A 42,104-nucleotide genomic window follows, 5' to 3' on the forward strand; every position below is an offset into this window, starting at 1 on the left:
TAGCTCTGTAACGTACGGTATGATATTCCTAAGCGTTGGCATACTTCCTTAGGCCTCAGCATCGTTCAGTACCATAATTAAATGTGTATACAAGTATTATAAACTTCACGGTTTATCGGAAACTGTTGACGACGGCGTAGATACTATAATATCACACATGGTCTCTGTATTCTTATGTTAAAATAAAGCTTATATTTTTATGTTAAAATATTTATATGTAAAATATGATATTTCAAAATATCACAATTACATAAAGAAAAATTATAATCTTTTAACTTTTAACCTTGCATATATAATTAAAAGTAAGATACCTAGAACTATTATAATAGCTACTTCGGGTGGTGTTGTTAATAAAAGTAAGATACCTATTAAGGTAAACATTATGGTAATTATTAAATAAATTATCGATCCCCCTTTTATTCTAAACGAAATATTAGTAGGCTCATGCCTTATATGCCATAAAGCGCTATATCCTATTAATGCATACATGAATGAGTCGAAACCAGCTGCTACATATAAGGGTATAGAAAAGCTCTTAGTTAACGTTATTAAAATAAGCATAAATATTGTTATTTGGTATGAATATGATAAACTCTGTACATGAATAAATATTTTAGCATAGAATATCAGAAGATATTAACGCATAAAAATTTCATAAAAAATCATGAATATAAATAAAACAAATCCACCTCATAATATTTTAATAATCAATACGATGAAATAAATGAACTTATAAATAACATAAATAACAATAACATAGCCTACTCAACAACACACGGACTTTTGATTAATCTCTTTGAAATCATATTTTCCAGCTTCATTTTTAATTCTATAAATAATATTTAAAAAATCTAAGGATCTAAGAAAATTTGCGGATTCGAACTATCTATACAAAAATTAATAAATTAATTATCCTGAAACCTTTACCAAGATCCTACCATTTCTTTCTCTAGAAAACAAAGAACTTATAGCTGCTTTTATATCTAATAAACTAAATACTTTCCATATTATTGGTCTGACTTCATTTCTACTGGCTAAATCTATTAATCTTGAAAGCTCTCTTCTTGTACCTCCAGTTACACCAATTATTTTAATTTCCCTAGAATATATTTCACTTATAATCATACTAGCTGTTTGACCAGTTAATGCACCAAAAGTCACGAATTTACCTCCAGTATCTAAAAGCTTAATGCTTCTACCTACAGTTTTGGATCCAATTGAGTCTATAACAACGTCTGCAAGCCTTCCACCATTTACTCTTTGTAGGGCATTTAAGGCTTGATTCATATTTACTACTTCATCTGCCCCTAACTCCTTAACCCAAGGTTTTGATGAAATTGCTATAACTTTAGCTCCCATCTTTTTGGCTAATTGAACAGCAAATTGACCTGTATTTCCTGATGCGCCTACAACAACAACAGTATCATCCGGTTGAATACCAGACTCTATTAGTGCATGAAAGGCTGTTAATCCAGCTATCGGCAAACTTACTCCTTTCTCCCAACTAACGTTATTTGGTATCTTCATTACATTTTGATATTTAACAACCGCGTATTCTGCAAATCCACCGTTTGTTATTCCTCCAACTATTCCTCCATTTCTGCAAAGATATTCTTTGCCTGATATACATAAATCACACGTACCATCAAAAACCCTAGGATATACTATTACCCTATCTCCTTTATTTAGATTTTTAACCTTTGAACCTATTTCCTCAACATAACCGCCAAATTCAGAACCAGGTATATGAGGAACAGGATTAACATTATTTAATCCGCTTATTATATAATAATCAACAGGATTAATTCCTGCATATGCAACCCTTATTTTAACTTCGTCATCTGATATATGAGCGTCTGGAACATCAATTACAGAGAGATTATCAAGGCCAAAAGGCCTATTAACTACAGCAGCTTTCAATCAAGACACCAAATATTAATTGCATTTATAAGTAAATAAACATTTATTATAAAAATGTAGAAAATTAGTTATTAAAATGTTATATATTTTAGCATTTAATTATATTAATAAGTAATTTTTATTAGACTCTATAATAAACAAAGAACTGGATAGGCTATCCAGAAGGGAAAGAAAATGAAAATTGCAATATTAACAAGCACGACTGCAGAAGAATTGGTTAAGGACGTAATTAAAAATGACAATAAAAATAACTACGATATTGATATAATTGCCTTACCAGTTCCAGTAATATCTATATTGGATACTAATATAATATCAAAAATAATACTTAAGAGAACCTATTTATTAAATAAGCTGAAAGACTATAACTTAATAATAATTCCTGGATTAGTAAGAGGTAATGCAGAAATAATAGAAAAAACGACCAATGTAGAAACTTATAAAGGACCAAAGTCTTTAGGTATATTACCTTATGCTCTTGATTTCATATACAATGGAGGTAAATTAGACAAAATTAAAAGTGCTGATGAAGTTATGGGATCGATTATCCCGAAAATAATTTATAAAACAGCTTTTAAAATAAATAACATAGATATTCCATTAAGAGGACCTCCCACAATAATAATAGCCGAAATACATCCTGATGTGAAGATTGAAGAAGTTGATGAGATGGCAAAAAGATTTGTTAATGATGGTGCTAAACTCCTCATAGTTGGTTCAAAAAACGACCTTAATCCTGAAACTATAATGGAAAAAATCAAGATAGCTAATAAGTATGCTCCAGTTATTGTTGAACTAAACGATATTTCTCTATTAAAGAGCCATCAAGATCTAGGAATTGTAGGCATTAGTGCTTCTACTAATTTTATACAAGAAAATATAGACGATATACCAAAAGATTTAGCAATAATTATAGGAGACAGAAATATAAAAAAACTTAAAAGAATTGGAAACGATTTAATTAATAAAGGTTACAAAGTTATAGTAGATCCAGTATTAGGTATACCTGGTATTGATTTTGTTAATAGCATGAAAAGATATATAAATATTGCTAAAAGTCTAAATGCACCAATATTATTCTCAGCAGCAGATGCAACAGAAGAAATCGAGGCAGATACTATAGGAGTACATGGATTACTAGCTATGATATCAATAGAATTAGGTGCATCTCTTTACTTGGTTGTTGAAGAGACATATAAATCAATAAGAGGGGTATCTGAGGCAAAAGAAGCAATTAGAATTGCAGAAACTGCTTATTCATTAAAATCGAGTCCTAGAGGCTTATTCAGCAAACTATTAGTAATAAAGCAAGGGGATAAGCCAATAAGTATAAGTGATCAGGTGAAATATGATGAAGTAAACTATATACCTCCTAACTATAATTTTAATGATTACATACAAATTACAGTTGATTATAATATGAAAAAAATAAAAGTTTTATATAAGAGAAACAATGAGATATTGGCAGCATTAGAAGGAAAGCATTCTATGAGCATAGCAAGGGAATTAGTTAAAAGAATTAATATAACTCCAGATCATGCTGCATACTTAGGATATGAATTGTCAAAAGCTGAAATAGCTTTAAAATTGGGCAAGACCTACGTTCAAGATGAGCCAATAATAGTTCCACCATGGAAAGGCGATAACGGTGACTAAATCTATATCGATATCACCTGGAAAGGTAATATTGTTTGGAGAACACTTTGTGGTTAGAGGATCTAAGGCCCTTGTTGCTGCAATAGATTTATATGCAAAGGTTGAAATAGAAGAATCAAGCTGGCCTTCAGAAATTATTAGTGAAGGAACCGAAATAAGAGGTAAAATTACTGCAGATCTTAAAGTAATTGGTTCAAAAGAGCTAGAACCGTTTGCTAAAATTTTAAGTATATTAAAATCATGGGGCTTTCAGCTTTCAGGCTTTAAAGCAAGGATATCTAGCGAAATACCTATGTCAGCTGGTTTAGGGTCAAGCGCTGCAAGCGCTGCCGCATTTAGCTTGTCATACGCAAATATGTTAGGATACAAACTTAACGATAAAGAATTATTTACACTTTCTAATGAGGCAGAAAAAGTAACTCATGGAAACCCAAGTGGTGTTGATAGTGCAGCAGTGACTTATGGCGGCATATTAATTTTCAAAAAAGACGTGGGCATAATTTCAAGACTAAACACTCTCTTTTCAGATAAATATTCTTTAATAATAGCTGATTCTGGTATAAAAAGAAGCACTTCAGTTCCTGTTAGAGATGTTTTAATATTATCCGAAAAATTATGGCCTGCATTATCATTAATTTATGATGCAGCGGATAAAATTATTGATTTAGGTAATGAAGCAATAAGTAATGGAGATTATGAAACTTTAGGAACTCTTATGAACATAAACCAAGGCCTTTTAAATTCTATTGGAGTCTCATCAATAGAATTAGAAGAAATTATCTATAGAAGCAGACTTGCGGGAGCTATAGGAGCTAAATTAACGGGAGCAGGTAGAGGAGGATCTGTAATAATACTGGCACCATCGAACAAGATTGAAAATATAATCGATAGAGTAAAATGTTGCGTTAAATGGGCTAGCAGAATAAAGATAAGCCAAACTGGCGCTAGATTAATCTCAAGCTAAAATGTGAACAACTTAATTGAAAGTGTTCTAGAATTTCTAGGAATTTTCACAATATAAATTTCTTATCCTAATTGTATACACCTCTCTTAGGTTAAAACCATAAATCTAATCTAGGAAGTTGTTTTTATTATATAGATACACCAATATTTAAATTATATGCAATATTAAGCTAAAGTATCCAAATTCCGTATAATATGAATATTTTGTTTATCTTTCTTTACTTTGCTTGTAAATAACATTTTTCTTATATTGTCATTTTATTTTCTTCATTTAAAAATCTGAAGTCTTAACATAGGGATTTAGTATATAAATTAGCTCCGCTATTTAATGAATAGGGTCTCCGGTGATTAAAATGAACTATTATTTAATTAGTTTAATTGTTATTATATTGATATTGATAATTAGTTCTTTAATTTTAAGTTTAAAATGGATTTTTAAAAATGTTGATAAGAATAATTTTATCGATTATTGAATTTATTAAAAATCTTTATCAAACATGTTCTTTATTATTTAAAATTACCCTCCCCCAGTTTGAGGCAATAAAACTATGATATCTCCTCCCTTAACTTTACTCTTTAAATCTGCTCCTCTCCCATTAACAACAATTATATAATCATCGCTTCTAAGCTTTTTTAAAAATGGCAATAAGTCTTCAATGGTTTCTTCTCCATTTACTTCTCTCTCTTCATATTGTTTTCCAGATAGATCAGTTAAATACCCTAAATATTTTATTTTAATTTTGTTTTCCATCGCTGTCCCCCAATTACTTTATAGCTTTAATACACAAAAGTTTTAATTTATATTTTCACAATCATAATTTCAAATAAGATGCAAAACAGAGTTAAATTTTCCAGATAATATTTTTCTTGCTTCAGAATCTATTAGCCATGACATCCAAGTTATTTTAATTGGCTCAACACCAATAAGCCTAAAAATATTCTCAGTTTCCTTAATATAATTTATGTAATCTTTATGCGAGCTTTTTAATATTATACCTGATTTACTTGTCAACTCATTAACTAACTTTATGACTATTTTATCAGGCATTAATGTATCAATACCCCCCATGATTCTTAAATATTGATAAGTAATAATACCTATACCCTTTACTTTACTTAAATCTTCACGCTTAAAATTATCTAAACTATTTGAAGAGGCCCAATTTCTAAGTTTTTCTCTGTCTGTGTTTCCATTATAAAAAGATAAAACTCTTGATATTCCTTTTGCTGCCTTCCAAGATCTTTCATTTTTCCAAACACTTCTTAGCTTTTCGATATCATAGTTAATAATATCATTAAATGATCTTATCTCATTTGTATCATAAAATTTCTCTTTGAATTCAATAACTGCAGGTATGACAGAGTTAAAATAATTTAAGCCAACACTAGTAAATGATGCGTCCAAAACCATAAGAATTCCTATGCCTTCCCATCTCATTGATCTTAAACTTCTGTTAACGAACTCATCTAGCATATAAGCTTTTTTTATGTATTCATCTGTGATTGTTTTAAGTCTCTTTAAATTCTCTTCTTTAAACATAAACCTCACTAATAGTTTTGTTTCTATACATATGCTTAAATTTTCTATATTTAACTTATTTATGGTGAAATGAATTGGAGTTTACAACTTTAGGAAAAACTAATGAAAAAATTTCTAAAATTGGTTTAGGTGCATGGCAGTTTAGTGATGCATGGGGGGTTACAGAATATAACATTGCTAAACAAGTAGTATCATCCTCAATAGAGCTTGGCATAAATTTAATTGATACTGCCATGATATACGGCAGAGGTATGAGCGAGTCATTTTTAGGAAAGGCTTTAAAGGAGCTTAATATTGAGAGAAGTAGTGTTTTCATAGTTACGAAAATTCCTGGAGAATTCCTATCGTATGACGATGTATTTAAAGCGGTAGATAGATCTCTTGAAAGATTACAAACTGATTATATAGATGCGTTGTTAGCGCACTGGCCACCAGTTTGGCATAATCATCCAACATGCGAATATATGAAGGCGTTTGAAAGACTTGTTGAATTAGGAAAAATAAGATATCTGGGATTGAGTGATTATCCACCTGAACTTGCTGAATCCGCTAGGTATTGCTTATCTAAAAACGACCTACAAATAATGGAAATAAGATATAATTTGGTTGAAAGACAAGCAGAAAAGGAAATTATACCATACGTTGAGTCTTCTGAAATGACAATGCTTGCATGGAGCCCGTTAGCAAAAGCAGCTATATTAGGAAAATACAGCTTAGATGAGATAAATAATTTCAAGGATGTAAGAAGAAATGATGCAGTATTTTTCCCTGAAAATTATAAACAAATAATAAAACTAGCTGATCTTATTAAGGAAATTGCTAGAAAGTATAATAAAACTCCATCTCAAGTAGCATTAAATTGGCTGTTATCTTATAGCAAAAACATCGTTCCAATACCTGGGGCAAAGAGCAGAGAACAAGCAATTGAAAACGCAGGTAGTGTAGGCTGGAGATTGAGCTATAGCGATTGGAGAAAAATAGATGAAATGAGTAAATCGATTAAATTTACATATGTTAACTTTTAAACTTTTTTAGCTTGTAAAGGTTTAAAGAGAAAAAGTTTTTCTAAAAGGGACTAATAAACATCATATTTATGATTTTTTATAAAAATTTTACATTCACCTAGACCTAGGCTGATGAAATATGAAATTCTTAACTAAGTAAAGATGAATAACAGCTAAACGAATAGCTCAACTAATACTAACCTTAAAACTTATTAATATACTAAAGACAATATAATAAAAGGTGAGAATGTTGTCGCAATCAGATCATCCTGCTATGACAGAAGGAGCATTAGAATCTAGTTATGGAGGAGAATCTATGGCACATATGAGGTACTTGATTTTCGCTGATATTGCTGAAAAAGAAGGATTTAAAAATGTTGCAAGATTATTTAGAGCTATTGCATTTGCCGAACAAGTACACGCTAGAAATCATTTCCAAAGATTAGGCAAATTAAAGGAAGGTAAAAAAGTAGTTGCTGATGCACCGTTTGGACCTGGAAACACATCTAAAAATCTAGAGCTTGCAATAATGGGTGAAGAGTTTGAAGTAAACGAAATGTATCCAACATATATTGAAATGGCTAAATTCCAAAAAGATAAAGAGGCTGAAATTTCATTTAGATATGCATTAGAGGCTGAAAAAATACATGCTAAACTATTTATGGAGGCAAAAAAATATGTTGATGAAGGGAAGGATATGCCTATTGATGGATTTATATGGATTTGTCCTGTTTGTGGGCATACACTAATTGCTAAGGAACCTCCAAATAGATGTCCAATATGCGCAGCTTTTGGCAAAGATTTTATTAAATTTTAAACAAGCGGTGATTTTATGTATAATGTACCTTTACATGATCTTCACCAAAAATTAAATGCTAGCTTTGGTGAATTTGCTGGTTGGAACGTACCTATGATATACAGTTCTACTATGGAAGAACATGTGGCTGTAAGAAAATCTGTTGGTATTTTTGATATAAGCCATATGGGAAGACTTAAAATAACAGGAAAGGATTCTTTAAATTTATTGGAAAAAGCTTTTACAAAGAAAATATCTAAAACAAAAGAGAATTTCATGAGTGGACCAACTCTTGCATTAAACGAGTATGCAAGGGTTATTGATGATGAAATGTGGTATAAAATTAATGATGAAGAATGGTTGGCAGTGCCAAATGCAGCAACAAGAGAAAGAATGATAAGTCATTTTAAGCAAATTTCTGAAAAAAATAAATATAATGTTGAAATAAAGGATTTAACATTTGATTATGTCCTATTAGCATTACAAGGCCCTGAAAGCCAAAATATTATGGATAAACTTGGTGCATCGTGGACATCTACCTTAAAACCATTAGAATTTAGATTAAATGAAAATATAAGAGACTCAAACGTTTTTCTTATAAGTAGGAGCGGATGGACAGGAGAAGACGGTTTTGAAATATGGGCAACTCCTAAGGATGCTGAAAAATTATACAATTACATATTAAAAGAAGGCGTTAAGCCCATAGGAATAGCTGCAAGAGATACATTAAGAATTGAAATGGGATTTGTTTTAGGAGGAAATGAATATGGAGAAGATCCATTAAAATACCCATGTGCATTAAGTTTAAAATATGGCATGGGTGCAATAGATTGGGAAAAAACTGGATATATTGGAGAGGAAAGTCTTAGATCATGCCGTAAAGAAGGTTTAAGATGGATTAGAATAGGAATTGAAATGAAGAAAAGTTTTGCCCGCTTTATACCAAGGCATGGATACAAAATATTAATTGATGATATAGAAGTAGGTTGGGTAACAAGCGGAACATATAGCCCTATTTTAGAAAAAGGAATAGGGATGGGATATATAGATACTAGATATTCAATTGTAGGAGAGCCTATTACAATAAGCGATGGTAAAGGTAGGTCAGGAGAAGCAAAAATTTCAGAATTCCCATTAATTAAGAAAAAGTAGCTAATGTTTAGTTAATGTTATTTCTATCATTTTTCTTATTGTTTTCGGATCTATTGCTTTCCCTTTAGCCTTCTTTAAAACTTTTCCTACTAAATAATCCAATGCCTCCCTCTTACCTGAAATGAAGTCTTCTACTGCTTTTTTCTCTTCATTTATTACTGAAATTATTAAATTCGTAGGTTCTACTTTTTCTGGTAAAACTAAGTTCATATCATTACCATTTTCAAGCAATTTTGGTAATATATTATATTTTAATTCGTCGTATGTGTATAATTTATTGGAAACCAGAGTGCTCAAAAGTTTCAATATCTGCGTGTTTGGCCAATTACTTTTTTCATAAATATTTTTGCCAGATTTTTTCAATAAACCTTTATAATCTATAGCCAAGATTCTTGCCGTTATCTTTGGATCTGAACCAATCCTAACTGATTCTAAAAATAGCTCTGCCGCAGGTTTAACGGTTATTAAACTCCAAGCTATTCTTTGGGATACACCATACATAGTTATTCTATTCATAAAGTTCTCTGGAGTCATAAAATTACCAGATAATGCTTCTTTTAATAATGGCTCGGTCTTTATTGAGGGTATATCTGGGTCTGGAAAATACAAGTACTCTTCTTCTGTTTCCTTACTCCTCAAAGGCTTTGTTACTCCTCTTATTGAATCCCAATGTCTTGTCTCTCTTTTTATTTTACCTCCTTCTTCAACTATTTTACTTTGTCTGAAAATTTCATATTTTAATGCCTTTTCTAAATCTAATGTACTACCTATGTTCTTAACTTCTACCCTTTCCCCTCCTTCAACACTTACATTTGCATCCACTCTAAAAGATCCTTCTAACCTTGGATTAATTGCACCAATATATTCCATAGTTAATAAAAGGTATTCAACAGCTTTTCTTGCATCTCTTGGCGTAGGTATTTCAGGTTCTGTTACAACCTCCAATAGCGGAACCCCGCTTCTATTATAATCTAAATAAGCATATTCACTTAACAAAATATTGCCTCCACTATATTCAGTTTTTCCTGGATCCTCCTCTATGTTCATCCTTCTTAACGTAACGCTTTTCCATGTCAGGTGATCTGAATCAAAATACTTCAAAATACCTTTTAAACAAACTGGTATACCTCCTGCCTTTTCATATTGAGTTATTTGGTAATTTTTAGGCAAATCTGGATAAAAATAGTGTTTTCTAGTAAACACCATAAATTCAGGTATTTCGCAGTTAAATGATTTTGAAACTAATAGAGCTAACTTTAATGGATTTCTTCTTGGAACTGGAAGTGCTCCAGGTAATCCTAAACAAACCGGGCAAACATTTGTGTTTGGCTCATATTTTCTGTAATTTGAATCACAATCACAAAATAGCTTTGTTCCTGCTTCACTTAATTGAGTATGTATTTCAAGTCCTATTTTATATTTCATTTTAATCGCCTGCTATCAAATTGTATAAACCCGTTATTTCTTCAACCAAAGATCCTAGAGATATCAATTTTTCCTCTTCAAATGGACCAGCCATAAATTGAATCCCTATAGGTAAATTATTGTAAAAACCTGCAGGCATAGCTAATGCTGGAACACCTGCTAAGTTTGCAACAACTGTGTAGATATCCATTGCATATAATTTTAATGGATCTTTAATTCTTTCGCCTATTTTAGGAGGTAATATGGGTGAAACAGAACTAGCAACAATACAATTTTTTGTCATATTTAAAATCTCGTCTCTTATAATTCTTCTTCCCTTTGTAGCAGCAATATAATAATCATTTATGAAACCTTCACTTAATGCCAATACCCCCATTAAGATTCTTTTCTTAACTTCAAATCCGAAATAATATCTTCTTGTATTCTCACTCATTTCTTTATAGCTCAAACCTTCAGAAGAAATTGGATATAGTTTTCCATCATATCTAGCTAAATTGCTTGCAGCTTCTGCAAAAGCTATAGTATAATAAGCGGGTAGAGCGTATTTTAAATTTTCAAATTTATTTTCGTATTCAATAGCTACTCCCTCATTTTCTATTTTTTCCAGTAACTTATAAATAGTTGATCTTATAGGAGGTTCCGAATCTTCTATAAATTCTTTGGGGATGCAAATTTTAAATTTACTATTACTTTTGTAATTATTATTAACACTAGTTGCATCTTTTTCATCATAACCTTTTATCACATCCCAAATTAAAGCTAAATCTTTTACGCTTCTTGCCATAGGGCTTATTTGCTCCAAACTATTAGCATATGGAATTAACCCATATCTACTCACAGTTCCATAAGTAGGTTTTAATCCAACGGTAGCAGTATATGATGCAGGTAATCTTACGGACCCCCCAGTATCGCTCCCTAATGAAAGGTCACAACTCCCATAAGCTAGGCTAGCAGCGCTTCCACCACTACTACCCCCAGGAACCCTTGTTATATCCCATGGATTTCTTGTTAAACCATACGCGCTGAACTCTGTTGTAGAACCCATTGCGAATTCATCTAAGTTAGTTTTTCCTATTATAATCCCCCCTTCTTCTAATATTTTTTCAACAACTGTTGCATTATATGGAGGAATGTAGTTTTCCAATATCTTAGAGCCAGCAGTTGTTGGTAAAAAATTAGTTGAAATGTTATCCTTAATGCTAACAACTAAACCTGGTATCTTCATTTTCTTGTCAGATGCAATATTTCTCTTTATTTCACTTATCCTATCTAAAATAAAATCTTCAGAATCAATTGATATATATGCATTTATAATATTATCTTTTTTCCTAATCAATTCCAATTTTTTAAAAACATAATCTTCCATTTCTAAGCTTCCTTTTCTTATGTTTTCTAATATAGAAACAGCAGTTTCTTTCATTATTCTCCTCTCCATGGTATTTTAATTTTATTTTGGGCAACCCTTTCATTTGGTATTAAATCGTATATGTTTACTTTTTCTATATTCACACTATATGGTGGATTCAATTCGCTATCCCAAACGTTATAAAGAGGCTTAACATTAAGTGAGCCCAATGATGAGACTTGATTTAATAAGCTTCTAATTTCATCAATATCCTTACAAAGCTTTTCAAGCTCTTCTTCAGTAAAATTAATTCTCGATAGATCCAATAATTCATTTATTATATCTTTATCACATTTTTTACTCAAGTCTGCCCACTTTTTGTGTCTTAATAATGCATCTTATTATATTTTTTGTTCCCATTGATCTCTCTTTCCATATTTAGTCCGACTTGAGCCTCAATTACATCTATTGAATATGCCATAGCCCTTCTTAATCCATCGAGTATTGGATAGATTTCATAAAATTGCTTAGACCCCTTTAATGATTTGATTAATTCAAGTTCCTTATCAATTAATTCATGAATTCTAGAATATACATTTAGCAATTCATTAGCATTTTGGCTTGTTCCTATATTATCAACTATAGATATAACTTCTTTTGATACATCATTTATAAGATTATCAAGCATATCTGGTATTTGGATATCATTTATATTTTCTATCATCCATGTAGACATAAAAACTATGTGATCTGCAATCCTTTCAATGCTTTTTATAGTTGTATAAAGATTAATCGCTTCAGTCGAGTTATAAATGCCTAGATCCTCAAGCTTAACAGTTTCCTGAAGTGCAAGATTGATTTGCTTATAGATATATAAATAAAGTTTATCCATTACATCATCTCTTTTTATTATGCTATTAAAGATCTCTATATCCCTATTTTTTATTGCATTTCCAAAATCCTCTAGCATAGACTTAAATGTCTTCCTCATATTTTCTATTGCAAGAGTTGTAGGTATTGAACTCAAATCTACAACAACACGCAGCGTTACGCTGTTCTCGCTTTCTTCTAAAACTTCAAGCCCAACTACTTTATTTCTCACATTATTCATTATTTGATATACTCTGTTTAACATTAAAGGTGAAAATACTAGTTTTATCGAAGTATATCCTGCTAAATAAGCCGAGATTACCTCCATAATAATAGCAGAATCTAATAAATTTTCATTTATATAAATCTCCTTCTGAATCTCCATAGGTTTTTCTTTATGTTTGGATGAATAAATTTTTAATGCATTATCTCTTGTTAATTCCATAACAACTTCTAACCCTTTATCTATACCTAATTCATCAGCCCATTCTTTTGGTATAGAAATTATATATGTTGATCCTCCCGTTACCTGGACTCTTCTTACCATTTTTGTTTCTTTTTGATTTTTCTTAGACATTTTCACACCAATATATAAATCTATAAATAATATTTAAATATATATATTATATAATGATCTTTAGATAATATATAAAAATTTTTATAAAATAAATTAATTTATATTTATAAAAATTCAAAGTTTTTAGATATAACTTCTCCTCTTATTGCCCTAGATGAATGGACTCCTAGTACTTTTACTTCATTTATATAGCTTAATCTTGAATAATCTCCTTTTATAACGACCATTAAAGGATAGCTTCCTACTTGCCTTGCATAGCAAAAACCTTTATCACATTCTTCTACCCATAAATCCTTTAATATTGTTCCTTGAGGGGCAACTAAAGATAGCATATAAGGATCAAATTGATCTCTAATATAGTGAATAAAAGACTTAGATATGCCTTCGTTCTTTTTTCTTATTCCATGATCAATTCTATATGCCTTTGTGTTTTCTAATGCAAGCAATTTTCTTACATTTACCCTTCTAACCATTAATTTCCTTTTAATTATTTCTTCTAAAAACTCTTTATTATATCTATAGGTCTCTTTTGTTTCTCCAGGTAAACCTAATATGAAATTAATACCTGGAAGCAATTCTGGCAAACCATTATAGCCTCTAGATGAACCAACAGAATTAACAATTTCTATGGACTTAATAGCTTCATCGAATGTTACCTTTAAGTTGTTTATCTTTATTACCTTTGGATCTAAAGATTCGATACCAAACGCAGCCACATCCCCCGGGGTGTGATATTTTATTATTATATTTAACGCATCCATAGATTCTTTTGGGTACCTAGATATAGTACCAGGATTTACATTATCTATATGCAATACGTATAAATTAGGAGCGTTAGACCTAATTCCATAAAACAACCTTCCTAATTCATTTGAGTTAGGAATAGGCCATTCATCTTCTCCTATCCTTTCTGATCCATAGACAAGGATATCGGCTTGCCTCCCTAATCTAAAAGATCTTGCCCCATTATCATATAATGCCTTTACTTCTTTAACTATACCTTCTACTTTTCTTTGTATAGGTTTTCCTCTTAATGGCTCTACACAGAAGCTACAACCGCCAGATATCCACCTAGAGCATCCTCTATATGTTTCCAATTCAACAATAAGGTTTTTACCGTAATTGGGGTGTTGCTTTATTATTCTTGCTCCTAAAGCAGCAAACTTATCAACATCATCATAATTCTCCCTTATTTTATAGGGAGATGCGTTGCTTTCCCCATCTTTAAAAAATTCATAAAAATAAATTTCAGGATCACCAATTACTAGTACATCAAAACCCGCTTTTTTAAATACTGATGGACTTATTGCATCTTTACCTCCTATTTGACCTATTCCCCACTTTGCCGCTGGACCAACAAGTACCTTAAAGGGTTTATTTAAAATTTTAGCATATAATAAAAGTTCTTCACCGGTTATAGGTTTTCCTCCGATGTATTTGCCTGGGACTACTACACCCGCGGAAAATATAGCTAAATCATAATCATTATAATTAGTTAACTGGGTATTTCTTAGCTGATCTATTGTTACATATTTTATTTTAATATCATTATCAACACTCCATATAGCACCTGATATATATCTGGGATAAACATCTATATATGGAGGTACTCCTAGGCCTCCAGGCTCATCATTATACCCATCAACTATTAAAACTTTTCTCATCATTTTTATCTTCCTTTTTATTTAACAAAAATGAGTATAATAAAGCTAAAACTATAATAAATATTATAACAATGATTGAAATATATTCTGGAATAAAAATATTGATATCCAGAAATTTGCTTATGCTATTTATCAAAGAACTGATACCAATATAGCTCAAACCAATGGCAAGAAAACCATCTATATGCTTTAAATTTATCAGAGATTTGTTTACATTAAAATATATAGACCTAATAATCATTGTTCCAAATATAGTTGAGGAATAAGCTATTATTTCATTTCTTGTTAACAGGACTATCGCTGGAATTGAATCAAAGGCAAATATTAAATCAGTAACCTCAATTGCCAAAATAACCAAAAAATATTTAGTAGGATAAATTTTACCATTCTTTCTAATAAAGAAGGAAAATTTTTCATTTAATAATTCATCTTTAAATCTTTTCTTTAAAAATAATACAAACCTAGATTCTTCATTTTCATTTCTTATTTCATTTTTGCCTAATTCATAAGCGCTAAATAAAACAATTAATGATAATAAAATAGAACCAAAGCTAAATATATCAATTAATTTTATACCTGCAAAAACGAAAAAGAACCTAAATATTAAAGCAGAATAACTTCCTATAGCTATAGCTCTCTCTTGAAATTCAAAAGATATGGAAAATTGTTTAAATATAAGTAAGAAAACAAGGATATTGTCTAAACTAAGCGAAACCTCTAACAAATAAGATACTAAATATAGATAAGAACTGTGAAAACCATAATTTAAATAGAGCAATAGAAGGAAAAATATTGATAATGAAACCCAAATTAAAATTAAATACTTGAAATCTTTTTTAAATAGGAATTCAATACTAATACCAAATAAAAGTATTGCTAACAAAGAAAACCATATTAAATACATTTATACCACTTATGGTGTGATTCTTTCAGTATCCCTCGGTAAAAGCCTCGCTTCTCTTACATTATCAAGGTTTAAAAATTGCTTTACTATTCTTTCAAGCCCAAGTCCTACTCCTCCATGAGGCGGAGTTCCATCTTTGAAGAAGTCCAAATAGAACTTAAATCTCTTTTCATCTAATCCTTTGTCTTTCAAGTTTTTAACTAGCACATCATATCTATGTTCTCTCTGACTTCCAGTTGCTACTTCTAGCCCCTTGAATAATAGATCAAATCCATAAGTCCATTGATTGTCCTCTTGCTTTCTCATAGTATAAAATGGCCTTACTTTCCATGGATATTCAGTTACAAAAACAAAATCACTATTAAATTCCTTTTTAACATACTCTCCTAAAAGCTTTTCTGATTCGGTATCTAGATCATCACCTATTTCTAGGTGTTTTCCATAATAATTTTCTAGTATTTTATAAGCTTCCCTTATAGGTATTCTAGGTATCCTTTCTGGTATCAACACTTCTAAGTTGAAGAATTCTCTAACAGGTTTAAGGTATTTATCGCTTAAAGCTTTTTCTGACATCCTCTTAAAGAATCCTTCAACAGTATTTATAACATCTTCAACGCTACTTATATAACCCATCTCCATATCAAGCCCATGGAATTCTGATAAGTGCCTCACAGTATGATGTGCTTCAGCTCTAAATACTGGACCGATTTCAAAAACCCTTTCTAATCCAGATATAACAGCTAATTGCTTATAAAATTGAGGGCTTTGAGCTAAATAAGCTTCTTTACCAAAATAGATAACTGGGAAAACTTCAGCTCCTCCTTCTGTACCTGTTGCAACAATTTTTGGAGTAAATATCTCAACAAAACCGTTATCTGTTAGATATTCCCTAAAAGTCTTTGCTACCCAGGATTCAAAGATAAATATTGCAGACACCTTTCTGTTCCTAACATCAAGCCATCTATAATCAAGCCTAACATTAAATTGTGCATCAGTACTGCTATCAGGATCTAATGGTATTGGTTCAAACGGCTTGTTTAAAATATTTAATTTTTTAACTTGCACCTCATATTTTAATGATGACTTACCCTCAGTCAAAATCCCTTCAATGCATATAATTGATTCCTTAATTAATTCCTTTGATTTCTCAATTTCTTCTTCAGGCGTTATGCCTTTTTTAAAAACAAGCTGTAAAACACCTGTTCTATCTCTTAATAGTACAAATTTAACACCACCAAGGTCTCTAATATTGCTTACCCATCCGCATATCTTAATATCTTTATTTAAATAGTTTTGATGATTTTCATAAATTTCTTGGATAAAGTTATTTTTAAGCATTTTATATCTCCCTACGAATTTATCATTTATCTCAATTTTTAACTCTTTATGTTAAATTAACACTTTATAATTATTAATAATAAATTTAATTTTATTGTTAATAAAAAGATTAAATATTATACAGCTGCATTAAAAATAGGATTTGACTTGAGATGGAAACTATGCGTATCTGATAATATAAGTGTAGCTATGAAAATCAGTAGTATGGGTTATGATGTTCATGGTCATGATATAAAATTAACCCTATGTGTTTGCGATAAAGTTTTAGATAACAATCCAATTATTGACATAGAAAATTTACAAAATTTACTATCAACATTTCTAAAAAGATTAGACAGAAAAAAATTATGGGAAATAGTTGGGAATGAGGGTACTTTTGAGGATTTATTAATCTATATAAAAAATAATATAAAAATAAATAATGTTTGTGAAATTAGAGCTGAAATACCTAATAAAGAAATTTATTTAGAAATTTAACAAGATAAAGGGGATAAAAATGTCAAAAGAGTTTAAACCGCCAAGAGGCTTTAGGGACTTTCCTCCAGAAATAATGATACTAAGGAAAAATTTAATATCGAGGTTAGAAAATGTCTTTAAAAGATACGGATTCGACCCATTAGATACTCCAGCTGTTGAATATTGGGAGACTTTATCTGGAAAATATGGAGAAGAGGCAGAAAACAGATTAATATGGCGTTTTAAAGATCCGTGGAGTGATAAGGATTATGCTTTAAGATATGATTTAACGGTACCATTAGCTAGATTTATATCATCTCATCTTGATATTCAAATGCCATTTAAAAGATATCAAATAGGCCCTGTCTGGAGACATGAAGAGCCTCAAAAAGGAAGGTATAGAGAGTTTTATCAATGTGATGCAGATATTGTCGGATCTCCTTATCCTGAGGCAGATGCAGAAATGATTAATTTAATTATTGACGCTGTAAAATCTCTTGGCTTCGAGTCAGGATTTGAAGTAAAAATAAACGACAGAAGACTTCTATCAGGAATATTTGAGCAAGAACTCAATATAAAATCTCCATTAACTATTTATAGAATTATTGATAAGCTAGACAAGATAGGCATAGATAACGTTAGAAAAGAGTTAAGCGAAAAACTTAATAAAGATGTTGTAGAAAAAATTGTTAGTCTAATTAACATGAAAGGTAAACCGGATGAAATACTAGAAAATATAGATAAAAGTTTTGGTAAAAATGTTTTGGTAAAAAATGCGTATAATCATTTAAACGAAATGCTGGAATTGGTTAATAATAAAGATAAAGTTGTTGTTGATCTAAGTTTAGTTAGAGGTTTGGATTATTATACTGGTCCAATTTATGAGGTCGTATTAAAAGAACCTAAAATTGGTAGCATTTCTGGAGGAGGTAGATATGATAATTTAGCAGGCATTTTTTCAGGAAAACAATTACCAGCAACTGGAGGAAGTATTGGAATAGAAAGAATAATTGATGCTGGTTTGGAATTAGGAATTTATAACCTTGATAAGAAAACTTATACTGATATACAATTAATATTTATCGGACAAGATGCGTTTAGGTATGCATGGAATGTTGCAAATCTTTTAAGATCTAATGGATATAACGTTAAAATAGATTTGAATAGAAGTAAAGAAGATCAGCAAAGAAAAAAAGCAAATAAATTAAACATACCTTTATTTATTTTCATTGGTAAAAAAGAAGAAGAAACAAAAAGTGTAACAATATACAATACCAAAACTAATGAAAGAATTAATGTTAATTTAAGCGATATTATAGATAAAATAAGGAATCTTATATAATGAATTCTTAATTGTATTTATAAAAATATATTAACTTAGAGAACAACTGTTTTTATTGGTGATTATATGAAACCGGCTCTTGTAATAATTGATATGTTGAACGATTTCATTTCAGGTATTTTGAAAACAGATGAAGCAATATTAACAGTTAAACCAACAAAAAAAGCTATTGATGTTTTTAGGAAAAAGAATTATCCAATATTTTATGTTAATGATTCACATTATTATAATGATTTCGAAATCTCCTTATGGGGACCACACGCTATGAAAGGAACTGATGGCGCAAAAGTATATAAAGAAATAGAGCCAGAAAAAAATGATTATGTATTAGAGAAGCATGTATATAGCGCTTTTTATAACACACCTTTAGATTACCTATTAAGGACAAACAATATTGACACAGTTTTTCTAGCAGGCTTAGATGCTGATATTTGTGTTAGGCACACTGCCGCCGATGCTTTCTTTAGAGGATATAAAATATATGTAATTAGAGATGCTGTAGCAGCAAGAATAGATAAAAACTGGGAAGTATATTATAAAAAGGTTTATAATGCTAATATAATAAATTCTGATGATCTTGATAAAATTATCTAAACCTTAATAATTTCTTTTAAAATAAAATATCTAGGGAAGAGATTGGAAAAAAGAAGTACAGGATCAATTGATGTAAAGCTTTTCTATATTTATGCAAATTCAATAGTTGATTATAAGGAGTTGGATTTAAAAAAGTGTGATTCGTGCTTTTGCACTAATTTGTCTATTGATAATAATAATGAACCTTGGATTTTCGTTGATATAGATGGAGAAGGAACTCTCGAAATAGATAATGAAAAATATGCAATATATGGAAGTAAAGAAATAACAGATGGAAAATGGATAAAAGCAACAAAATCTGGTCTAATAAGGTTATGTCCTTCCTATGTTGGCTTATTGGGAGAAAATAAAATATCAATTAACAAAATATATTTAATTTATTTTGAGCCTTCAACCTTTAGATTTTTAATAAAAGCAAAGCTAGTAAATGACGCATCAAAAGTTTTGCCATCAATTTCTGATGAGTTGCTAAGGATCCTTAATGATTCTCTAGACGAGATAACAATTGATTCTATAAAAGGAGATAAAATTGAAACTGCTTTAAAAACACAGCTAATAAAAGCCCCATGGTATCTTAATAATCTTGAAAATTATATAAGTATTAATGATATTGATGGAAAAGAAATAGATTTTTCAAAATTGAAAAAAAGTGCTGAAAGAGCAGAATCTATATTAGAAAAAGGTATGGAAAGATTAAGAAATAAATTCGGGCCTATAGGTAACCTTGACTTGATAGCGCATGCCCATATCGATTTTACATGGCTTTGGGATACAAATGTAACAAAGCAAAAAGTCTATAGGAATTTATCTAATGTGATATCATTAATTAAAAACAATAATTTTTTAAAGTATGGTATATCAAACATTGTTTATTTGAAATGGATTAAAGAAGAGTATCCTGAACTCTATAAAGAAATAAAGAATTTTGCGATGGAAAATAAACTAATACCGTTAGGAGGTATGTGGGTTGAAAGTGATACCAATTTACCAGGAGGAGAATCTTTAGTAAGACAGTTTCTTTATGGACAAAGATTTCTATTAAAGGAATTCAATAAAATTTCAACTATTGGTTGGTTGCCAGATTCTTTTGGTTTCTCTGCACAATTACCTCAAATAATGAAGAAATCTGGAATAATTGGCTTCTATACGCATAAATTATATTGGAATAGCATAAATAAATTCCCCTATTCTGTTTTCTTATGGAAAGGTATTGACGGATCTGAAATGCCATCCATAAATTATCCAACTTATGGAAGTGATTTATCTCCAAGTCAATTAGTAAACGCATGGAATGATCATAAAATAAAAGATTTACCGGCATTTTTAGTTTTTGGTCATGGAGATGGAGGGGGAGGGCCAACATGGCTAATGCTAGAGAGGTTTTTAACGTATAAAGACTTCCCAGGTTTACCAAAACTTACAGTTAAATTACCTCAAGAGCATATAAGTGAAATTAAAGAACATATGGAATCATTACCTATTTGGTATGGAGAGCTTTATTTAGAAACCCATAGAGGAGTTTATACAAATGGCGTAAAGCTAAAAAGATTGATAAGAGAAACAGAGATGAAATTAATTCAAATTGAGACTTGGTCTTCTCTTTTAAATAAAAATATTAACATGGAAAAGTATTGGATAAAACTTCTCGAATTTGAATTTCATGATGCTATTTCAGCAACAACAACTTATCAGGTCTATGAAAATATAATTAATGAGCTTGATTCAATAATAAATCAGCTTAATCAAGTTTTACTGTCAATGTTGAAAGATCTGATAATAAATGACAATAATTATATAACTTTTTTCAATTATCTCCCTTGGAAAAGGGAAGAATTAATAGAATTAGAAAACCCATTAAAAGGTAAGGTGTGCCAAAAATTTGGAGAAAAATATTTAACTGAAATAGATTTACCTCCTACAGGATTCATTTCATATGAAGTTGGTCCTTGCATATCTCAGTTTAACACAGAAATTTCCAACGATAAATATATAGAAAACGATTATTTTATTTTAAATAAAGAAGGAGAGAATATAAAAGTTTATGACAAAGAAAATAAAAGGTACTCTATAAATGATATTTATTTACTTCTGTGTGAAGATATGCCAGAGAAGTTTGATGGATGGGATATAGATGAAAGCTATAAAAGAGTTTGTAAAAAAATTAGCTTGAATTTTATCGGTTCTGAAAAAGGACCATTAATGAGCTGTTTAAACTTTGTTAATGATATTAACAATTCTGAAATAAAAACAAAGATTTGTTTAAGAAGAAATGTGATAGAGGTTAATCATGAAGTTGATTGGCATGAAAATCTTAAACTACTTAAAACAGTTATTGAAGCAAACATTATGGGTCAATACAATCATGCTGAGATACCTTATGGAGTAATAGAAAGACCGACTCTACCTAGTAACAGTTGGGATAGAGCCAAATATGAGGTCCCTATGTGGAAATGGACTGATGTCTATGACCCTGACTATGGTATATCAATAATAAACTTTGGAAGGCAAGGTTATAGCGTTTCTTCAAATGTACTAAGCTTATCTTTATTAAGGTCTCCCTTATTCCCCAACCCAAAACTAGATAGAGGTAGACAAGATATAAAATATTGGATATATCCTCACAAAAATACTTGGAGAGAATCCCTTACTCCTAAGTTAGCTATGGAATTAAATAATCAGGTTATCTATATTAAAGGAAAATCAGATAAAAGAAGCTTCTTGGAAATAGATCCAAGCTTGATGATGTTTGGATCGTTAAAAATGATGGAAGATTCTGATAACTTGATATTAAGAATCTGGGAGACTTATGGGAAAAGCGTTTGCATAGATCTTAAGTTTGAAAATTATATTATAGAAGGCGAAACCAATTTAATTGAAACAGAAAAAAATGAATTAAATAAAGTGTGCCTAAAGCCTTATGAGATAAAAACGTTGATATTAAAAAAGGTAAAGTCTTAATATTCTATTATATATTATAAAACATGGTGCAAAGATTGTCAATTGAAGTATTGGGGATTGAAGAATTCCACAATATGATACTAAACGAGGCAAAGAAAGAGAAAAGTAAATACGATCCTAAAATAACTGAAGAGGAAATCAGAAAATTATTAGATGAATTGAAAGAAAGAAATGCAGAAATAGTTAAGATAGGCGATAAAGAAATTATCAAGGTAAAATTGAAGAATTCTATATCATTTATAGTTGTTTATCAACCTTATTATAAAATTAAAGCAGTTGAAGCGATGAAAGACTTAGAGAAAATTTCGTCGATAATAGAAAACTCATATAATTTATTGGTATTTTATTCTAGGAGAGGGAAGCTAACTACTTCAGCATACCTATATTTAGGTAATGTCATGGAGGAAAACGAGTTAGGAATATTATTTATTAATGGCAATGCAAAAGAAATAATAGAAGTTTTTGATATATTAGAAAAAAATGGTTCTTACACACCTGAAGAAGAAAGTTTTATTAATATAGATTAAGACTTATTGATACTGTTTTCAACTAATATTCTTCTCTCAACACTAGCTACATGTCTCCTTACTTTAATTACCGCATCAGGATTTACGCTTATAGAATCTATACCCTTTCTAACAAGGTTCTCAACAATTTCCGGATAAACGCTTGGAGCTTGACCGCATATACTTACGGTTGCATTATGCCTATGAGCTGCATCTATTAGCATACCTATTGATTTGAGAACCGCTGGATCTCTTTCATCAAAATATCCCATCTTAGCTAATAATGAACTATCTCTATCAACTCCTAACGTTAATTGGGTTAAGTCATTACTACCAACACTAAATCCGTCTACCATTTTTGCAAATTCATCTGCTAAAATAACTGTGCTAGGAACTTCAACCATTATCCACACTTTAAAGTCCTTTCCTCTTTTAAGTCCTTCATCTTCCATTATTTTCATGGCTCTTTCTAATTCCCAAGTAGTTCTAACAAATGGAAACATTACATAAACATTTTTTAAACCCATTTCTTCTCTAACTTTTTTAATAGCTTTAACCTCAAGTCTAAATGCTGGTTCATATGGTTTTTGTATATATCTAGAAACCCCCCTCCATCCTATCATTGGATTTCTTTCATCAGATGGCTCATATTTTTCTCCTCCCTTTAACCTGCTATATTCATTGGTCTTAAAGTCACTGAATCTAACAACTAAGGGTCTTGGTGAAATAGCAGCAGCAACTTTTGCAATCCCTTCTGCTAATCCATCGATAAAAACGTCAGGTTTTCCTTGCTCTATCAAATAAAGCGGGTGATAACCTATCTTGCTTGAAATTATAAACTCGACTCTCATCAAACCAATTCCATCAAATGGTAAATTAACATATCTATCGATTTCATCAGGTTCTCCTAAATTCATATAGATCTTTGTGCCTGTAACAGGGTAAAGATCTGCTAAAAATTCTAGACTTATTTTTTGTTCTCCTTCTTCTCCTTTCTTTTTAGACTCTTCTTTTTTCTCAGCTATTCCATAAGTAACTACTCCTCTGCTTCCGTCAACAGTTATTGGCATTGAATCTTTAATAGCAGAGGTTGCATTTCCTGTTCCAACAACAGCGGGCTTTCCCAATTCTCTTGCAACAATAGCAGCGTGTGCTGTCATACCACCTTCATCGGTAACAATAGCTGAAGCCATTTTCATATAAGGTACCCAATCTGGGTCGGTCATTTTAGTTACCAAAACGTCTCCAGGTTTCATTTTTTCAGCGGCTTCATTAACTGTATGTATTATCTTTGCTAATCCGCTTGCTATACCAGGGCTAGCTGGAAGCCCTCTAGTCAAAATACTTCCTTCTTTTCCTGTTTTTTGTCTAGACCATACCGTTTCAAATCTTGCTTGAACTATCATAACATTTCTTGGAAAAGTTAAATCCATATCTATAGCCCATTCCATATCTAATGCATGATTAAATGCATCTTCAGCCTTTTTTGCAATTTCTGCTAAATATTTTATCTCTTCATCCCTTAATGATGAGGACTTTGAAGTTATGCCAAACATTTTTAATAAATCATATAAAGGCCCTTCCGGATAATTTTCCGGATTATCAAGTAACTCTATATCTACGTTTTTCTTATTTACTGGATCATAAAACCTGCCTATCTTCTTTGCTGATATTCTTCTTTCAATTATATTTAATGTATTTTTATCTAAGACAAAGCTATCAGGTGTAACAATACCTCCTACAATTAGTTCTCCTAGACCCCATGATGATTCTATGACAATTTTATTTGTTTCTCCAGTAGCTGGGTGAACTGTAAACATTACCCCAGAACTCTTACTATTTACCATCTTTTGAACTATAACAGCTATTGATACCTTTCTATGATCTAACCCTAAGCTTTCCCTGTAAATTAATGCTTTTGCAGTCCATATGCTTGCCCATACCATCTTTACATACTTTAGTAAATCTTCTATACCTTGCACATTTAAATATGTATCTTGAATCCCTGCAAAGCTTGCTTCAGCAACATCTTCTAAAGTAGCGCTGCTTCTTACAGCAACTCTAGGATTCTCGATCCCTAATCTTTTGCCTAGCTCAATATATGATTGTTCTATCATATCTTTTAAATCATCTGGTATATCAGTAACTTCAAATTTTCTTGTTATTTCTTCACTTATTTTTTCGATTTCTCCAGGCTTTAATGAACCAATCTTTTTAACAGTATCATTTAAATATTGCTTTAAACCTGTTTTTTCTATAAAGTATTCATATGATTTTGATGTAATTACTAATCCGGGAGGAACTGGAAAGTTATGTTTAGTTAATTCTACTAATCCTTTAGCCTTACCTCCTAATAGCTCAATATTTAAATCCTTAATTTCATCAAGCCATAATATATAAGAATTTTCCTCCACTACTCAGCCCCATATTTCACAAAGTGAAAGGAAACCTTTTAAAATCTTATGCTCCAACAAACCTTATACTTATTATATAAAGTTAAAACAATATATTAGAGGGGAAGAATGGAAGAAACAAATGATAAAACAAACTTTAAAGAAATAATAAAGAAAAGAGCAGAAGAGTTAACATTTGATATAAATTTTGATATGCCGATTGGTTTTCTTAGATTTATGAAAATGCTTAAAAAAGCAATATTACAATCCTACAAAAGCAAGAAAAGAATTATGATAGTTTTAAGTGGGGATAATCAAGAAGAAATTGGCATATTAACTTCAAAATTAATTTTATCATATGAAAACATATTGAGGGAAGAGCAAATTATTAAAAATTTGAATTTTTTATATGTTTTTTATGATCACAGCGATGCATCAAAGCTGAAAAAAGAGATAGCTAAACGGAATGTAAAAGAAAAAGGAGGAAAGCTAAGCCTATCAATATATAGAATTGAGGATTCAAAAAAACTTATGGGACAAACATTTCAAGGTGCAATAATTGATTTATATGAAGACCTTAGACCCAACTATATAGGCATTATATCTGGTTTAGTAGAAAAAGGAGGTTTGCTAATTTTACAAACTCCTTCGTGGGATAAGTGGGATAATAAAATAACGTTCTTTAAGAAAAATTTGATAGTTCCGAATTATGAAAATCCTAGAAACATTTTCATAACATGGTTTAAGAAAAAAATAATTGAGCATAGAGAAAACGTTTTCGTTTATGATGCAGATAATGATAAATTATTAAATGAACCTGAAATAATATATGATATTCCAAAAGAAAAAGAATTAGTAATACCATCAGACATAACTTTTCCTAAAGAAGTTTATGAATTAGCTTTAACTCAGGATCAAATAAATGTAATTAAAGAAAGCGAGTCCCTAATAGATTTTAATGAAAAAAAGAAGGTAATAGTCGTCACAGCAAATAGGGGTAGGGGGAAGAGCTGTGCAATAGGATTGAGCTTATCAGGTTTAGTAAAATCTTTATCGGATAAGAAAAAAGTAAAAATTATTGTTACGTCTCCAAGCCTTGAAAATACTCAAAGCCTCATGGAATTAGCTATAAAAGGGTTAGAAAAACAAAACTTTAAAATCAAAGTCGATAGAAATAAAGAAAATTTAATTTATGGTATTTATGGAGACAACTTTTCAATTTCTTATTTGGAGCCAAAAGATGCAATACAAGAATGGTGCGATATATTGGCTATAGATGAAGCTAGCGGGCTCCCTGTTACGTTGTTGGTCAAATTATGGCAATCCCATAAGAAAATTTTAATTGCTTCTACTTTGCACGGCTATGAAGGGGCAGGTAGGGGATTCAGCTTTAGATTTTTAAATTATTTAAAAAAAGATGAAAATACTATATTAAAACAATTGGAAATGGTTACGCCAATTAGGTATGCTGAAAACGATCCAATTGAAAAATGGGTATTCGATGTTTTATTATTAGATGCAGAGCCAGTAGAAATTGATGAACAGGATTTAAAAGATATAAATGAAGGGAAGTTAAATTACCTAATCGCAAAGCCTGAAGAACTATTTTTCAACAATGAGCAATTACTGAGGCAAATATTTGGAATATATGTGCAAGCCCATTATAGGAATGAGCCGGATGACTTAGCATTAATTGCTGACGCTCCCCATTACAGCATAAGAGCTATAACAACCCATAAGGGTAAAGTTGTATCGGCATCTCTTCTTGCAGAAGAAGGTGGTTTAAGTTATGAATACAGTAAGTCTTTATTGCTAGAAGATAAAACAAGAGGCAATATAATACCAGATAGAATCATAAAACATTACAGAATCTTTGATTTCGGAAACCTTAGAGGATGGAGGATTGTGAGGATTGCAACTCATCCACTGCTTCAAAATAAAGGATTAGGGAGCAAATTAATATATTATTTGATTAATGAAAGCTTGGAAAAGAACTTTGATTGGATAGGCAGTGGTTTTGGTATTAATGTAGAACTATCAAATTTCTGGATTAAAAACAAGTTTTCTATAATCCACATGAGTCCTGATAGAAACCCGATTAGCGGTGAATATACTGTATTAGTTCTTAAAGCTTTATCTGAAAAAGCAAAGAAAATAGAAAAAATTGCCGAAAGCATTTTTAAGAGTAAGCTGATCTATAGCCTTTATGATACTTATAAAAATATGGAACCAGAATTGGCATTAGTTTTGTTGAATTCAATACCTATAGATAAAATGGAAGAAATAAACGAAATTGAAAAGAAAAGACTTTGGGCATACCTTTATGGAACTATGACCTATGAAACAACAAATGATATAATATTTAAAATAGTAAATAATTATTTTAAAATTTTACCAATAGATAACGAAATTTTGGATGAATTTGAAAAGAAGTTACTTATATTAAAAGTTATGCAAGGAAGAAGCTGGAAAGAAATTAGTAAAGAGATGAAAATATCAACAGATAAAGCTGAAAATATTATTAAAAAAGCTATAATAAAATTAGCAAATTATTACTACAAAATAGATCAAAATTTTTCGCCAGGCATAGATTCTTCTTCTCTTTAATTATTAATGATCAACCATTAAATGTTTATTAAATTTACAATGAAAATTAGATTTGGGGATATCAATGAATGAACAAGAACTGTTAAAACTATTCATGAGACAGTCAGCCCAACAAGTGTATGTAGTTACATCAAAAAGTAAAAATGGCTATTCAGCTATAACCGTATCAAGCTTAACAAGCATTAGTATGGATCCTCCTTTAATGATGATTTCTATAGACAAAAAATCGCATAATCATGAAATTTTAGTAAATTCTGAACACTTTATAATAACTTTATTATATTACGGAGATGAAGAAATATCTAAAATAATGGCAGATAGAATAGATGCTAAAGAAAAGCTTGAAAAAGTTGGATATACAGAAAGTGGATATGGGCCTATACTAAATATTGAAAGACCGTATTTAATATTATCAAACTATAAAGTTTATGATGCTGGAGATCATAGTATAATACTTGGTAAAATTATCGATGGAAAAATTTCAGATATAAAATGTCCATTAGTTTATTATAATAGAAACTATACTACATTAAAGAACTGCTAATATATTTAAAAATGTAAAAATTTAATTAAATATATATGAAATGTGTAAAAGGGAGAAAAATTGAATAAAGAATTGGAGGAGGCTGAAGAAGAGTTAAGGTGGATAGCTATGGCATTCGGTGGTCCGTCGGTACCTTTTGTTCCTACAAGAAAAGAGGTATTTGATTTAGTATTTGAGGCCTTAGATCTTAAGGAGAATGACGTACTTTATGATTTAGGTTGTGGTGATGGGAGAATAATTATTGAAGCTGCAAAAAAATATCCAATAAAAAAAGCTATAGGAGTTGAGATGAGAGAAGAGCTAATAAAAGATATTATGAACAAAATAAGAGAAGAAAAAATAGAGGAAAGGGTTCAAGTTGTACAAGGAGACTTCTTTAAAGTACCTATAAGTGATGCAACAGTTGTATATATGTATTTGCTTACAAGCGTAAATGAAGCATTGAAGCCTAAACTTAAACAAGAGCTTAAGCCTGGTACGAGAGTTGTAACACTTGATTTTCAAATATCAGGTTGGAAACCAGTAAAGGTAATAGGAGACAAGCTGGGATGGCAAAAAACATTATATGTTTATGTAATAGGTGAGTCCGACAAATAATTAATTCTTTAAAAACCTTTGTCTTAGCTCACTTCTTCTTATTTTACCTGTAGTAGTTGTTGGTAATGAATCAACAAACTCTATTACACTTGGATACGCATATAAAGCAAATTTTTTCTTAACATAATCTTTAATTTCTTCTTTAATATCTTCATTACCTTTTATACTTTCTTTCAAAACAACAAATGCAACAATTTTCATTCCCTTTTCTTTATCTTCAATACCTATAACTGCTGATTCCTTAACATATGGATGCGAATTAATTATATTTTCGATTTCTATTGGATTTATCCTATAGCCAGAAACCTTTATTATTTCATCTTTCCTACCTATGAAAATTAGATATCCTTCTGAATCTAAGTAGCCTATATCTCCAGTCAATATAAATTTGTTATCAATAATCTTTTTTGATGTAGATTCAGGGCTTTTATAATATTCTATCATTACGCCCGGATCAGGAAGAGTAACAGCTATTTCTCCTATCTCATTTTTTCCTAAGATGTTATAATTGTCATCGACAATTATTATATTATGCCCAGGACATGGAATACCAACTGTATTAATTTTTTTATTCATTAATAGAGAACTTTCACAAGTTATTAGCCCCGTTTCAGTTTGACCATATGTATTATTTATGCTTATACCCATCTTTTTCCCCCATTCATATATATCTGATGTAACTATCTCTGAACCAGTTAATATTGATCTTATCTTCAAATCATATTTTTTAAACTCATCGCCCAATTTCATAATCATTCTCAAAGCAGTTGGAACCAACACTGTACCAGTTACCTTATATTTTTCATATTTATTTAATAAATCAGATACATCTAGTTTACCTTCTCTTTTATAAACAACTAAAGGTATTCCATAATATAAAGATGGTAGAGCCATATTACCTAGACCGCCAATCCAAGCCCATTCTATAGGAGTCATAAATACATCATTTTCTCTTGGAGCTAAGTCTAAAGAGATTTGAAAAGATGGTAATATACCTAAAATCCAACTATGAGGCAATAGAGCCCCCTTAGGCTCCCCAGTTGAACCTGATGTAAACAATAAATGGGATGGCTTGTTTTTATCTGTATCATATTCTAAATTAGATATCTTTGTTATAGAATCTATATCATAATCTCCTCCATCATTGCTTACTATAATTATATCATTGCTTACTTCCCTTAATTTTTTAGTTTGTGTATGATCAGAAAAGATGACTTTAGACTTGGTTTTTTCTAATCTAATTTTAATAGATTCTGTTCCTAAAAGAGTCGATATTGACATAAAAATTGAATTATTTTTATAAGTTCCTATAATTGCTGACAATAAATTAAAGCTTTGTTGCATTATACCTCCTACGATATCGTTATTTTTTATATTTAGATCTGAAAGAAATTTTGCTATACCATTGCTTTTTTCTCTTAAGTATTGAAATGATAGCTCTTTGCCCTCTTCTATAACAGCGATACCTTCCCTTGAATCAATTGTTTTGGGCAAACTGAAATAGCTTGGCCATTCAAAATTTTTTATTATATCATTTAATTTGTTTCCAAAATTTCTGATATCAAATACTTTTATATCCATTTTCTATGCCTCTTAATATTACTTTCTTTTATTAATATATTTAATTAAAGTTTAAATTTTAATCCTATATAATTTTATTATACACAGTTTTTGAAGAAAGTAGTGTAATACTATCTAATCCTCCTAATTAAACTTTAAAAAGAATATAATTAATGGTGCTATATATTGAGCGATCAAACTACTGATAATAAGGCAATTACAAAAGATGAGCTTATTGAATGGTTAAGGAAGAAACTAGAGGACCTTAAAGAAGAAACGAGAATTATAGAAACGCTTCTTAATTATATAGAAGATTCTTCAAAACAAAACATCAATGAAAAAAGTGAAGAAGTGAAAATTGGAAGGAGAAAAATAGGAAAAATATATAGAGGAGAAGGTTATGTTAGATTAGTACCTGATTTACCAATACCTTTACCGCAAGAGCTTAAAGAATATTTGGAAACAGTTGAAGGTGAATTGAAGTCAACACAAATTAAAAATGGTTTACAAGATCAAGATCAGGTAAAGTTAATAATTAAAGAGAGGCCTGACGCTAGTATATCAGAAATAAGATTTGAAAACTTAAATACAACTATTGAAATGCTTAAGGCTAAAGCTGCTTTAAAATATACTGCGGAAGTTTCTTATCAAATCTACAAAGCGCAAAGTAAAGGAGAAGAAAGCGAGGGAATCGATGAAAGTAAAGAAGGTGAATCTTAATTATTTAAGAACTCTTAACAATATAATAAATCCAGTATGACCTATTGTTCTTACGGATGGCCTTAAAGCTTCTTTCCTCGGTTCCCATTCTCTTTTAATTAACTCTGAAATTTCTTGTATCACATATTTATCATCAATGTTTGATAAAAGCTTCTCTATTTGATTTACTGTAGGAACAAAAATTACAATAGGGGCACTAATTTTAATGGATTTATGTATTTTATTTAAGGCATTCCATGGATCTGCCATATCCAGAAAAGCCGCATCAAAGTTTTCTTCATCAATACCTTCTCTAATATCCTTTTTATTTATAATAATACAATCTAGAAAATTTGCCTTTTCTAAGTTCTTCTTTGCTATCTCTATCATATCATCCCTTATATCATAAGCATAAACCTTCCCATCAGGACAAACGTGTTTTGCAATTTCTATGGTTAAAAATCCACTTCCAATTCCAGCTTCTAAAACTTTCATCCCTTTCCTTATACCAGATAGGGAGGTAATATAACCTGAATCTTTTGGATATATTACTTGACTTTTCCTTTTCAAATCATACATTATTTTATCATAAAGGCTTGGTTCAATTAAATACAAAATACCTTTATCTAATTTTATTGTTTCTCCATAATCTTTCCCTAAGATTTCTTTTCCTTGTATATTGCCTAAAAATGTAGAATAAGATTGCCTTGCATCAATTGTAAAAAAATACAATTTCCTTCTGCCAGCTTTATTATCTGCAATAATTAAAACTTTTTGGCCATTGTTAATAGGCATTTATAACACCAATTACTCATATAAAGCCTCTTTAACAGCTTTTTTAACTGCCTCATAGCTGTTTAATTTTGGTTTCCAACCAACAGACTTTGCCTTTTCTATACTTAAAAGCATATATTTTACATCACCAACCCAACCTCTTCCTCCATTAACTCCTCCTGTTAAATAAATCTTCGGATTTAAGCCCATTTCCCCTATAATAATTTTAGCTATATCCATAACTGTTATTTGATCTTCACTTCCTATGTTATATACATCATAAGTTAAATTTTTCTCCTCAGTTTTATTAAATAAATAAAACATTCCCTCAACAACATCTTTAACATGTATATAACTTTTGCTTTGTGTTCCATCGCCTAATATTTCCAATTTATTTTTATCTTTTCTCAATTTTTCTATAAAATCGTGTATAACCCCATGATTTGATCTCTTACCTATTACATTTGCCAGACGAAATGAAACGGATATCATATTAAATGTGTGCGAATAAGCACTTATAATCGCTTCAGATGCTAGTTTTGCACCTCCATAGATACTTATTGGTTCTAATGGAGCGTAGTTTTCAGGTGTTGGTATAACTTTAGCATCACCATAAACTGTCGAAGAAGAAGTAAAAGCTAGTTTTTTAACTTTATTTTTTCTCATGGCTTCTAATAAAATGTATGTCATATTAACATTTAAATCATAAAGAGAATCAGGGGATTGTTCTCCTATTCTCACCTCAGGATTAGCGGCTAAGTGATAAACCATATCAACGTCTTTCAGAGAATCTGATGCAATACCTGGATCTCTTAAATCTCCTTTTATAAATTCAAAATTTTTTAAACCGATAAGATGTTTTATGTTTTCTAAGCTACCAAAACTTAAGTTGTCTACTACTTTAACTTCATACCCTTTTTCTACTAAATAATCAGATAAATGTGATCCGATAAAACCTGCACCACCAGTTATTAGTATTTTCATTTTAAATCCCCTATTTTATGTCATATTAAACATTTTTATCTTTTCCATTAATTTCATGAAAATTAATGGGTTTTTGTGAAATATTAAAAATTAAAAAGTTTTAATTAATTTAAATATTAATTAAATGGTAATTCTAATTACTATAATAGCTTGATTCCTAATAAATAAGCTAATATATAGATTATATGAGCGAAAATCTTAATATATTTGCATATATTAAGATTTTCTTAACAATATTTAAATATATTATTTAAAAATAATAGCTAATAGTTCTGTTTATTTTAACTGATCAAAAGCTGGAGATAAGTCTTATAATGTTTCATATATTCATTACTTCACCTTATATTAATGTTAATTACACAGAGATATTTCCATTCTAAATTCATTAACATGCGGAGGGTGGGGTTTGAACCCACGCAGGCCTACGCCAACGGGTTCTAGGCCCGTCCCCTTTGGCCAGGCTCGGGCACCTCCGCTCATAATTAATGTTTATACAAAGGATTAAATATAATTTTTGCTCAATTATTTGTTTATAGCAGAATTTTCAATTTTTCTTATATCTGTTAATATTTTAATTTTTTCAATTGCAATTCTAGATTTCGGAGTTAACATATAACGTAAAACATAAAGACCTGAAAGGGGGATATAAATTGTTCTTGACTCATTAAATCCACATAAATTGCAATTTACTTGGTAGTTAATCTCTATATAAGGTTCATTGTCTTTCATAATAGGCCCATCTATTTCATATTTGAAATCCGCTGGCGCATTGCAATATGGGCAAATGCCTGGTTCTATTATCTTTTCTTTCAAAATCTACCCCCCTAATCAATAATAATTGTGTATCCCAGGGTTTAAGGGGGGTAATCCTATGCTTATTGCTAAGATTATATAATGAAAAAATTTAATATCGTTATTCATTATTAAGAAAATATATGCTGTAAATGTATACACTATAAAACTAAAAGTGTATTAATTAGATTTTTAACTTATTAAAAGAGTTAAATTAAAATACAAAGAAAAATTTTTAGGTCGCATATTAAATTAAATGTAATTATACCTATCTTTATAGTTTTACTTGCTTTACTTCTTTTATTTCCCATAAGGATTTCTAAGGCTAGTTCTAATCAAATTATATATGTTCCACAGCAATATTCAAGTTTACAAGATGCCATAAATGCAGCAACACCTGGAACAACAATCTACGTCTCCCAAGGATACCTCTATAATGGATCTATATTAATTCAAAATAAGCAAGATTTGACAATTATTGGTCAAGGAAACGTTGTATTAAACTATGGCGGGTATGGGAATACAACAATAATAGATTCTTCTTACATAACAATTGAAAACCTAAATATCAGTGGGGGTTTAGATATAAACAGTTCAAGTCAAATATCTTTGAAAAATGTAAATGTTTCAGGAATTATTTCGTTACCTAACCAAGTTTTAGGAGATGACTTATTGGTATATGATGTTAATTCTTTATATATGCAAAATGTTATAGCTTATTGGACTATGCCTGGAATGACCTATACAACTTACCAAGGAATCAACATTACTGATTCTTCAAACCTAACTTTAAATAATGTCATGAGCTACGCTTTAAACGGTTACGGTGTTTATATAGATAACAGCAATGGCTTAACAATGCAAAACGACCTCTTTAATTCACCATCGAATGGAGGTATAGGAATTGGATTAGTGAATTTAACAAAGGCAGTTCTAACAGATGTAAATTCAAATCAAAGCTATCAGCTATACGTTTTAAATGTCAGCTCACTTAGCATTAATGGAATGGATTATTCTTCCAGCTACCAAACTGGTGGCGCAAACATAACAAATGCAAATCAATTAACTATTAATGATGCGAATTTTAATGGATTAAGCATTTCACAAATTTTCAAAACAACTCTTAACAATGTATTAGATTTGGGAAGCCTTAGCATTAATGGAGTAGGAAGCCTTGCATCTGCTATTCTTAATAATGTTTCAGTATACCAATACGTAGACATTAGCAATTTATCAAGCATTTCTTTAAATAACATAAAATTATATAATACTAGTTTCCAAACAAGTACTACATACGGTTTATATTTAACGAACTTCCTAAATTCGCCAATAACTGATTCAAACATATGGGGAGGATTAAACATAACTAATGGAAATTATTTAAACATAACTAACTCACTAATACCTTCCAATAACACATACGAATATTATAGTGATTATGTTTTATTTAATAATATCAATACCATAGCATTAAGCAATGCTAGCCTAGGAGGCGATGGTGTTTTAGTCTCAAATGGAAATTCTTTAAGCTTGTATAGTCTAAAAGCAATTTACTTAAGCGGTATTTCAATAAACAATTACAACATTGTTAAATTTAATGGAGTTAATATTAGCACATCTAGTTTTTTATTAAGTAATTTCTCAAGTTTAAACATGATAAATTCTTATTTAAGCAGTAATGAAGGAATGAACATAACTGGTACGACAGGTTCATCGATTTTGCTTAATAATTTTAATCTAGAGGCAGATAAATTTAATCCATATGCCAATGGAATCATGGTATATAATGTTTACAATTTTACAGCAACTAACTCTGTTTTTTCTTCTCATGACGGAGAAGGAGGAATAGGAATTTACACTGATGGAATACCTTATGTTTATTTAAACAATGTTAAATCTGTTGGCTGGTTTGGCCATTATGGCGGTACAGGTATTTGGTTAGTAAATCCAATAGATGCCACAATTGAAAACACTAATGTTACAGGTATAGATACTCAGACCTCATTTAGTTATGCGATGTTAGGACAAACAGGTATAATGATTACGGGTTCTTCTAAGTTAATTTTAACCAATTTGATTGTTAACTCTTTTAATAATGCAATTAACATAACTGGGAATTCAAATGGAGTTACTTTGTCTAAGGTATCAACAAAATCATTTAACGTAGGTATATTTGTTGGCAATGCAAATACTTTATCTCTTAATAGTATAAACGTTTATGTTTCATCAGAATCGCCATCTTATGGAATATATTTAAATAACATTAATCAAGTGAACGTAAACCAAGTTAATTTAATCGGAAAGTCAAATCAAATAGAATACACGAATTTTGAAATAAATAATGGGAAAAGCTTAACGATAAGCTATTTAAACAGTAATACATCAGGCACAGGTCCTTATATTGGTTTAAATGTTTTCAACTATTCTACTCTGGCTTTATCAAATTCAAACGTTTACGATGGCATATATTTAACAGATGTACCATATATAACAATGAATAACATAAATGCTGGTCTCTCGACTTATTATGGAATAGCAATATATGCACTTTCAGTATTAAATGGTAAATTTAATTATGTAAATGTTTTGAGAAATGATATAATATCTAACACTGGAATGGAATTAACTGGTATAAGAGGTAAGTCTGTTTTTTCATTAAATCAGATAAACTCGCAAAGTGATATATCTATTGATAAAGCATACAATGTTTCTGTAGCTAACACAAAAACTGATGGACTTTTCATTTCTAATTCGTATGTTTCAAATGTTTATTTAGCTGACTCAAGTGGAGGTATATCTTTTAATGCTGTTAATTTAGTTTACTTAACACAATCATCTTCTGATGGTATTTCTGTATCTTATGCCAAAAATGCTTCTCTGAATAATTTAAATTCTATAGCAACAAATCAAAATAGCAATTCCAATGGTATTTCATTTTATAACGTTACATACGCTAACTTAAACAATGCTAATTCATTAGGATGGAATGGATCATCAGGTGTTTATGCGTCATACGTTGCCTTCTTGGATTTGAATAACGTAGTATTAGGTGGAGGAACTGGTATTGATGTAAGCTATACTAACAACATTAACATTAAAAATGATAATGTTAAATATGGCGGAATAAATATTTTAGGATATCCATCTTCTACAGTAACAATTGAAAATGTTTTTACAAACGGCGGAATAAGGATATTTAACTCCTATACGTCAACGCTAACGAATATTAACGATGTAGGCAAGATAGAGGCAGACAATACAATATATTTAACCATGTCATCAATTAACATAGTTTCTAAAGGTCAAGGCATATCTATAAGCAATTCAAACAGTTCAAAATTATTTAATATAACATCATTAAGTCAAGGAGGAATTTCTATAACAGGAAACAAAAATTCCATAATATCAATAAATGATGTGACATCTAAAGGTAACATGCCATACAATACTTATGGACTCTCAGTTAATAACGGTGAAAGCCTATCTTTAAATAACTTCTTCTCATCTGAAGGAATTTCAATAAGTTCTATAAACTACATTAAAATTGAAAACGTAATATCAAATGTAAACAACGGGAATCAGGCAGACGTTTATGTAAATAATAACAATAATTTAAACGTATATAACCTAACCGAAAGCATTTATAATGGTACTTTCCAAGGTATGAGCACAACTGGTCTTAACATAATTAACTTAAACCAAGGAAATGATAATCTGCTAGATGTAAAAATTAATGCATATTATAGTAATCCTAATGTTTCAGCTAATGGAATTAGTATATCTAATGGAAATAGCATAAGTATTGAAAATTCATATATTAATTTGCCTCTGGTAAATGCAAGTTCATCTGGTTATGATATATATATTGCTTCTTCTAGAAGCAGTTCTTTAAGCAATTTAGTCTTAAACGGAGCGAATTCTATATCAATACATAACAGCAATACGACAATAAATGAAGTAAGCCTAACATACTCATATTCTGGAATTAATTTAGGCAATAGTAAATCCGCAACCATTTATTTGGTAAAATCAGTTGCTAATGGAAACACTTCAGGAGGAAGCATATTTGCAAACAACGTTTCTTCCCTAAAAATTTATGAAACCTTATCTATTGGGGGACTATATGGAATTGTAACTGTTAACGATAACCCGTTAATTTATAACAATACTGTAGAAAATTCGGTTGATGGTATTATGTCTGAATATAGTAAAAACACAACAATATTTGAAAATTATGTAGAAAATACAACAAGCGGTATAAATTCAGTTTATTCAACAAATGTGACAATATTTTCAAACGAAATTATAGGAAATAAATACGGTATAGGATTGATTGGTGTAAATCATGCCTATGTTTATCTTAATTATTTTAATAACAGTAAAAATATTTATGTCAGTAATTCAAATGTTACATACAATACAGAAAGCAAGGTAAAATATACATTTAATGGAAACAGCTTCACAAACTATCTTGGCAATTACTGGTATGGCTATAAGGGAAGCGAAATAGATAGCGAAGGTATTGGATCTAAGCCTTATAATACTACTTTTGGACTGGATAACTACCCATTAACTTCAAATCCATCAAGCTATCAAGTAACAGGTATTTCAACAACTCAGGTTACAACTCCAACAATTACCGTAACAACCAGTATAACAAACACAACAACTACGAGCCCTACACAAACAACTACACCTATTTCAACAAGCTCAACGACTAGCTCTTATACATCAAGTTCAACACCTATTTCAACAAGCTCAACAAGTACTCAAACATCTAATACTTCTAGTGGTAAGACATTAACCAGTAAAGCACCATCTTTTACGGGATCATTAACTGTTGGAGTTGTTATAGCAATCGTCATTATAGCTGGAGCAGGGTTTATGATTTTAAAAAGGAAAAAATAAATTAAAAATATTATTTTTATTTAAATTATTAATTCTTTTCCAACACCAGCATCTTTAAATGAACTAGGGAAGCTCCTCTTCAGCAATGATATACCATCTATTCCAGTACAATGAGTACCTGCAACTATCTTAGGAGATTTTGTATTCAAATATGAAACTATTGTATTCAATCTCTTATCATCAAATCCCATGAAGTGAAGTCCACCTATTATTCCTTTAAGTTTATTTTGCCCCGTTATCTTTAAACCATATTCAACTATATTTTCTATACCCGCATGACCACAACCTGTCAAAATCAAAAGACCATCTTTATCTATTATGTACAAAGCCATATCATCTGGTATTTCATCTATTAGTCCTCCGGCATGGCTAGGACCCCAGTTTCTAGGTATATATCCTGATATGATTATATTTTCTTTCAATTTATATGGTGAATCAATAAGAATCAATTCAGCATTTTTCTTTTCTAGGTCTTCTTTTGTAAAGTTAACTCCAACGTTTACTTCTCCTTTTTCATCCTTTGCTTTTGCAGGTGAAAAGAGATTTTTATGTGCAATAATTTTTATAGGTCTTTCCCTTTCATTTAAAAACTTCATTAATCCTCCTGTATGGTCTGAATGCCTATGGCTCAACACCAAGTAGTCAGGCTCATTAACATCAATATTAAGAGCCTTCATGTTGTTTAGCAAAACATTTCCGCTTAATCCTGTATCATACAATAACTTATAGTCATGCAGATATGCTGCAAAACCCCACTCGCTAAGCAATTTATCTCTTAATGAAGTTAACGAAGTCACATAATTATCAACTAAAATGGTAAGTTTCATCTCTTACACCTATTTAAAAATAGATTTTAAACCTTAAATTTATTTAAAATTTTATTACATTTTCCTCTTTTTAACTATTTCATCTCCCTTCTTTGCAAATTCATTGTCTCTTTTCTCATATTCATAATATCCTATTAAATTGTAGAATTCCTCTCTGCTCATTATTTTATCTAAAATGAACTTCTGGGTTCCCTTATCTTTAATTTCAATTAATGTATCTTTCATTGCTTTCATAGCGGCTCTGAAAATTGTTACAGGGAAGATAACTATTTTAAAACCGGCTTCTTTAAATTCTTGTACAGTTATGTAAGGTGTTTTTCCGAATTCTGTCATATTAGCTAGTAAAGGTGCCTTGACTTCTTTGGCAAATAATTTGAATTCTTCTAAATTAGTCAATGCCTCTGGAAAAATTACATCAGCCCCTGCCTCTAAGTAAAGTTTTGCCCTTTCTATGGCTGCCTCGATACCTTCAGTTGCCCTTGCATCAGTTCTAGCAACAATTAACATGTCTCTTCTTGCTTCATTTGCAGCAACAATTTTCTTTACCATGTCTTCTGGAGAAATCGTTTTCTTTCCTGATAGATGACCGCATTTTTTAGGCATGTCTTGATCTTCAATTTGTATAGCAGCAGCCCCTGCCTCTTCTAACTCCTTTACTGTTCTATAAACATTTAATGACTCTCCGAACCCAGTATCCGAATCAACAATTAAAGGTATATTTATAACATTAGTTATCTTTCTTGTTGAATCATATAGTTCTGAAAAAGTTATTAAACCAAGGTCAGGCATTGCAAGACTTCCTGTTAATGCTGCACCAGATAAATAAGCAGATTTAAATCCCATGCTTTCGACTAGTAATGCAGAGGCAGGATCAAAAACACCAGGAGTTATTAATATATCTTCCTTTTTCAATAATTCCCTTAGTTTCTCTCCAGGAGTTTCAAGCTTTCTTTTAAATAAAAACGCCATCTAAGCTCACCAATTAATTAATTGAACTTAAATTAATAAGCATTATTGAATAAAAATAAAGCTTAAATTCATTAAATACTCAATTATAATTGGTGATATATATGGGAGGAAGACAAAAAACAACTCTATTTTCAACGAGCAAGAGGGAGGAAGAAAACAAAGGTAAAAAGAAGTGAGCTGTAATAATTTCCCTCCTTTGCGGAGATATAAAAAACTCATTGTTTTATTACCTCCAAGCATTTTATCAGTCGAGGATAGTTTAATCGATAAAACAAACAAAGCAGGTTTTATTTCCAGAATTTTATCAATATTTAGAGTTGATGAAGTAATCCTATATAAGGATGAGGAAACAAGAGATTTTGATGAGAAAATGCTTAACTTAATACTAAATTATCAAGTTATACCTCCACATATAAAGAAGAAGGTGATAAAAAAAAGCAAGATATTAAAATATGCAGGTATTTTGCCCCCACTAAGGTTAGTTAATCATGATCCTCCAAAAAAAGCTGAAGTAGGAAAAATATTGGACGGCTATATTGAGAAATGCAATAAAGATTATTGTCTGATTTACCTAGGATTGTTAGGAAAAGGGGTTTTAGATAGGAAAAAACTTAATAATAGCGATAAAAACAGTAAAATCATTACAGTTAAAATAAAATCAACTAATGGAAAAATTTTACTTGAAAAAGCTTCATGGGAAAATCTCTATACTGGATATAAAGTATCAAAAACAAATGAACTAAAGAAGGAAATAAATAAGCTAAAAAATGATAAGAATTTAATAATAGGAACAAGCAAATTAGGAGATTGTTTTGATAAAAAAATTCAAGATAATTTAAAGAATGATATTGATAAAAGTAATGGTATAGCCCTTGTTTTTGGTGGACCTCATGCTGAGCTATATCAACAAAAAGAAGAATTTGATTACATTTTAAATACAGTTTTTAATCAAGGAACTTTAACTGTTAGAACTGAAGAAGCATTAGCTATAACACTTTCTTTACTTAATAACCTTGTATGACAATTGTTAACCCCCCGGTTAACAATTATCTAAACATATGCCCTAATTCTAATATGGAAGGGCTAGGCTAACAGAATTTTTAAGAATTAAATTATATTCATTATGCTTAATGTAATCTTAAAGAAGAAAAATATAAGGTTTAAAAACCTATAATATAAAGAGAAAGGTAACTAAAAGTGAAATCTGAGGAACTAAAGGAAGAAATAAAAAAGATATTACTTGATAATCCGTCTATAATAGCCGACGTTATAGTATCGAAACCTGAAATAATTTATCAAGTACTTGCAAAGCTTACTCCATGGCAAAGTCTTGCAACAAAAGATGATATTAGAGAAGTAAAAAATTCGCTTTCAAAGTTAGAAATAAAGGTCACAAGCTTAGAGGAAAAAGTAGAGGATATAGATAAGCAGTTTGCTACT

Annotated in this window: 34 protein-coding genes, 1 tRNA gene and 1 pseudogene; 17 read left to right on the forward strand and 19 right to left on the reverse strand. The window is 30.3% G+C overall.

The features are described from left to right. Positions 1 to 261: 261 nt before the first annotated feature. Both ACP5GV_RS00005 and ACP5GV_RS00010 read right to left on the reverse strand, forming a co-directional pair. Positions 262 to 561, reverse strand: a complete 300-nt coding sequence (locus ACP5GV_RS00005; RefSeq protein ID WP_428101569.1) for a hypothetical protein — start codon at positions 559 to 561, stop codon at positions 262 to 264. Positions 562 to 909: 348 nt separating this feature from the next. Beyond that, positions 910 to 1,920: an alcohol dehydrogenase catalytic domain-containing protein gene (locus tag ACP5GV_RS00010; protein ID WP_428101571.1), complete on the reverse strand. Its 1,011-nt coding sequence runs from the start codon at positions 1,918 to 1,920 to the stop codon at positions 910 to 912. Between the two features lie 174 nt (positions 1,921 to 2,094). Between ACP5GV_RS00010 and ACP5GV_RS00015 the strand changes: the two genes are divergently transcribed. Both ACP5GV_RS00015 and mvk read left to right on the forward strand, forming a co-directional pair. Next, entirely contained in the window at positions 2,095 to 3,576 is a 1,482-nt protein-coding gene (locus tag ACP5GV_RS00015) for a dihydropteroate synthase-like protein (RefSeq protein WP_428089407.1), read from the forward strand. Beyond that, positions 3,569 to 4,540 (forward strand): mevalonate kinase, encoded by a 972-nt coding sequence (mvk, locus tag ACP5GV_RS00020; RefSeq protein WP_428101574.1) that lies wholly within the window; start codon positions 3,569 to 3,571, stop codon positions 4,538 to 4,540. Before ACP5GV_RS00015 ends, mvk begins: the two co-directional genes overlap by 8 nt. 516 nt (positions 4,541 to 5,056) lie before the next feature. Here the strand turns inward: mvk and ACP5GV_RS00025 are convergent. Together ACP5GV_RS00025 and ACP5GV_RS00030 are read right to left on the reverse strand one after the other, a co-directional pair. Next, positions 5,057 to 5,290, reverse strand: a complete 234-nt coding sequence (locus ACP5GV_RS00025; protein WP_292320247.1) for a MoaD/ThiS family protein — start codon at positions 5,288 to 5,290, stop codon at positions 5,057 to 5,059. A gap of 69 nt (positions 5,291 to 5,359) precedes the next feature. Further along, complete coding sequence (locus tag ACP5GV_RS00030) at positions 5,360 to 6,079, reverse strand: hypothetical protein (RefSeq protein ID WP_428069381.1); 720 nt, start codon at positions 6,077 to 6,079, stop codon at positions 5,360 to 5,362. Positions 6,080 to 6,153: 74 nt separating this feature from the next. On the opposite strand from ACP5GV_RS00030, the gene ACP5GV_RS00035 reads away from it, so the two are divergent. The 3 genes from ACP5GV_RS00035 (at position 6,154) to gcvT (ending at position 9,031) form a co-directional block, all read left to right on the forward strand. Beyond that, positions 6,154 to 7,104, forward strand: coding sequence for an aldo/keto reductase (locus ACP5GV_RS00035; RefSeq protein ID WP_428101576.1), 951 nt, complete (start codon positions 6,154 to 6,156; stop codon positions 7,102 to 7,104). A 226-nt stretch (positions 7,105 to 7,330) separates the two neighbouring features. Beyond that, positions 7,331 to 7,900 carry a rubrerythrin family protein gene (locus tag ACP5GV_RS00040; RefSeq protein WP_367117914.1) on the forward strand — a complete coding sequence of 190 codons (570 nt, stop codon included), beginning with the start codon at positions 7,331 to 7,333 and terminating at the stop codon, positions 7,898 to 7,900. A gap of 15 nt (positions 7,901 to 7,915) precedes the next feature. Beyond that, a complete protein-coding gene (gene gcvT / locus ACP5GV_RS00045; protein WP_428101580.1) occupies positions 7,916 to 9,031 on the forward strand; it encodes a glycine cleavage system aminomethyltransferase GcvT in 1,116 nt (371 codons plus the stop codon). Here the strand turns inward: gcvT and gatB are convergent, their stop codons facing one another. The 7 genes from gatB to aspS all read right to left on the reverse strand — a co-directional run bounded on the left by gatB (position 9,032) and on the right by aspS (position 17,154). Continuing rightward, positions 9,032 to 10,456, reverse strand: coding sequence for an Asp-tRNA(Asn)/Glu-tRNA(Gln) amidotransferase subunit GatB (gene gatB, locus ACP5GV_RS00050; RefSeq protein WP_428089402.1), 1,425 nt, complete (start codon positions 10,454 to 10,456; stop codon positions 9,032 to 9,034). It abuts the gene before it with no gap. A gap of 1 nt (position 10,457) precedes the next feature. Then, positions 10,458 to 11,876 (reverse strand): Asp-tRNA(Asn)/Glu-tRNA(Gln) amidotransferase subunit GatA, encoded by a 1,419-nt coding sequence (gene gatA / locus ACP5GV_RS00055; RefSeq protein WP_428101582.1) that lies wholly within the window; start codon positions 11,874 to 11,876, stop codon positions 10,458 to 10,460. Next, the gene (locus ACP5GV_RS00060; RefSeq protein WP_428069371.1) at positions 11,876 to 12,166 is read right to left on the reverse strand and encodes an Asp-tRNA(Asn)/Glu-tRNA(Gln) amidotransferase subunit GatC; all 291 of its coding nucleotides are present in this window, start codon (positions 12,164 to 12,166) and stop codon (positions 11,876 to 11,878) included. The genes gatA and ACP5GV_RS00060 overlap by 1 nt, the downstream gene beginning before the upstream one ends. A gap of 20 nt (positions 12,167 to 12,186) precedes the next feature. Then, on the reverse strand, positions 12,187 to 13,248 hold the full coding sequence (locus tag ACP5GV_RS00065) for a phosphate signaling complex PhoU family protein (RefSeq protein WP_428101584.1): 1,062 nt from the start codon (positions 13,246 to 13,248) through the stop codon (positions 12,187 to 12,189). A 104-nt stretch (positions 13,249 to 13,352) separates the two neighbouring features. After that, positions 13,353 to 14,915: a radical SAM protein gene (locus ACP5GV_RS00070; protein WP_428101586.1), complete on the reverse strand. Its 1,563-nt coding sequence runs from the start codon at positions 14,913 to 14,915 to the stop codon at positions 13,353 to 13,355. Beyond that, positions 14,890 to 15,816, reverse strand: coding sequence for a TerC family protein (locus ACP5GV_RS00075; protein WP_428101588.1), 927 nt, complete (start codon positions 15,814 to 15,816; stop codon positions 14,890 to 14,892). The genes ACP5GV_RS00070 and ACP5GV_RS00075 overlap by 26 nt, the downstream gene beginning before the upstream one ends. 9 nt (positions 15,817 to 15,825) lie before the next feature. Continuing rightward, a complete protein-coding gene (aspS, locus tag ACP5GV_RS00080; RefSeq protein ID WP_428069365.1) occupies positions 15,826 to 17,154 on the reverse strand; it encodes an aspartate--tRNA ligase in 1,329 nt (442 codons plus the stop codon). 147 nt (positions 17,155 to 17,301) lie between these two features. Here aspS and ACP5GV_RS00085 point away from each other — a divergent pair, with 147 nt between their 5' ends. The 5 genes from ACP5GV_RS00085 to ACP5GV_RS00105 all read left to right on the forward strand — a co-directional run bounded on the left by ACP5GV_RS00085 (position 17,302) and on the right by ACP5GV_RS00105 (position 23,031). Further along, a complete protein-coding gene (locus ACP5GV_RS00085; protein ID WP_428069363.1) occupies positions 17,302 to 17,631 on the forward strand; it encodes a hypothetical protein in 330 nt (109 codons plus the stop codon). A 19-nt stretch (positions 17,632 to 17,650) separates the two neighbouring features. Next, positions 17,651 to 18,952, forward strand: coding sequence for a histidine--tRNA ligase (gene hisS / locus ACP5GV_RS00090; RefSeq protein WP_428069361.1), 1,302 nt, complete (start codon positions 17,651 to 17,653; stop codon positions 18,950 to 18,952). Between the two features lie 66 nt (positions 18,953 to 19,018). After that, a complete protein-coding gene (locus tag ACP5GV_RS00095) occupies positions 19,019 to 19,546 on the forward strand; it encodes a cysteine hydrolase family protein (RefSeq protein WP_428069359.1) in 528 nt (175 codons plus the stop codon). Between the two features lie 42 nt (positions 19,547 to 19,588). Beyond that, the gene (locus ACP5GV_RS00100) at positions 19,589 to 22,504 is read left to right on the forward strand and encodes an alpha-mannosidase (RefSeq protein WP_428101592.1); all 2,916 of its coding nucleotides are present in this window, start codon (positions 19,589 to 19,591) and stop codon (positions 22,502 to 22,504) included. Between the two features lie 35 nt (positions 22,505 to 22,539). Next, positions 22,540 to 23,031: a hypothetical protein gene (locus tag ACP5GV_RS00105; RefSeq protein WP_428101594.1), complete on the forward strand. Its 492-nt coding sequence runs from the start codon at positions 22,540 to 22,542 to the stop codon at positions 23,029 to 23,031. Here the strand turns inward: ACP5GV_RS00105 and ppsA are convergent. Next, positions 23,028 to 25,424, reverse strand: a complete 2,397-nt coding sequence (ppsA, locus tag ACP5GV_RS00110; RefSeq protein WP_428101596.1) for a pyruvate, water dikinase — start codon at positions 25,422 to 25,424, stop codon at positions 23,028 to 23,030. The two genes, ACP5GV_RS00105 and ppsA, sit on opposite strands and share 4 nt — an antisense overlap. Before the next feature lie 108 nt (positions 25,425 to 25,532). Here ppsA and ACP5GV_RS00115 point away from each other — a divergent pair, with 108 nt between their 5' ends. The 3 genes from ACP5GV_RS00115 to ACP5GV_RS00125 all read left to right on the forward strand — a co-directional run bounded on the left by ACP5GV_RS00115 (position 25,533) and on the right by ACP5GV_RS00125 (position 29,151). Continuing rightward, on the forward strand, positions 25,533 to 28,010 hold the full coding sequence (locus ACP5GV_RS00115) for a tRNA(Met) cytidine acetyltransferase TmcA (RefSeq protein ID WP_428101598.1): 2,478 nt from the start codon (positions 25,533 to 25,535) through the stop codon (positions 28,008 to 28,010). Positions 28,011 to 28,074: 64 nt separating this feature from the next. Continuing rightward, on the forward strand, positions 28,075 to 28,554 hold the full coding sequence (locus ACP5GV_RS00120) for a flavin reductase family protein (protein WP_428069349.1): 480 nt from the start codon (positions 28,075 to 28,077) through the stop codon (positions 28,552 to 28,554). A gap of 108 nt (positions 28,555 to 28,662) precedes the next feature. Next, positions 28,663 to 29,151: a class I SAM-dependent methyltransferase gene (locus tag ACP5GV_RS00125; protein WP_428101718.1), complete on the forward strand. Its 489-nt coding sequence runs from the start codon at positions 28,663 to 28,665 to the stop codon at positions 29,149 to 29,151. Here the strand turns inward: ACP5GV_RS00125 and ACP5GV_RS00130 are convergent, their stop codons facing one another. After that, complete coding sequence (locus ACP5GV_RS00130) at positions 29,152 to 30,732, reverse strand: AMP-binding protein (RefSeq protein ID WP_428069347.1); 1,581 nt, start codon at positions 30,730 to 30,732, stop codon at positions 29,152 to 29,154. 165 nt (positions 30,733 to 30,897) lie between these two features. On the opposite strand from ACP5GV_RS00130, the gene ACP5GV_RS00135 reads away from it, so the two are divergent. Continuing rightward, positions 30,898 to 31,431: a hypothetical protein gene (locus ACP5GV_RS00135; protein ID WP_292320015.1), complete on the forward strand. Its 534-nt coding sequence runs from the start codon at positions 30,898 to 30,900 to the stop codon at positions 31,429 to 31,431. Here the strand turns inward: ACP5GV_RS00135 and ACP5GV_RS00140 are convergent, their stop codons facing one another. The 4 genes from ACP5GV_RS00140 to ACP5GV_RS00155 all read right to left on the reverse strand — a co-directional run bounded on the left by ACP5GV_RS00140 (position 31,432) and on the right by ACP5GV_RS00155 (position 33,981). Beyond that, positions 31,432 to 32,205 carry a tRNA (adenine-N1)-methyltransferase gene (locus ACP5GV_RS00140; RefSeq protein WP_428101600.1) on the reverse strand — a complete coding sequence of 258 codons (774 nt, stop codon included), beginning with the start codon at positions 32,203 to 32,205 and terminating at the stop codon, positions 31,432 to 31,434. Positions 32,206 to 32,217: 12 nt separating this feature from the next. Continuing rightward, complete coding sequence (locus ACP5GV_RS00145) at positions 32,218 to 33,168, reverse strand: NAD-dependent epimerase/dehydratase family protein (RefSeq protein ID WP_292320019.1); 951 nt, start codon at positions 33,166 to 33,168, stop codon at positions 32,218 to 32,220. A gap of 391 nt (positions 33,169 to 33,559) precedes the next feature. After that, positions 33,560 to 33,644: transfer RNA gene (locus tag ACP5GV_RS00150), tRNA-Leu, on the reverse strand. A gap of 46 nt (positions 33,645 to 33,690) precedes the next feature. Further along, a complete protein-coding gene (locus ACP5GV_RS00155; protein ID WP_292320021.1) occupies positions 33,691 to 33,981 on the reverse strand; it encodes a hypothetical protein in 291 nt (96 codons plus the stop codon). A gap of 447 nt (positions 33,982 to 34,428) precedes the next feature. On the opposite strand from ACP5GV_RS00155, the gene ACP5GV_RS00160 reads away from it, so the two are divergent. Further along, on the forward strand, positions 34,429 to 38,868 hold the full coding sequence (locus tag ACP5GV_RS00160) for a beta strand repeat-containing protein (RefSeq protein WP_428101604.1): 4,440 nt from the start codon (positions 34,429 to 34,431) through the stop codon (positions 38,866 to 38,868). Positions 38,869 to 38,888: 20 nt separating this feature from the next. Here ACP5GV_RS00160 and ACP5GV_RS00165 read toward each other — a convergent pair whose 3' ends face one another. Then, positions 38,889 to 39,695 carry an MBL fold metallo-hydrolase gene (locus ACP5GV_RS00165; protein WP_428101606.1) on the reverse strand — a complete coding sequence of 269 codons (807 nt, stop codon included), beginning with the start codon at positions 39,693 to 39,695 and terminating at the stop codon, positions 38,889 to 38,891. 54 nt (positions 39,696 to 39,749) lie between these two features. Beyond that, positions 39,750 to 40,664 carry a methylisocitrate lyase gene (gene prpB / locus ACP5GV_RS00170; protein ID WP_428101608.1) on the reverse strand — a complete coding sequence of 305 codons (915 nt, stop codon included), beginning with the start codon at positions 40,662 to 40,664 and terminating at the stop codon, positions 39,750 to 39,752. Between the two features lie 172 nt (positions 40,665 to 40,836). On the opposite strand from prpB, the gene ACP5GV_RS00175 reads away from it, so the two are divergent. Next, on the forward strand, positions 40,837 to 41,685 hold the full coding sequence (locus tag ACP5GV_RS00175) for a putative RNA uridine N3 methyltransferase (protein ID WP_428101610.1): 849 nt from the start codon (positions 40,837 to 40,839) through the stop codon (positions 41,683 to 41,685). Between the two features lie 176 nt (positions 41,686 to 41,861). Next, a pseudogene (locus ACP5GV_RS00180) lies at positions 41,862 to 42,104 on the forward strand (PD-(D/E)XK nuclease family protein); the annotation flags it as partial.

The sequence above is a fragment of the Caldisphaera sp. genome, assembly GCF_049974385.1.
Taxonomy (GTDB): domain Archaea; phylum Thermoproteota; class Thermoprotei_A; order Sulfolobales; family Acidilobaceae; genus Caldisphaera.

Bases quoted from the DNA above. Each gene is read 5' to 3' on its own strand.
- ACP5GV_RS00015 (WP_428089407.1), top strand. From the start codon at position 2,095: ATGAAAATTGCAATATTAACAAGCACGACTGCAGAAGAATTGGTTAAG.
- ACP5GV_RS00130 (WP_428069347.1), bottom strand. From the start codon at position 30,732: ATGGATATAAAAGTATTTGATATCAGAAATTTTGGAAACAAATTAAAT.
- ACP5GV_RS00065 (WP_428101584.1), bottom strand. From the start codon at position 13,248: ATGTCTAAGAAAAATCAAAAAGAAACAAAAATGGTAAGAAGAGTCCAG.
- ACP5GV_RS00120 (WP_428069349.1), top strand. From the start codon at position 28,075: ATGAATGAACAAGAACTGTTAAAACTATTCATGAGACAGTCAGCCCAA.
- gatB (WP_428089402.1), bottom strand. From the start codon at position 10,456: ATGAAATATAAAATAGGACTTGAAATACATACTCAATTAAGTGAAGCA.
- ACP5GV_RS00165 (WP_428101606.1), bottom strand. From the start codon at position 39,695: ATGAAACTTACCATTTTAGTTGATAATTATGTGACTTCGTTAACTTCA.
- aspS (WP_428069365.1), bottom strand. From the start codon at position 17,154: ATGCTTAAAAATAACTTTATCCAAGAAATTTATGAAAATCATCAAAAC.
- gatA (WP_428101582.1), bottom strand. From the start codon at position 11,876: ATGAAAGAAACTGCTGTTTCTATATTAGAAAACATAAGAAAAGGAAGC.
- ACP5GV_RS00070 (WP_428101586.1), bottom strand. From the start codon at position 14,915: ATGATGAGAAAAGTTTTAATAGTTGATGGGTATAATGATGAGCCTGGA.
- ACP5GV_RS00095 (WP_428069359.1), top strand. From the start codon at position 19,019: ATGAAACCGGCTCTTGTAATAATTGATATGTTGAACGATTTCATTTCA.
- prpB (WP_428101608.1), bottom strand. From the start codon at position 40,664: ATGGCGTTTTTATTTAAAAGAAAGCTTGAAACTCCTGGAGAGAAACTA.
- ACP5GV_RS00115 (WP_428101598.1), top strand. From the start codon at position 25,533: ATGGAAGAAACAAATGATAAAACAAACTTTAAAGAAATAATAAAGAAA.
- hisS (WP_428069361.1), top strand. From the start codon at position 17,651: ATGTCAAAAGAGTTTAAACCGCCAAGAGGCTTTAGGGACTTTCCTCCA.
- gcvT (WP_428101580.1), top strand. From the start codon at position 7,916: ATGTATAATGTACCTTTACATGATCTTCACCAAAAATTAAATGCTAGC.
- ACP5GV_RS00075 (WP_428101588.1), bottom strand. From the start codon at position 15,816: ATGTATTTAATATGGTTTTCTTTGTTAGCAATACTTTTATTTGGTATT.
- ACP5GV_RS00030 (WP_428069381.1), bottom strand. From the start codon at position 6,079: ATGTTTAAAGAAGAGAATTTAAAGAGACTTAAAACAATCACAGATGAA.
- ACP5GV_RS00005 (WP_428101569.1), bottom strand. From the start codon at position 561: ATGCTTATTTTAATAACGTTAACTAAGAGCTTTTCTATACCCTTATAT.
- ACP5GV_RS00145 (WP_292320019.1), bottom strand. From the start codon at position 33,168: ATGAAAATACTAATAACTGGTGGTGCAGGTTTTATCGGATCACATTTA.
- ACP5GV_RS00025 (WP_292320247.1), bottom strand. From the start codon at position 5,290: ATGGAAAACAAAATTAAAATAAAATATTTAGGGTATTTAACTGATCTA.
- ACP5GV_RS00040 (WP_367117914.1), top strand. From the start codon at position 7,331: ATGTTGTCGCAATCAGATCATCCTGCTATGACAGAAGGAGCATTAGAA.
- ACP5GV_RS00140 (WP_428101600.1), bottom strand. From the start codon at position 32,205: ATGCCTATTAACAATGGCCAAAAAGTTTTAATTATTGCAGATAATAAA.
- ACP5GV_RS00125 (WP_428101718.1), top strand. From the start codon at position 28,663: ATGGCATTCGGTGGTCCGTCGGTACCTTTTGTTCCTACAAGAAAAGAG.